This window comes from Micromonospora sp. R311 (genome assembly GCF_056780015.1).
This window is the reverse complement of sequence record NZ_JBSWCE010000022.1, coordinates 57,672-115,342: the sequence shown is the minus strand read 5'-3', so window position 1 is coordinate 115,342 and position 57,671 is coordinate 57,672. Positions and strand designations below refer to the sequence as shown.

The window sequence follows — 57,671 nt, the reverse complement described above, 5'->3', positions numbered from 1 at the left end:
CACCGGTAGGGGCACAGCAGTAGCCGCAGGGCGGCGGCTGCTTGTTGGGGGACGACGCCGTTGCCGAGCACGCGCAGCGCGGCGGTGCGCGGCAGGCCGAGCGCCGGGTCGGTGACGTGGCCGTGGTCCAGGCCCATGAGCCATTCCACGAACGGCGGTGCCAGGACCGGTTTGCCATGCCGTCCCGGCTGGGTCGGCTCCGGCACGCGACGGCCGAGCAGCAGTTCCCACCGTGCCACGGCGGCGGCGTAGACGCCCCACCGGTCGGTGTCGGGCTGGCCGAGCCTATCGATGGTGGTGCGTAAGTCCGCTCCGCCGTCGCCGTGCTGGCCGGGCCCGCGTGCGTCGGACGCGCGCGGGGTGGGCAAGGTTCGGGCTGGTACCCGGACCGCCGCCGACGGGAGGGTGAGGTCTCCGTGCGACCCGCGCTGCCCGGGGCAGCCTTTCGTGCCGTCTGTGGCCCGGGGTGTGGGCAGCAGCACCTGTGACAGGGGCGGCCGGAACCCGGCGCCTGCCCGCCGGCCGGGCGTGCCGGTGTCGCTGGCCCTGGGCGTCGGCAGCAGCCGAGCCGCGTCGGTCAGCGTCCGTCCCTGCTGCCGGGTGGGCGTGACGGGTTTGGCGGTGGCGTTGGCCGAGGGCCGGTTGTCGGTCACCGTCGGGATGGGCAGGACGTGGGTGGCGACCCCGGCCTGGTTCGGCCGCCGGGCTGCACCGGTCGACGGGGATTTGGTCGGCTCGTGGGCCACCGCCGTCGGGGTGGGTAGCAGGCCGTGGGTGGCGCCGGACGGTTCGATGAGGTCGGGCAGGCCGTGTTGGTGGCCGGGACCTTTGCCGTCACGGGCGCACGGCGTCGGCAACGTCCGCAGCCCGTCCGAGGCGTTTGGCGGGTGTGGCCAGCAGGAACAGCCGGTCGCGGCGGTGGGCGGCGCCGATGTCGGATGCGCGTAGGCACACCCAGTTCGTGTCGTACCCGAGCGCGGCCAGGTCGGTGGCGACGACGTCGAAGCCGCGGCGGAGGAGAGCGGCGACGTTTTCCACAAAGACGAGTGGCGGTCGAAGTGCGCGAACAGCGTCGGCGACGCTTGTCCACAGGCTGCTGTGGATACCGGTGATGCCGGCGCGTTTGCCGGCGTTGGAAATGTCCTGGCAGGGGAAGCCGGCGGTGAGCACGTCGACCGGCTCGACTCGGGTCCAGTCGACGGTGCGGATGTCGCCGAGGTTGGGCACGCCGGGCCAGTGGTGCTCGAGCACGGTGCGGGCGTGCCGGTCGACTTCGGCGTACCAGGCGAGCCGGCCGCCGAGCACCAGCTCGACGGCCATGTCGAGGCCGCCGTAGCCGGTGCACAGGGATCCGATCCGGAGCCCGGGATCGTGGTCACTCACGCCACCTCCCGTGCACACCCGCCCGCCGTCCCCGGCCACCGCCACGGCGGCTTCGGTGCGGTGGGCGGATTACCAACGCCAGCTCGAACTGGCGCAGCCGCTGGTTGCCACCGGTGATGCCCGGAGCATCCACACGGACGTCGACTCGACGCACCGGGACGGGCCGGCAAGGCACGAACTGGTCTGCTCGGCTCCTGGACGTCATCCGCTCCGAGCTGACGACCGGCGGAACGGGTATAGCAGTGCCCGCCACTCATGAGGCTGGCCTCTCGGCGATCCCGCGACCGGAACCAGTCGCATGCGAGGGCGCGCTTTCAGAGGGCTCCAGGTCTGCATGAGGGGTCTTGGGTTCGGCGGAACTGGCGGAGTTCCCGGGCCGTTGGAAGATCAGCACGTCCTCGTGTGTGATCAGATGCATGGGGGTACCGGCGGTGCGGGCCTTGCGCACGGCCTGGAGTTGGAAGAACGACGGCCGGGCGACCAGGTGCCCGTCGCGCACCGCCGCGAGCAGCGCCACGCATCGCTCGGTCGGCACCAGGCCGGCCCGGACGCCGGCGGCGATGACGGCGCTGGGTAGGTCGACGAGTTGGCCGTTCTTGCGCCACGGCCGGGCGGTGACCACGACAGTTCCGCCGGGGCGCAGCAGGGCGGCGCAGCCGGTGAGGATCTGTTCGAAGCCGTCGGTGAGGCCGGTGAGGTCGCGGTAGGCGAGGTTGCCGCGGTCGGTGCCGTCGTTGTATGCGTTGTCGAACTTCACGACTCCGTCGGCTCCGGGGCGGACCAGCCCGTGGACGGTGGGCCCGTACGGCGGTGAGGTGACAACGAGGGCGACCTTCCCGGTGAGGGCGGCGGGCAGGAGCGAGGCCAGTCGGGTGGCGTCGCCGCGGACCACGGACGCCCGGCCGGTGGCGCCCTGGTGGTGGGCGTGGGTGATGTTGGCGTCGGCGATGTTCGACCAGCGGGGCTCGTACTCGACGCCGATGGCGTCGCGGCCGGCGTGGATGGCTTCGACGAGGGTGGTGCCGATCCCGCACATCGGGTCGAGCACCAGGTCCCCCGGGCTGGTGTAGGCGTGCACGGCGTGCGCGGCGATCGCGGGGAGCATTCGGGCCGGGTGCTTGACCGACTCGGGCACGTAGCGGCCGCGGCGTTGCACCGGTCCCGTCTGCTGGGCCGTCGCCCACACTGACAGCTTGTCGGCGGGCTCAGCGCGGCGTCCGTCGTCGGTGGTGTCCGCGACGGTACTGGTGTGCCGGCCCGTGTCGGCGCGGCGCCGTCCGCCGCGCACGGTACGAGAGGCGGTGTCCGGCCGGCTCGGCTCGCCTGGGCTGGCCGCGGCGGTCGTGTGATCAGGCACGACGACCACCACCCGCGTGGTGCCCGTCTGGTGTGCCCTGGCTGAAGACGAGCAGGTCCGCGTGCACCCGCAGGTGCGCGACCGTCCACCGCTGGTCGCGGGCCTGCTGGGCGAGGGTGAGCAGTTCCTCGTCGGTGACGTGGTAGACGAACGCGTCGCCCTCGGTGTCGGCGGCGACGGCGACGATGTGCTGCAGATAGCCCAGCCCGACCGTCGCGGCGGCGGCCGCTACGGGGGTGAAGTCCTGCGGCCCGAGGGTGGGGGCAGTGGGGGTGGTGACGACGAGGACGAGGCAGCCGCCGGGGCGCAGCAGCCGCGCGCACGCGGTCAGCAGCCACTGCAGCCGGATCCGGTTGGTCGCGTCGGCGGGGTCGAGGGGCCAGCAGGCCACGACCAGGCTGGTCGCCTCCTGCAGGGAGGTGCCGTGGCGGGCCGGTGCCGGATCGGTGGATGGGGGGAGGTCGGGGTCGGTGAGGTCGTCGCCGAACCAGGCCCCCAGGTCCGGCAGGTCGCTGCCATCGGACTCGGAGGCCGGGTCGGGGCGGGCCGGCGGGGTGGCCGGTCCGATGGTCAGGTTGGAGGCGTCGGTGAACCAGCCCGGGTGGTGCCGGCGCCCACCCGCGGCGCAGACGGCGGCAAGGGATTGGTCGCCGGTCAGGTCCACGACAGGGTCGCCGGGGCGGCTGTAGGCGGCGACGAGCCGGTAGGCCAGTCGCGAGCCGATGGCGCGGCCGGTGTCGGCGCCGGTGCGGGCGGTGCGCCACACGGTGACCGGTACCGGCGGGTCGCCGGCGACCAGGTCGATCAGCGTCGGGTCGACACCGTGCGGGTCGACAGGGTGGGCAGGGTGCTGCTGTGGGGTGTGCTCGCTCATGTGGATGTTGGCTCCGCGTCGCGTGCGGTGCGCTGACACCCTCGAACCGGTGTTTGTGTGCTCTGGCGAACGCCTGCCGTTCTCACAGCCACTCACCGGGCTGCCGTCGAGTGCCGCGCCGCGGCTCACAGCGGTGCGCGACCGGCCCCGTCTTCGGCGGCGGCTGCGCGATGGTCACCGACACCCTTCTGTCGTGACAGGGCCGTTCACCGATGACATCGCTGGCGCTGGCCGCGCTCGGGGCGTCGGCAGGCGTGTCATCGCCGCCGGTGTCACCGCGATGACACGTCACCCGCTCGTGAGCACCACGCCGGTATGTCACCGACGGTCCTCGTGGGTGCCAGTCAGTGCCCGCCGGACACGGCCGCGACGCTGGTGACCTTGCCGCGCGCGTCAACGCCACCGGTACCGCTGTGAGCCGCTGTGAGCGGTTGTCAGTGTCGCGTCGGCGGGTGTCTGTCCTGGCGCGGTCCCTTGCCGACGCGGTCGCCACCACTGTCCGGCAGCCACGACGAGCATCCGTGAGCGTGTCACAGCCCTGCTCAGCGACCTGCCGGCAGGTCATGACGCCGATGTCAGAGATCAGTTGCCGGGCGCGGTGTCGCGGCGGGCGGGCGGATGTGACAGCCGCCCTGGCCTGCGGCGTGAGGGCGTGTGTGCCGGTCGTGGCGTAATCGGCAACCCCGCCGCCGTGACACGACGGTGGCGTCCACCGACGGTCTTGCCTGACATTGGAGTGGTGACATGAGCGTGTCCGACACGGCCTGGCCCGCCTCGCCCCTGGACGCCGCCGACGTCGCGTTCGCGGCACTGACCACTGACCCGGCGCCCCTGTCGATCGATCTTGACATGTTCGGTCCGGATGACGGGCTGCCGAAGGGTGTCATGGCACTGCCGGCGGTGCGTGACTGGCTGCTGGCGCATCCGCGCGCCTACACCGCGCGTGACGTGGTGTGGCGGGAGCTGATCCGCCGGGCCCGCCTGTGCGGGCCGCAGTGGGTCGTCGCCGCGGCCGGGATGGCGATGCCTGCACTGCGCCGCTACGCGAGGCAGCTGTCCGCCGGCTACCGCGGCGACCCCGACGACATCGGCGCGGAGATCCTGACCGGTTTCCTGGCGGCGCTGCGCGACCACGTGGACCTCGCCCGGCCCGCGCCGTACGCGGCGTTGTGCCGAGCCGGGTGGCGGGCGGGCCACGCGCTGCGCCTGCAGGCCGGCGAGTTCACCCCGGTGGAGGACGTGGAACATGTCGTGGGGCCGCGGACGCCGAGGGTGCCCTACGGGCATCCGGACGTGCTGGTGCGCCGCGCGGTGGGCCTGGGAATCCTCGACCAGTGCGACGAGCAGCCCTACATCGACGTGCGGCTGGGCCGGCGGGCGATCGAACCGATCGCCGCCGGGCTGGGCATCACCGCCGACGCCCTGCGCATGCGGCTGGGCCGCATCGACAGCCGCATCGCCGAAGCCCTCGCCAAGGGTCTACTGACTGGAGCCGCGTCCGCGCAGGCTGCCGACGCCCTGGCATCGCAAGCCGAGCGTCGGGCCGCCCTACGGGCTGCCAGCCGGCGCCGTGCCAGGGCCTGTATCGACGTCAGCTAGGTGGTCCGCCCTGGGGCGTTAGGGTCGTACGCGGTTGGATCCCGGTGCCGTCGCCGACGGGATCAGCAGCCCTTGTCGCGAAGGCTGATCCGGCTGGTATGACGCGAGGGTCTGGTTAGTCTGGGTGGCCCACGACGATGCGGTTCGCCTCGTAGCCGCGCGGCCCGCCGACCCAACGGCCACCGCAGGTGACCAGCACGATTCGGTGCGGGCCGCGCTGCCCGAAAAGGTCCGGGGCCCGGCGCGGCAGATCGCTCTTCGCCACGGTGCGCACCTCGGTGATCCGGTACCGCCGGTGGCGCCCTTGTGCGTCGGTGACCTCAATCCGGCCACCGCGCCCGGCCTGCCACAGCTCGGCGAAGGGTCCCGGTTCGCCCCGCCAGGTCACGTGCCCGGCGATCACGGCGGCCCCGGTCCCGGCGGTCAGCTCTGATCCCCACCAGGCCGCCTCTGCGACCCCATCGGGTACGGGTAGTGTTCCGTCCCCACCGACGTCACGGCGGACCAGCCTCGCCGTGCCGCCCAGCGGCAGCCGGACGGATCCCGGCTCCAGCCTGGCCAGCCGGAATGGGCCGGTCGCGGCCGTCGCGGCCGTCGGCCCGGGACCGGCGGACGCGGTGGGCGTCACGGACCCGGTGGGACCCGTCAGCGCGTCGGTGGGCCGCGACGTCGACTGGTTCGTCGCTGTCTGGACTCCCCCCGGGTCCGGCAGTCCGGCGGAACGCGGCGATTCCGACCCGGGCACAGAGACCGCTAGGACGGCGGCTGTGGCCAAACTGGCCACAGCCGCCATCAGCAGCCCAGCCCGTCGGGCGATGGACCGGGTGCCCATCAGTGGAATCGACGCGGTCGGTCCGCCGTCTCGCGGTGGCCGCGGGTGCGTCGCAGCCCTAGCAGGGCGAGCACGGACGCCAGAGTCGCTGTCGCTGCGAGGGCACCGGCGGGGTCCGCTGCGGTGTGTCCGGCCGGGCTGGCGGCGGGAGCAGCTTCGGTTGGCCGGTCGCCGGCCGGAATCTGCGTGGGCACCTTCGGCGTGGGCCAGGGTGGGCAGCCCTCAGGGAGTTTGAGCTGGAGCAGCTTGGCGACCCGCAGCCGCCCTTCTGGAGACGCCCAGCGAAGCTTGACATCAAGGAGGTCGGCGGTGGCCTGGTCGAAGTCGACGTCACGTTGCCGGGTCTTCGTCATCGCGCTGAGGAAGGCGTCCAGATCCGGGTTACCGGGGGTGGCGGGGCCCAGGTTGGCGGGGAAGATTGATCGGAAGTTGGCCAGCGGCTTGCCGCCGGGGAACACGTTGCCCCGATTCGCCGTCAAACTTTGCCGGCCCTTCGCGTCCCGTGTGTTCACCAACGCCAACAGCAGCGTGTTCGTCCGGCGGGTCAGCTCGGTGCCACTGGCCACCAGCTTCGGCCGCTCCAGCAGCACCTGCCCGTAGTAGCCGGCGTGCAGGGCGGCCGCGATGTACTCCTCCATCGGACTGACTGCGGGATCCTGGTGCAGCGTCTCGTGCGCCAGAATTACCCCGAGCAGGCTGAAGTCCTCGTACCGGTACCGCTCGTTGAACAGAATCCGCGGCCCCGGGGGCCGGACTTGCGCGATGGCGCCCGGGTCCAACTCCGATGAGGAGACGAAGACGACCTGGGTGTAGACCCCGGACCGGATCGTCCTGACGCTGACCTCCGATGGTCCACCCACCAGGGAGGCCAGCGCGGCCCGCAGGTTCGGATCCGGAATGACCTTCTTGATCTTCGGGTCGGCGAAGACCGCCAAACCACGCGCCACCACGCCCGGATGTTGAGCCGCCCGCGGCCGCAACGCCTTCGCCAACTGCACGCGCAACTGCGCCTCGGTGATCCGCCGCGGCGGCGCCGGCACCATCGGCGACGCCTCCGCGTAGGTCTCCGGCGTGAACAGGTTCACGTTCGTCGGTGGAAACGGGGGTTGGGCCAATACCCGCTCGGCAGGACACTTCTTCCCACCGCCACCCAGCTGCCCCTCCTCGGCCGCCGCAGGGGCAGGCGCGCCCGCCACCGCCACCAGGGCGGCCCCGACAGCGATCAACATGGTTCCAGCTCGCATGCTCGAGTCACTCCCCTACACCTGCACAAATCGGTGCCGGACCGGATCAGGCGACCGGCGAGCCGCCGGCTCGGAACCGAGCAGCACGGACGGAAGCAGTCAAACAGCGCACTCGGCCACTAGGCTTCTGAAACACCTCGAACTACCCCGATAAGGTGAGTAACGCGCATGATTGTGGCTGTTGTGCAGCCGGGGCAAGGCACAGGGTGACGGCTTCGGACCACCCGCGCGGGCGGGCCTCACTGCCAGCGTCGTGGGAGTCATAGGGATCATCGGCTGGTCGACGGGCGGTCTGGCTGCCTCTCGAGGGACCACGCCGATCTCCTCAGGCCCGCCGACCCGCCCGATGTTCACCGGCCGCAGCGCGCCTGGCGAGTCGCCCGCCCATGTCGCTGCACAGGGTCGTAGTCGATCATAGCCACTCGTCGATGGCGGCGAGATCGATGGTGGCTTCGCAGCGGATGGCGAGTCGAAGCGGTGGCGACGGTGGGGTTGCGCTTGAGGCGGTTGCCGCAGGTTTACGGCGGGCCAGTAGCTCCATCGGCTACTGACCGACCGCCGTTGAGCCCCCCATCAAACTGGCTGCCTGATAAGGATTGCCGACCGGCCACCAACAGGGGATGTTGAGGCGCCCCGCCCGGGCGGGATGGCCGCGCACCACGACCATTCCCTATGGAGTATTCCCGACTTGCTGCCGGTCGCCATAAACGAGGGCCGGAGGGGCATCTCCCCCGCAGCAGCTCACCCGTCGGGCCTGCGATGTTCTCGGCGGGCCTGCACGCGTTGGCCTTTGCCTAGCAGCCGCAGGTCGGGCGTCACCGCGCACCTCACGGCATTCGCTTCACCCACGGCCACGTTGGTGTGAGTGGCTGTGAGTGGGGCAGGCGTTCGCCAGAGCACACAAGCGGCGGTTTGAGGGTGCGGAACCATCCCCCCCTTTGCGGAGGGTTCGGGTTCCGCCTGCCGCCGGGGGCCGGGGATTGGGCCGCCCGCGTACGGGACGCCCCGGGTGCCGCGCAGTTCGGTGCGCTGACACCTCATCGAACACCCCGCTACCCGACAAGGGAGGACTGGCTCCTCCCGGGGAAGGTCCCGGTTCGTGGCGCTGTCCGTGCCCGCGCCCCCGGCGACGGTCTGCCCTTCTGACCACCCACTAGCGCCCCGCCGCGCCGTTGCACGGCAGCCGGGGCCGGAGGTGAACCATGTCCCGCATCCCGGCACGTCTTCGTGCCCTCACCTACTCCCGCACCGCCCGCCGCGCCGTCACGGTGACCGCGGTGGTGGCCCTGGTCCTGTCCGCGCCGGCCGTCGCGCACGCCGATCCCGGCGGGCCGGTGATCCTTGCGGCGAACTCCCTGCCGGTCGTCATCAACAACCTGCGGACCTGGCTGATCGGCATCCTCGCCGCCGTCGCGACCCTGTTCCTCGTTCTGGCCGGCGTCTACTGGGCGACCGCCGGCGGTGACCCGACGCAGGTTGAGCGGGCCAAGGGCGCGTTGAAGAACGCTCTGGTCGGCTACGGCCTGGCCGTTCTGGCCCCGGTGCTGTTGCAGGTCGTCCGCGGCATCATCGGGGGCTGATCATGGGTTGGCTGCTCGACCAGATCCTGCACTGGCTGGCGGCGGCGATCCTGGCGACCCTGGACGCGCTGTTCGGGGCGATCAGCAGCGCGCTGCTGATCACCCCGAACGTCACCGGCCTGCCGCAGGTGCGGGCGCTGACCGGCCGTTCGGTGCTCGTCGTGGACACCGTCTTCATCCTGGCCTTCGTCGCCGCCGGCGTGCTCACCATGACCGCCGGCGGCAGCGAGACCACCCGCTACACCCTCAAGGACCTGCTTCCTCGGCTGATCGTCGGGTTCGTCGCCGCGCACTTCTCGCAGCTGTGGTGCGGCATGCTCATCGACCTGGCCAACGCACTGACCGGCGCGCTCACCACGCCCGCGGGCGACACCGATGGCGCGCTGCGGACGATCAGGACCCACATCATCGCCGGGCAGGACAAAACCGCGGCGCTGCTGTTCGTGGTCTGCGTGGCGATCATCGCCGTCCTCCTCGCGGCCACCGCGTTCAGCGTGATCGTCCGTTTCGCCGTCGTGCTCGTCCTGACCGCTTTCGCGCCCGTCGCCCTGGCGTGTCACGCGTTGCCGCACACCGACCCGGTCGCCCGCCTGTGGTGGAAGTCCTACACCGGAGTGCTCGCGGTGCCGGTGGTGCAGGGCTTCACCCTGTACGCCGGGCAGTGGATGCTCACCGACCCGCAGCATCTGCTGCCCGTGCTCGGCCTGCCGGTCGAACCCGGCGGGGTACTCAACCTGTTCGTCGTCATGGTCATGCTCTGGACCACGCTGCGGGTGCCGACCCTGATGAGCCGGTACGTGGCCACCGGCACCAGCGGCCGCGGGGTGAGCATGCTCGGCACCGCGGTGCGGGTGATCGTCGTGCAGCAGCTCACCCGTTCGATTCCCGGCCTCGGCCGGGCGGTGAAGGCGGTGCGCCGATGACCGGCCACGACGACCGTGGCGAGGCGAGGCGAGCGTCGATGCCCGCCGACGTCGACGCCCCCGACACGGTTCTCTACGGGCTGACGTTCCGCCAGTTGGCGATCCTCGCCGTCGCCGCCCTCGTCTTCTACGGCGCCTGGCGCGCCCTGCACCAGATCGTTCCGCTGCCGGTGCTCGTCGGCGCCGCCGTGCTGGTCGGCGGCCTCGTGTTCGGTGTCGCCGTGGGCCGCCGCGACGGCCTGCCCCTCGACGCGTGGTTGCTCGCCGCCGTCCAGCACGCACGGGCACCCCGGGCGCTGTCGACGACCGACACCACCTCGAAGACCCCCGACTGGGTGCAATCCCCGACGTCGAGGGTGACGCTGCCCGCGCCGCTGAAACTGCCCGCCGACGCCATCGACGGCAGTGGCGAGATCCGCCTCGGCGCGGCGCGGGCGGCGATGGTCGCCGTCACCACAGTCAACCTCGCCCTGCGCACCGGCGATGAGCAGGCCGCCCTGGTCGACACGTTCGGCCGCTGGCTCAACAGCCTGTCCACCGCGACGCAGATCGTCGTGTCCGCGCAGCCGGTGGACCTGCACTCCGCCGCCCGCGGCCTCGCCCAGGCCGCCGCGCAGCTGCCGCACCCGGCCCTCGCGGGCGCGGCAGCCGATCACGCCCGGTTCCTCGACGACGTCGCGGCCCGCCGGGATCCCCTGCGGCGGCAGGTCCTCATCGTCACCCGCACCAGCACCGGTGAGCGAGGCGAACACACCGCCCGACGGCGCGCCGATGGCACCGTCCGCGCCTTGTCCGGTCTCGGCGTCACCACCCGCGCTCTGGACGCGGCGGCCGTCACCGCCGCGCTCGCCGCCGCCGCCGACCCCTACCGGCCGCCCCGGCCCGGCGGCCTCGCGCCCCCCGACACCGTCATCACCGCATCCGCACCCCACCGGCCTCATCGACCGGGAAGGAGCCGACAGGCATGAAGCTGCATCACCGAGCCCAACCCGCCGACCGTGGCTGTCAGCCGGACCGGCTGGCCGCCACCGTCGCCCCCGCCTCCGTGGAAGTCACGCCCCGGTTCCTGCGGGTCGGTGACGGCTACGCCGCCACCCTCGTGGTGACCGGCTACCCGGCCGAGGTCGGCCCCGCCTGGCTCGAACCCCTCCTGTCCTGGCCGGGCCGCCTCGACCTCGCCCTGCACATCGACCCCCTTGCCGCACCCGTCGCCGCGGCCCGGCTACGCGACCAGCGTGCCCGCTTCGAATCGAGCCGACGCGCCGACGCCGACCGGGGCAAGCTGCCCGACCCGACCGTCGAAGCGGCCGCCGACGACGCCGCCGACCTCGCGGCCCGGCTCGCCCGCGGCGCGGCGAAACTGTTCCGCGTCGGGCTCTACCTGACCGTGCACGCCCGCACCGAAGACGAACTGCTCGAGGCGTGCACGCAGGTGAAAGCCGCCGCCGCGTCGACGTTGATCGAGGTGCAGCCCGCCACCTGGCGGCACCTCGCCGGCTGGACCACCACCCTGCCCCTGGCCACCGACAGCCTGCAGATGCGGCGCACCATGGACACCCAAGCGCTCGCCGCCGCGTTCCCCCTCGCCTCCGCCGACCTGCCCGCCCCGCTGCCCGGTGACCCGCCCACCGAGGGCGGGGTGCTCTACGGGATCAACCCGGACTCGCAGGGCATCGTGTGGTGGGACCGCTGGGCCCAGGAGAACCACAACTGCGTCGTGCTCGCCCGCTCCGGCGCCGGCAAGTCCTACTTCGTGAAGCTGGAGATCCTGCGCCACCTCTACCAGCGGGTGCAGGTCGCCGTCATCGACCCCGAAGACGAATACGGGCGCCTGGCCGACGCGGTCGGCGGCACCGTGGTGCGGCTCGGCGCGGCAGGGGTCAAGGTGAACCCCCTCGATGTGCCGGCAAGTGACACCCGGCCAGACGTGCTGACCCGCCGGGGTCTGTTCCTGCACACGCTGATCAGCGTGCTGCTCGGGCAGCAGCCGCCACCGGCGGAACGCGCGGCCCTGGACCGGGCGATCCTGGCCGTCTACCGGGCCGCGGGCATCACCCCGGACCCGGCCACCCACCACCGGCCCGCCCCACTGCTGCGCGACCTCGCCTCCACGCTGCACGCCGACGACGACCCGGCCGCACGACAGCTCGCCGCCCGCCTCGCGCCGTGGGTGCACGGGTCGTTCTCGCACCTGTTCGACGGGCCCACCACCACCCACCCCGACGGGCACCTGGTCGTGTGGTCGCTGCGGCACCTGCCCGAGGAGTTGCGCACCGTCGGCACTCTCCTGGCGCTGGACGCGATCTGGCGGCAGGTCGACGCCCCCGGCCACACGGCCGCGCGGCGGCTGGTGGTCGTCGACGAGGCGTGGCTGCTCATGCGCGACGGCGAGGGCGCCCGGTTCCTGTTCAAGATGAGCAAGGCCGCCCGCAAACGCCACGCCGGCCTGACCGTGATCACCCAGGACGTCGCCGACGTCCTCGGCACCGACCTCGGCCAGGCCGTCGTCGCCAACGCCGCCACCCAAATCCTGCTCAAGCAGGCCCCGCAGGCCATCGACGCCCTCGGCGACGCCTTCGGCCTCACCGCCGGCGAACGACGCCTCCTCCTCGCCGCCCGCGTCGGCACCGGCCTGATGATCTCCGGAACCAACCGGACCAGCTTCGAGGCCATCGCCTCGGAAGCGGAGCACCAGCTATGCACCACACGCTTCGAGCTGGAGGAATTTGATCGGTGATTCCAGCTGAACTCTGCGGTGCTCTGCCACTCGGGTGGACTTAACCAGCGCCTGGTGAACTGCTGACGACTGATGCGGCCCGCGACCTCAGGCACCGTTCGCCGCCGCGCGACTCGCGACGTGCGCCCGGAAACCCCTGACCGAGTGGTCACTGTCCGTTCCTCGGCTTCTGGCGCTATTTCCTGGCGGGCCGATACGAGCGGATGTTGTGGCTCGGCTGCTTGCGGCAGGCGTTCCCGAAGCTGTGCGGGAGCGGTAGGTCCAGCGGGCGGGGGTCGGCGGCGCGGCGCGGGCCGGCCACGGTTACCCGTGTACGGGCGGTGAGCGGCACGGCCAGTGGACACGGCCAGGCGGGGACAGCCAGGCGGTGTCCGTCGGTCCGAAGGTCGGCACCGCTCATTCTCGCCCCACCAGCCGGGAGGGCCTGGGAGCCTCGGGACGCGGCGTACGCCGCGCCCCGATTTCACTCCCGCGCACGCCCCGTGTTCACAGGTGGCGGCGACGCCACTCGGACTGTTCCTGCTCGGCGGCGATCTGCTCCTGCAGCGCGACCTGCCTCACCTGGCGGCGAAGCGGGTCACGGCTGCTCAGCCTGGCCAGCACCAGCGCGACGCAAGCCGCGGCGAGCACCGCCAGGCCGGCGACCGCAGGCAACCGGCCGGCTGGCAGCAGCACGACGGCCAGCGCCACCGCCGTCACGGTCTGCGCCAGCCGCACCCGGTGTGTGGCCCGCGCCCACAGGGCCAGCAGGCCCACGATGTAGATGATCGCGCCGGCGAACAGCACCCGGTTGTCCAGGCCGACCGCCCGCACCCGCCACGGATCGGTGTGCGGGTCGGCGATCACCGCGAGGTAGCGTTTCAGGCCGAGGGCGAACAGGATGATCCCGGCGATCAACGGCAGATGCAGGTAAGCGTAGACGTCACGGGCGATGGCTGCCCGTGCGTCCGGGTCGCGGGTGCGGTGCAGCGCCTGCTCGAGGGCGGGCGACAGGCTGTCGAAGTACATCCACCACAGCGCCGCGATGGTGGTGACCCCCAGCATCGATGCCACGATCACCGCCCAACTGAGCGGGAGGCCGGCGCCCGGCTTGGGTCCCATCCCCAGCGAGATGATCGACTCGCCGAGCGCGATGAGCAGGATAAGCGCGTACCGTTCCGTCCAGTGGCCGGCAGAGACGACCGTCAGGCCGACGCTGCGGGGCCTGCCTCCGGCGGTGAACTCGATGGCCACGGCGGCCGCCCACAGCGCCACCTGCCACCACGTCGGCCCGACGTCGGGCGGGTGGGGGAGCGCCCCGGCAACCACGATGAGCGTCACGCTGGCCAGCAGCGGCAGGCCGAACCGCGCCGCCGCGCGGCGCGGGGTATCGCTGCGGATCAGCAGCACCCCCACCTGGACCGCCCGGATGACCAGGTAGCAGGCGGCGAAGACGAACGGGCCGGGCGGCCCGCCGGGACGGTGCGTGAACGCCTCCGGCAGGGTCAGGTTGAGCACGAACAGGGCGAGCACCGTTATCGCGCCGATCAGCGGCAGCACCCCCTGGTCGGTGCGGACCACATTGCCGAGGGCGGCGAACGAGACCCAGCACCACCACAGCAGGGCCAGCACCACCAGCCCCGCGAGCAGCGTACGCACGCTCAGGTGCGCCGACAGCAGAGAGGTGACGTTGAGGAACGCGAGCACGAACACCAGGTCGTAGAACAACTCCAGGCGGGTGACGCGGGACCCCGGCGCGGCAGGCAGGATCCGGCCCCGCCAGCGGCCGGTGCTCATGTCGCCGAGTCTCTCAGCCCCGAAGCGGCAGCGCGGCGGAAAGCCGCAGAACCCGGGACCGCGAGCACCCCGGTTCGAGAACAGCGGAAGGGGATTGGCGCGAAGTGGTCTGCGCCGTAGTCCTTCGGAGGTCAGGCGATGAGGGACAGTGCGCAGGCTCTGGTTACAGTCGGGGTGCTGATACACCACTCCAGCAGCAACCCCATCGAGTAGCCCGGACCAGCGGTCTTCGCGCCCCGAACACGGCTGCCCTTGCCGAACGGCACGTGCGCACTGCCGTGCCCACCCATCCCGGCGCCAATCCGCAGGTTCGACATGCGTGTTTCGTTCATCCTCAACCCGATTCGCCGCCACAATTCCGCCGCCGGGTAGCCCTGCGGCGGGCAGGAACTTGTGCGCCGCCGGCAACCACTGACGCCACTGCGAGAACAACAATTCGACGTCGTCCTCGCCCAGCGGCGGCGCCGCCGCGTAGTCGGCGTTCACCGGCCGGTTGAACTCGTCGATGACCTGCTCGACGGCATAGCCGGTCAGCTCATGGATATCGCCCTGATGCCGGGCGATAGGGAAGTTGAAGAACGTCCAGCGCTCCACGCCTTCTTCTGCACCGTCGGCGCCGCATCGCCCTCACGGCGTTGGACGGCGAGGAACCGGTCCGAATCAGCGGAGGTTCGCAGCCTACACCGAAGGGCGCAGGAAGCGGACGGCCTCGAACAACGCCGACCGACCACGCTGACGGTGCTGTCACAGATCCCCGCGCCCACGCACGTCAGCAAGAACTGATCCACAAACTCCTGCTCGTAGTCCACCTCGTCCTCAGCCGACCCGACGCGGCGAACCCAACGAAGGCACGACAACCAGCCTCACACCTCATCGACGATCGATAGAGCGGCAGGAAGTCATGAATATAGACGAATCAGAATTCCCGGCCAACGGTCAACTGCCCCTACCGCCGACGAGCAACGCGAGATCGACGTGCCGGCCACCGAATACAAACCCCAGCAAGAGCAGCCACCGCAATCAACTTTTGGCAGTTCCGGCGACCCGCCCTAGCGACCTCGAAGACCGCGACGGGGAGGAGGACTTGTGACCGCGACCGCCGTCTGCCTGGTGACCATCGCGGCGTCCCCTCCCCCGCCGGGCCCCGATCCGACCGACCCGGGCGGCGTCGCCGTGCCGGCCGGCGCCATCCGGTGGGTGCTCGACGCGGCCGACTGGATGCGGCAGCGGCCCTGGCTGCTCGCCGCCGCCGCCACCTGCCTCGTCGCCTACGTCGCCGGGCATAACCTCCTGCACTGGTGGCGGCACCGCCGGCACGCCGATGGCGCCCGCCTGGTGACGATCGCCCCGCCACCCGAGGTCGACCCGCACAGCGCGTCCGCGTTCTGGGCCAACCTCGCCGGCACCCTCACCCCATCCCGGCGACGACGTCTGCTCTACGGCAGCCCGCACGTCGTGTGGCAGTACACCTGGACCGGGCGGCGGCTGCTCATCAGCGTGTGGGTGCCCGGCACCATCCCACCCGCAGCGGTCGAAGCCGCCGTCCGCGCCGCCTGGCCCGGCGCGGCCTGCACCACCGACGACACCCCCGCCCCGCCCATGCCCCTGCAGGTTCCGGCGGTGGTGGGCGGGCACCTGCTGCCCACCGCCGCCGAATGGCTGCCCCTGCGCACCGACCACGACAACGACCCGCTGCGAGCGCTGATATCCGCCGGATCAGGGCTGCGCGCCGACGAGTACGCCTGCGTGCAGGTCCTCGCCCGCCCCGCCACACCGCGGCGCGCCCAGCGGGCACGCCGCGCCGCCACACGGCTTCGTGACGGCAAGACCGCCACACCGGCGATCAACCCGGCCGCGCCGCTGCTGTGGCTCATCGAGATCTTCCAGACGCCATCCTCCGCGCGGGCGCGATCGACGTCGACGGCTACCGGTTCCCGACGCGATCCGGGGGTGGAACGCGACGTGCGGGCCATCCTCGACAAGACCTCCCACCCGCTGTGGGAGACCGCCGTACGGTACGCGGTCGGCAAGGACAGCCGCCGCACCGCCAGCGACCAGCGGCCCCGGCTGCGGGGCATCGCCGACACCATCGCCTCCTCGTTCGCCGTCTACTCCGGCCGCAACCGCCTCACCCACCGCTGCCGCCTGCCCGCCCCCGCCGCGGTCCTCGCCCAACGGCACCTCGGCCGCGGTTTCCTCACCTCCACGCTTGAGGTGGCCGCGCTCGCCGCCCTACCCCGCGACCTGGCCGTGGCGGGCCTGGACCGGGCGCGGGCGAAGCCGATGCCGACGCCGGTCGCCGTGCCGACCGGCGGGCGCGGCACGAAGATCCTCGGCGACGCGCAGGTCGGCGGCCACGGCGTCGCCCTGTCCGTCCCTGACGCCCGCTACCACCTACACGTGGTCGGGTCCACCGGCTCGGGGAAGACGACGCTGCTGGTCAACCTCGCCGTCGACGACATCACCGCCGGCCGCGGCACCGTGGTCATCGACCCCCACGGTGATCTGGTCCTGGACATCCTCGACCGGCTCCCCGCCACCGTGGCCGACAGGGTGGTGCTGTTCGACCCGGACCAACCCAACCCGCCGACGATCAACCCCCTCGCCGGTGACGATCCCGACCTCGTCGTGGACAACCTCGTGTCGATCTTCGGGAACATCTTCGCCAAAGCCTGGGGACCCCGCATGGACGACGTGATGCGCGTCGCCTGCCTTACGCTGCTGCGCCACGCCAACGTCACCCTGCAGCACATCCCACCCCTGCTCAACAGCGCCCAGTTCCGGTCGGCGATGACCGTCGACCTCGACGACCCGGCCGGCCTGTCCGGCTTCTGGCAGTGGTACGACGAACTCAACCCCGCCCTGCGCTCCCAGGTCATCGGACCCGTCCTCGCCCGCCTGCGCGCCTTCCTGTTGCGCGACTTCGTCAAACGCACCATGCGCTACCCGAAATCCAGTTTCGACATGGGCAAGGTCCTCGACGGCGGGGCGCTGCTCGTCCGGATACCCAAAGGCCAGCTGGGGGAGGACACCAGCAAACTGCTGGGCTCGCTGGTCCTGGCGCAGGTGTGGCAGGCCGCCACGGCCCGCGCCCGCCTCGCCCCCGACAGGCGTCGCGACGCCACGTTGATCATCGACGAGGCGCAGAACTTCCTCACCCTGGCCAACAGCCTGGACACGATGCTCGCCGAGGCCCGCAAGTACCGGCTGTCCCTCGTGCTGGCCCACCAGGACCTCGCGCAGTTCCCGAAAGACCTCCTCGCCGCCGCGTCGGCGAACGCCCGCAACAAGGTCTACTTCTCCTGCGCGCCCGAGGACGCCCGCGTCCTGGCCCGCCACACCCTGCCCGAACTCGACGAGCACGACCTGACCCACCTCGACGCCTACACCACCGCGACCCGCCTCGTCGTCAACGGCCAACAGACACCGGCGTTCACCATGCGAACCCGCCCACCGAAACCGGTCGTCGGGGAGGCCACCGCGATCCGGCAGGCAGCCGCCACCGCCATCGCACCCCAGGACACCAGCAGCATCGACGCCCTCGTCGAACGTCTCTCCCGCCCCCACAACCACCGGCACACCGACCCGACACGCACCCGCGAGGCAAAACGCAGCAGCCAGTCCCGCTCCGCCTGATCTCTCGCCGGCGCCGCTACCTGCGGTGGCGTAGCCCGAATCGGGCGCTGTCCTGAGCCTTCCGTCACGTCTTCCGCTGCGCCTTCACCACGTCTTCAGCAGCTCTCACCACCGGCCGAACCGCTGCCACCGGCAGATGCGGCTGTCAGCGCAGCACACCGCCCGTGACCAACCTCGGTCACGGGCGGTGACAGTTCCCGACTCCCTCCCACAGGAGGGAGCTCCCCTCGTCTATCTGCTGAGGAGACCACCATGTCCCGCGCCTCATCGAATCCTGCGCCCCATCCGTCTCGCCGTTCCCCCAGCAAGGCCGAGCGGCTGGCCTACCTGCGGCGGCTGACCCTGCGCGACCGGCAACTGCTGGCCTGGCTCGCCGAGCACTACGTGCTGTCCACCGCCCAGATCGCCGCCGCGCTGTTCCCGTCACCACGCTCCGCACGGCTGCGCCTGGCCGCCCTGCACCGCATCGACGCCGTACACCGCTTCGTCGACATCACCACCGGCACCGGCCACCACCTGCACACCCTCGGCCCGCTCGGCATGCTCGTACACCCCACCACCTACACCGACCCCGAACGCCCCGACGCCCGCCCGCCGCGTAGCAGCATCGAACGCACCGAACGCATCATCGGCAGCCCCCGCCTGCGGCACCTGCTCGGCGCCAACCAACTCTTCATCGACCTGCACGCCCACACCCGCACCGACCCCAGCACCGCGCTTGTCCGCTGGTGGTCCGAGCAGCACGCCACCGCCGCCTACGCCCTCGCCGGCATCCGCCCCGACGGCCACGGCATCTGGACCGCCGCCGGCCACACCGTCGGCTTCTTCCTCGAACACGACAACGGCACCGAACCCCTGCGCACCGTGCTGCGCAAGCTGCGCGCCTACGAACGCCTCGCCGAGTTCGGCCCCCGCTACCCCGTCCTGCTCCGCGTGCCGAACCACCGCCGCGAAGCCCACCTCCTCGACGCCCTCACCGGCATCCCCACCGCCATGCCCGTGGCCACCGGCCTGCACCACGAACACCCCGCCGGCCCCGCCTGGACCCTCACCACCGACCCGGGTCCGCGCCGATGGCTGCACGAACTACCCAACGACCACGGCCCCCACCACGCCACCAACCCCCACCGCTACATCGAGCCCCACGACCGGTGACAACCGCCCCCAACGACTACCAGCCATTGTCGATACTCGCGGTTTGGCGGTTTGGGAACTGACACCTCGAGCGGGCGTCGGTCGGGGTCCAGGTCCGCCGATGGCGCGGAAGCGACAGACGGCCTCAAGGGGCACCTCAAGGCCGTTTGACCGCTGACTTGATCTGCAAGCTACTCGGCTGCAAGTTCCTTGATGATGTCGGCGACCTCCTTTGGCATGCGGAACCAGTGGTCACCCTCGCTGTAGCCGCTCTTCTCGTATGGCGGGTACCCGTTGCACCGACGCTCGGCCGCGCCGAGCATGCCTGACGCTTGGCGAGGGGTCAGGCCGACCGCCTCACACAGGACCGTCCAGGAAACCCACCGGTCGGGTTCGTCGGCGAGGCGTTCGAGGAAGGGCCGCCAGTAGTCGCTGACGCCGCCGAGGTAGTTCTTTCGAACGGTGGCCCTGCCGAAGCCCCGCAAGGCGCGTTGAGAGACCGGAGCGTCCTTATCCTCAACCTTTGGAACTTCCTCCACGCCTTGGGGGCTATGAAGGGTCGCCACGTACGCATAGAGATCGGAGACTCGATCTGCCGGCACGGAGATGCTGAGCTGGACTAGTTCTGTCACGTGTGCTCCCGGGAGAGATGGCTTGCCGCAGTCGCCACAGTACTCCCCTTGCTTCCCTCTAAGCAATCCATAAGGTACCCCAATGGAATCAAGGGCTTGCGGCTCGAGGCACCTCTTGTGCCGCCACTGACGCCAGTCACCGCGTGGAGCCACAGGGGCGCCGCAGCCACTCGCCTGGATCCGACGTTGCAAACGGCAGGACCGCCACGACTGGCTACACCCCGATCGACTGCGCCCGCACTCACACCGCAAGCGATCCCTGCCTCACCACGCCACCACTGAACGTGACTGTCACATCGCGAGATTGTCTGTGAGTGGGGTGGCCTCTCACAGCGCAGACTCCGCGTCCGCCGATAGCAACCCGTTGGTCTCTCACAGCGCAGGTCAGCGGGCTTGTCCCGCGCCGTCGCAGTCGCGCGGTCCTGTGAGCGGCAGCCGCTATCTTCCACGGCAACACCACCCACATTTCACACACACCGGTTCGGTCCCACCTCAGGGATCCTCGCCGCACCCAGCGGTACGCGACGCCCACCCGCTCCGGCCGGTCGGCTCGCGCCCCGCGCGGCGACCCGAGGTGACACCAACCATCCGCACCGCCTCGTCTCCCCGTTCGCCGTGACCCGACCCATGCACCCGGTGGGTCGGTCACCCCCAAACGTACTGATCGAAGGAGGATCCGAATGTCCACTGCCAACAGCACACCGCTGACCCGCCACGGCAGCCGCGTGTCCGCCGTTCCGGTACGGCCGGCTCCGGCGAAGGCCGCCCCGGCGTTCACGCCCCGGTCGACCCCCACTGGCGTACGGCCGACCGTCACGCCGGCCCCGACCATCGCCACGATGGTCATCTGCCTGCCCGACGAGCTGCCCGCGCAGGCGCTCACCAGCCACCAGCTCGACACCCACTTCGCTGTCACTGGCACCCTCACGCCCCTGTTCTGGGCGATGCCGGGGCTGCGGCCGTGGCAGCGTCACCTCATGATCGGCCTGCGCACGGGTCGACCCGCGCCATGCGCGGGCGGACCCGTGCGGCTGCTCGACCTACACGGGGTGCGTCACGCCGCCGCCGTCGGCGCCGGGATCCGCTATCAGATCTGGCAGCAGGTGGTGCACGGAACGAGGACGGCCATCCCGTGGCCGGCGTTCGAGACCCGTCACCTCAGCGACCCCGACCGCTACCCCCTCGACACGGCGATCGCGGACTTTCACACCCAACCCCGTGTCCACGCCATGCGTCTGCACACCGCCGCCAACCCCGGGCCCGGTCAACCCGGAGTCGGCGAGCTGGAGATGTACCAGGCCGGGCAGATGGCCTACCAGCACTACCGCGCCGCCGTCAGCGTCGCTGGGGACGCCATGCTCACCGCCGACGGCCGCCGGCTCGCCCCGGCCAGTGACGCCCTCGCCCACCGCATCACCTACCTCGAGCAGGCCCTGGCTCACCTCGACACCCTCGGCCCGCACCAGCGGCTACTCGCCGTCGCCCTGTAGACCCCCCGCCCGCTCCCCGGCTCGCCGAAACCGGCTGCGGGTCAGGTCGCCAGACGCCCCGGCCACCCCTGCGACCCTCACCGGTTCCTCCGCGCCGCCCTATCAACCTGGCGGCCCCGGTCGGGTTCCCACTGCTGCCGTCGCGGCACCGCAGCTGCCCCAACCGGCGATACCTCAACGCCCCCCGGGAGCGGTCAGTGCTTCACACGCCGGGCGCCCCGGGCACCGGGGCGCCCACTCCCACCTGGCCTGAGGCAGGCCGCGCTGTTCCTCTTCACGCCTCGTCATCGACAGGAGATCCCCATGAAGTCCCACCGACTGTGGTTGCGCCTCAAGGACGTACTACCCCTCGCGGAGCATGCCATGGCCTGCCCCGCCCACCGCGTCACCGGCGCACAGACCCTCGCCGGCGCGGCGCTGCGCCCGGCTCTGGTCTGGGCCGGCACGCCAGCGCGGGACGTGCTGGTCTCCAACGGCGTACCGGTCTGGTACGGCGAGCGTGGCGTGCCGCACGCCGCGGACGCCGACACCTGGCGGCACACCGCCACGGGCCGCTACGGCACCGCCTGGCGAGACGGCTACGACAGTGCCTACCTGCCCCTGGACACCGGCGCCGGCCAGCTACCGGTGATCGACGTGCTGCGCCGCGCCCTGCACACCGGCCGGCACTGGGTCACCGTCGACATCGACCCCACCGACGGGCACCTCATCCGCCCCGAACAGGTGCGGGTCGCCCAATACCGCACCGACCTCATCCCACCCGACGGCGAGTGGATGGCCGCTACGGTCACGTCGACCGCCGTCGCCGGCGGCTCCTACCCGGCGCTGCTCCCCGACGGCTACACCAGCAACGCCGGCCACCAGCTGCCCCGCTTCGACCGTCCCACTGTGGGGCAGATGAGCGCCGACCTCGATGGCGTGCACGCCAACCCGGACCGCACCAGCGATCCGATGCCCGGCGAGTACCCGCACCTGCGGTTCACCGGTGGCGTCCTGGTCGTGTTCGACGAGCACGACGACGGCGAGCACGTCACCTATCGGGAGACCGACCGGGTTCACCCCGACGCCGAGGGCCGTTACCCGCTGGGCGCCTACACCTGGCCCTGGCAGCTCACCGCCTGACCCGGTACACCCCGCCGGCCAGGGTGGAACCTACGGCCTGCCTCGTACGAAGGTCACGGACTCCTGACCGAAGTCGATCGCCTTCACTGTCCAGGCCGCGTTCAACCAGGCGTGCGCCTGCACGCGGGTCCGGTTGACGGTGTTGCCCCACCACGTCCGGTCGTAGCGCGCGCTCGGGGGCAGGGAGTCTCCGATGATCTCCTCAAGCCGGCGAAAGGACATCCGGATCGTGTCCTTCTCGGCGGGTTGACGCTGAAGGAACGCGGTGAGCGGGTCGTACTTCCCCACGGCAGGTTCCTGACCTCGCAGCCGCGGTTCGCATCCGGACGCGCGTAGGTGTTCGCGGCCGCGCCGGCACAACAGTCTACGGAATCTCACCGCGACACAGCATCGCCCGTTCGACCGCTTCACTCGGACGCTCCTCCGCCGCCCGTTCCCTGCCGTGGCGGCGAGTGGTGCGTCAAGGTGCGTGCCCTACCGCCATCGGATGGCAGCCCGCGCGCGTTTTCCCGTGTCCCGAGATCCGGTCGTCGCACTTGATCCTCACCGCCGGTGACGCGTGGATCAGTGCTGCCCTCACTCAAGGAAGGAACGAATGCCCATGACCGACACACCGGAGGCTGTGCCGGCGCACAGCATGTTCAAGGTCCTCGCCGCGCTCGGCGCGCTCGGCGACGCCACCGCGGCGGCGGTGGCCGAGCAGGCCGGGCTCGGCTACTCCACCGCCACCGCGAAGCTGCGCGCCTGGGAGCAGACCGGGCAGGCCGAACGGTTCCGCACCGACGACGGCCGCACGCTGTGGCGGCTGACCGGCACCGGCCGCACCGCCACCGCCCACCCCGACGGCGAGCAACCCCCGCCCGCACTGGCCGCCACAGGCGTCCCCGATCACGGAGGGGCCGCCGACATGCCGGACCAGAACGACGAGGTCGCAGCCTCGCGCGACGATCCGCCGGCCGCATCCACCAGCGGCCAGGCCACCGGCCCAGACGCCCCCACCACCACACCGTCGAGCCCCGGCAGTGGGCAGGAGACCCCGGCGGAGCCGACACCCGAGCAGGCGGACGGGAGCACCGCGCGCGAGGCCCGACCGGACACGGCCCGCCGCGCCAAGGGGTCACTGCGCGGGGCGGTCCTGGACCTCCTCGAGGCTCACCCCGACCGGGCCTACAAGACCGGGGAAATCGCCAAGCTCATCGACAACGCCAACGCTGGCACCGGCGCGGCGAAGGCCAGCGCCGGGGCGGTCGCCAACGCTGTCACCAAGCTCGTCGCCGAGGGCAAGGCGGTGCAGACCGTCGACCGTCCCGCCACCTACCAGCTCGCCCCCACCACCGGCCACCAGTAGCCCGAGGGCGGGCGTTCAAGTTGGCTGCTTCACGCCCGCCCCGGTGCTCCTTCGCATCCAAGGAGCGTCCCGAGTGTCTCCCACCTTGCACACGATCGCTATCACCGTCGGCGGGATCCTCGCCGGCCTCGCCCTGGCCGGTGCCCTGCTGTGGCGGCAGCAGCAGGCCCTGCAGGTGGCCCGCTACCAGGCCACCCACGACGAGATCACCGGCCTGCCCAACCGGCGGCTGCTGCTCACCCGCCTGCGCGCCGCCCTCGCCGAGAACACCCCGGTCGGGGTGGTGCTCCTCGACCTCGACGGGTTCAAGACCGTCAACGACACCTTCGGCCACGACACCGGCAACCTGCTGCTCGCCCACATAGGGCGGCTCCTCACCGGCCTCGACGCGCCCGTCGAGGTCGCCGCCCGGCTCTCCGGCGACGAGTTCGCGCTCCTTGTGCGCGGCGACCGTGACGACACCGCCGCCGCGGCCCACGCCGCCTGGCGCACCATCGGCGCCGCGCCCGTCCGCGTCGAGGGCGGGCACATCACCGTCAGCGCGTCCGTCGGCTTCACCTACCTGCCCGCCTACCTCACCGGCAGTCCCCGTCAACTCCTGGCCGAGGCCGACGCGGCGATGTACCAGGCCAAGCAGTCCCGCACGGGCGTGCATGGCCACGAGCCGCTGGCCGCCCCGACCGGCCGGCGCAGCCGCGACCGCCACTGACCGGCCCGCTCCCGGCCCCAACGAGGACCCCGCAGCCACCGGCTGCGGGGTCCTTCCCCTTTTCTGCCCGCTGACCAAGGGAGAACCGCTGTGTTGTCCTTCTCCACTGTCCACGCCCTCGCCGGTTGCCTCCTGGCCGCCGACGTCGACGCCGAGACGCTGGGCTGGGGCCAGCCCGCAACGCTGCTGCTCATCCACGACCGGCCACCGCACGGCGCCGGGCCCGCACCTGCACGCGAGGTCCCCAGCCTGGAGTTTCCGCTGCACCGCGATGACCTGCTCACCGACCCGGCCGGGCTACCGGCGCTGCTGCACCGTCTCGCCGCCGGCGTCGGCAACCCGGACGTCACCACGCCCTACCGGGCGACCCTCGACGCCATCATCGGCCTGATCCGCGCGGCCACGCCCGACGCGCGGCTGCTGGCCTGGGCCACCTGCTACGACGACATCCACGCCGCTGGCGGCCAGCCGCGGCAGGTCCGCCGCGTCGACGCCCTCGACACCGACGGCCGCCTCTACACGGTCACCCGCCTGCGTGGCGAGGACCATCCGCTGCTGGGCGTCACCGACACCCCCGGCAGCGGCATCCCCGCCACCTGTCCCGGCCTTGCCGCGCTGCTGGCCGCCACCGCCCGCTACAGCCACACAAGCACCGGTGCAGGTGCGGCATGAACAGTCCCCAGATCCCGCCCCACATCGACCCCGACGAGCCGATCTTCAGCGTGTGCGGGCCCGACGGCGCGTCCGTCCAGTGCCGGGTCTGCGGCGCGATCGACGAGATCACCTCCGACGAGATGCCGTCGATGGCCGGTTACGGCGAGGACACCTACATGCGATGCAGCCGCTGCGGATCGGTCGAGACCACCGACCCGATCTTCGGCTGGCGCGCCACTCCCGCCCCCTGGCCGCCCCAGCCGGAGCGCGACCAGCCGTGACAAGCGTCAGCACCCGCCGGCGCCAGCGCCATCCCCGTCGCCCCATCACGCACGAGCGCAGCACACGCGGACCTGCCATCTGCGCAGGGTCGCCGTCGGCGACGAGGTCACGTCGCCGGTCGGGTGACCAGCCGTGCCGATGTCCCGCACACCGCAGGCTCCACCCCGGCTGAATGCCGGCGGGTGCCTTATCAATTCGCCTCTGACTGAAGGAGCCCTGTCTCGTGAACACCCACTGCTACGTCGGCGCCACCGACCCCGACAGGCCTCACCTGGTGCACGCCCGGCCGGTGCTCGTCAACGGCCACCCGAGCGTTGTCCTGCCTGCCCTGGCCGCGATCTGGGCCGGCCACGCCTATGACACCCAGGCGCTGATCACCGCCATCCTTGCCTACGACTGGCAGTACCTCGACCCGGACATCACCGCCACCGTCGGGTGCGGCGGCCGACGCCCCGTACCGGGGGTCGGCCAAGCCCTTGCGGCCACCGCCGATGGCGGCGCCATCGACGCGCCCGAGCCGGTCACCGTGTTCCCGCTGTGCCACGCCGCGCACCTCGACGTCGACTGGATCTACCTCATCGAGACCGCCACCGCCACGATCGCCGTGCACACCGACGACGACACCGGCGTGCGCCGCTATCCGCTCACCGGCTGCCTGCCCCCACTCGCCGCCACGGACCGTCACTTCCCACAGCACTGCGGCCCGCACGCGGCGGGAGCACCACGGTGACCGCCCGTGCCCTCGCCGCCGTCAGCGCCGGCGTGATCGCCGTGTTGGTGCTGTGCGCGGGCGGGATCGGCGCGCTGTTCACCGGCGGCGGCACTGCCTCAGCCGGCTGCTACCGCGGGGTCGGCCCCGACGGGCCGCCACCGCCCGGCATCGTGTCCCCACCTGCGGCCGCCGGCAGGTGGGACAGCGAGCAGATGGCCAACGCCGCCGTGATCGTCACCGCCGGCGTCGAGATGGCGGTGCCACCGCGCGGCTGGGTCATCGCCCTGGCCACCGCCATGCAGGAGTCCACGCTGCGCAACCTGCCCGGCGGCGACCGCGACTCGATCGGGCTGTTCCAGCAACGCCCCTCCCAAGGGTGGGGCACACCCGCCCAACTGCACGACCCCCGCCATGCGGCCGCGAAGTTCTACACCGCGCTCCTCGCGGTCGACGGGTGGCAGGCCATGGCGGTGACCGACGCCGCCCAGGCCGTGCAGCGGTCCGCCTTCCCCGGCGCCTACGCCGAGTGGGAGGACGACGCGATCGCCCTGGTCCGCGTCCTCACCGGCGGCACCCCCACCGGCCCGGTCGCCGCCGGTCTGGAACAGGCGATGAGCAACCCACTGTGCCTGTTCGACGCAGGTGACGGCCAACCCGGCAGCGAGCAGGTCCCCCTGCCCGACGGGTTCACCCTGCCACCGGGCACCCCGCCGCAGGTCGTGACCGCGATCGGCTGGGCCCTGGCCCAGCGCGGCACCCCCTACACCTTCGGCGGGGACTGCACCGCACCCCACTCCGGCATCCCCGCCCACCAGTGCGACTGCTCCTCCCTGATGCAGCAGGCCTACCGGGCCGCCGGCATCGTGATTCCCCGCACCACCAGCGAGCAGGTGAATGCCGGCCAACCGGTCAAGAACCACCGCGACCTGCGGCCCGGGGACCTGCTGTTCATCCCCGGTGCCCGCGGCACCACCGCCCGACCCGGACACGTCGGCATGTACCTCGGCCACGGGCTCATCGTGCAGGCCCCGCACAGCGGCGATGTCGTCAAGATCAGCCGCCTGTCGACGTGGGCCGGCCAGCTGGCGGCCGTTCGCCGGATCATCAACTAGCCACCGATTGTAGGTTCTCAACCTCGATGACGCTTTCTCAAGATCGTGTCGTCGTGGATGTCGCTTGCGACATGAATGTGAGTGACGTCGGCGTGGCGGAGGGTCCAATTACGACGCAACGTAGCACGATTCATCGCGTGGCTCGGGAGGATGCGGCTCGCCGCGATGTGCCGATGGCCGTGCGGTGGCGGGGCGCAGACGGGTCGTTGTCGGAGTCGGCGCTGGCTCGCGTTGTGGTCGAAGATGTGCTGGCCGGCATGCCGGTCCGTGACTGCCGCTGGTATCGAGGCCGCCGCTTCTATTCGGGCTGGTACTGGTCGGCCACGATGCGCCGGCTGGTCGCGTACGAGAGCCGGCTGGAGTTGGCCCGGATCATGCTGGCCGACTTCGACGCCGCGGTGGTAGGGATTGCGGCCCAGCCGTTTCAGCTGGTCGGCGAGGATGGCAGCCGGGTCCGCCGGCATGTGCCGGATCTATTGCTGCTCAACGACTCTGGCCTGGTGACGGTCGTTGACGTGAAGCCGGCGCGCCGGGTGGCAGAGCCGGATGTGGCGGCGATGTTCGCGTGGACGCGGGAGGTCGTGGCCGCCCGTGGCTGGGCGTTCGAGGTGTGGACCGGAGCGGATCGTCAGGTGCTGGCCAACGTCACATTTCTCGCGGGTTACCGGCGCAGGCCGGTGGTGAACGAGGCGCTGGTGCCGGTGGCGCTGGAGCTAGCGGCCGGTCAGGCAACGGTCGGTGGGCTGGAGGCGGCGTTGACCTCGTACGCGCCGCTGGAGGTGGCACGGCCGGTGGTGTTGCACCTGATTTGGGCGGGCGCGCTGCACGCGGAGCTGGAGCGGCCCTTGGGGTCCGGCACGCCGATCAGCATGTCGGCCGGGGTAGCGGCGTGACCGATCGGGTGTTGACGGTTGGGCCGGGGGCGCAACTGCTGTTCGACGGCGATGTGTCCGAGGTCGTCGAGCTGGACGGGACGCGGGTGGTGCTGCGCAATGTCCGCACCGGCGGCCTGGTGAGCGTGGGGCTGGCGCGGCTGGTGATGGCCGCGCAGGCGGTGACGGGCCGGGCCGATGAAGGGCCGTCGGTGGGTGTGTTGCTGGCCGGGTTGAGCCGCCGGCAGCGGCAGGAGATCGCGGAGCGTGCTGAGCACGTCCGGGAGGTGTTGACCGGGTTCCGCAGCGGTCAGCCTGACCGGGCTGCGTCGGGGGAACCCGATCCGCGGTTCGCGGCGGAGGTGCCGTGGAAGACCCGTTACGCCAACAAGGCGGCCCAGTTGGGCGTGACCGCGCGGACGGTCGAGCGGTGGGTAGCCGGTTACCGGGAGGCGGGCGAGGCCGGTCTGGTGACGCGGCGTCCGGGCGCGTCGTCACTGGTGGACCCGCGCTGGGACGAGGCGGCGCGGCAGGTGCTGGCTGGGCTGGTGAATGCGTCCACGCCGACGCGCAGCGCGGTGATCGCGCGGGTGAGCGCGGCGCTGGCCGAGCAGTTCGGCGACAGCGTGGTGCCGTTGCCGTCACAGGCGACCGCCTACCGCCGGTTGGCCGAGCTGACCAAGGGCACGAACGCGGTGTCTGGCAGCGCGAAAGGCCGCCGGTCGATCGCCGAGCGTCCGGCGGGGGTCTACGGACGGCTGGAGGCGACCCGGCCCGGCGAGTACCTGATCCTGGACACCCAGGATCTGGACGTGTTCGCCATGGAGCCGGTGACCTGCCGGTGGGTGCGGGCGCAGCTGACGGTCGCGCAGGACCTGTTCACCCGCTGCATCGTCGGGCTGCGGGTCACGCCGGTGTCAACGAAGGCGGTCGATGTCGCCGGGGTGCTGTTCGAGGCGGTCGCCGGGCGGCCGGTCCCGGACTCGTGGCCGCCGTCAGCGGCCTGGCCGTATCACGGTGTCCCGTCGCAGGTGGTGTTCGACGCGTCGGTGCCGTCGGCCGGGCCGGTCTGCGCGCCGGAAACCCTGGTCGTTGATCACGGCAAGGTGTTCCTATCGGCGCATGTGATCGGCGTCTGCACCCGGATGGGGATCTCGATGCAGCCAGCGCAGCTGCACAAGCCTACCGACAAACCCACCGTCGAACGGTTCTTCCGCACCCTGCGCGAAGGGCTGATCCAGCACCTGCCTGCTTACAAGGGCCCGGACCTGCACTCGCGTGGCCTGAACGTCGAGACCGAGGCGTTCCTGTTCCTGCATGAGGTGGAGGACGTGATCCGGGAGTGGATCGCGACGGTCTATCACCGGGCCAAGCACGACGGGCTGACGATTGCAGCCTGGCCACATCTGGCCCTGTCTCCGGTCGAGATGTTCGGCGCCGGCATCGCAGCGGCCGGGCTGCTGCGGCTGCCCGCCAGCCCGGACCTGGCCCTGGACTTCCTGCCGGTTGTCGGGCGCACGATCCAGCACTACGGGGTGGAGATCAACGGGTTGCGCTATAACGGTCCCGGGTTGAACGGCTATCGCAACACGCGCAGCCCGTACCGGGGTGCTCTGGCGGGGCGGTGGCCGATCCGGCTCAATCCGGACGACGTGCGTCACGCCTGGTTCCAGGATCCGGCCGACCAGCGGTGGCACCGGCTCGACTGGGAACACGCCGCCGGCCTGGACGCGCCGTTCTCGGCCGATGCCGCCGCCTACGCCCGCCGGCTGGCTGCCGCGCCCGGCGCGGCCCTAGAGCCGGCGAAAGCGCTTTCGGAACTGCTTGAGCGGTGGAGCGTGGGGATGGTCACCGACCGGCGGGAGCGGCGCATGGCCGCTCGCCTGTCGTTGGAGTACGCCGCCCTGCCCCACGTCGAGCCGTCCGGCTCCAGGGCGCAGCCGGCCGACGAGGCGACCTCGGTCGGCGATCCTCTGGTTGGGGACGACGATGACGGCGACTTCGCCGCAGGCCGTGATGAGGACGGGTTCTACGACGACGCGTTCGAGGTGCTGACGTGAACGGTCTCTACAGCCTGTCCCGCAAGGAGGGCTGGCGACGATGGGTCGACACCCCGGCCCGGACCCGCCCGGAGCGGCTCACCCCGACCGGGCTGGCCGCGCTGAGCGAGGACGCCCGCGACGACTACGCCGAGGCCCGGCACGACTGGCACGCGAACTTCGGCATCCTGAGGACCCCGCAGCTGGCCGCGATTCACGACGAGCTCGACCAGATCGTCGCCACGAACCGGCAGGATCCTGACCGGGTGCGCGGTGCTGTGGTGATCGACGCGCTGCCCGGGTTGGGCAAGACCACGATCGCGAACACCTTCGCCCGTGACGTCGACCGCCGCGCCCGCCGCCGCGCCGGCCCGGTCACCGACGAAGGCCACGAACGGCTGCCGGTGTTCCGGGTCGGGCTGACCTCTCGCACCACGCTGCGCACCCTGAACCGGATGATTTGCGAGTTCTACGGCCACCCTGGGGCCGAACGCGCCAGCGCCGCGCAGCTGGCCGTGTTCGCCGTCGACTGCGTCCTGTCCTGCGACACCCGGCTGGGCATCATCGACGACCTGCACTTCATCGACCTGAACCGCCGCGACGGCGTCGAGGTATCCAACCACCTCAAATGGCTGGCGAACGAGCTGCCCGTGACGTTCGTCTACGCCGGTGTCGGGTTGGCCGAACGAAGGCTGTTCGCCGAAGGACTGGCCGGTGAAGCCGCCGCGCTGGCGCAGACCGCCCGACGCTGGACCCGCCTGGAACTGCCTCCGTTCTTGATCGACACCGACGCTGGCCGTGTCCACTGGATCAACCTGCTCAAGGCCACCGAACGGCAACTCGTGCTCAATCGGGCGTATCCCGGGATGCTGGCCGACATCGGTGACTACCTGTTCGCCCGCACGACCGGCCATATCGGTTCGTTCATCACGCTGGTCACCCGCGGCTGCTACAAGGCCATCCGCCACGGCCACGAACGCCTTGACGTCGACTTGCTCGACACCATTCGCATCGACGAGGCGTCCGAGGCTGCTCGCCACCAGCTGCAGGCCGCGTTCACTGCGGGCTCCATGACCACCCGCCCACGCCGCCGCGCCCGCATCAGGTGATCGGAACCCTGCCCAGGGTGCTGCCTCTGCGGACGAGGATTGACCCGGGTGAGGCGCTCGACGGGTGGCTGCTGCGCCTGGCCCGCCGCAACCAGATGCCCGCGCAGTGGCTAGTCGCCGCACTCGGCCTAGCGGAGGTGGTACGCAGGAAGACGCCCCGGACGTTGGTTCGGGGCATGTCCACCAGCCAGTTACGCGACATGGAGCAGCAGGCCGGGCTGCCCCGCACCGCCCTCGACACCGCCGTCTTGGCCCCCTACCACCTGGTCGGGTGGCCGGCCCTGCCCGGCTCCCGGTTCTGCGCCGCCTGTCTACGCGAGCCCGACGCCCGCTGGCCGATCCGCTGGCAGCTGCCCTACACCTTCGCCTGCCTGCGCCACCACTGCCTCCTCGCGGGCTACTGCCCCGCCTGCCAGCAGGCGCCGCACAGCCATTGGTCGATGCGCACCGGAACGGTCGACGCGCACTGGTGCACCCTGCGCCGGCCCACCAGCCGAGACATCTGCGGCGCCGACCTGCGCGAGCACCAGCCCCACCAGCTCGACCCCGGCGATGCCCGCCTCGCCGCCCAGCAGTGGATCAATACCCTGCTCGACACCATCAACGATGCGGGCGCCGCCGATCAGCTACGCGACGTTCACGGGCTCGCGCAGTGGCTGCGTCGGCGAGTGCACCCGGATGACCTCGGCAGGTTCGGCGACATCACGGTCGCCGCCGCACCCGAGCACCAGCAGCGGCGTCGCCGCAACACCGGCCGACGCCACCAGGTCCTGGAAACGGTCGTGACGGCGGCCGTCGCCACCCAGGCGGTCGAGTTGCTGTCCAGCGCCACTAAAGCGGACCTGTTCGCCCGGTTCCGGCCACTGATCAGCACCATGGAGCCGGGCGACCGCCGGCCCCTGGACGTCGCCCATCGCAACCTCGCCACCCTCACGCCCGACCTCACCCGTCGGTTGCTGTCCGCCGCCGACGCGCACCTGATTCCCACCGACCGGCTGCGCTACCGCACCCCCACCAGCACGCCCCGGCTCGTCACCCGTGAGTCCGCAGCCGTCGCAGCCGAACGCGCCCGGCACCTACCCGAATACCTCTGGCCGGAATGGATCATCCGGCTACGACCGGTGGCAGGGTCGTTCACTGACACCATCGCCACCGACATCCCCGCCGCGCTGCTGCTGCCCGGCAACCCGCTGCACAACAAGGCCGCCACCGCCGAACTCACCCCCTGGCGCGGCAACAGATCCCGCACACTGAGCCTGCTCGCCGAGCGGAACCCGGACGTGCTCACCGCGCTGGTCAACCTCGCCGACTACCTCGACATCCACGGCAGCCCGATCGACTACCGCCGCCGCCGTGCCCAGTTCACCGACGTTGCGATGAACCGGCGCCAGTGGGAAGAACTCTGCTACTCCGTCGACGCCCATCCCGGCCAGGCGACGCGACATCTCAACGCCCGCCGTTACCTGTTCGTCCAGCTCACCGGCGCGAGCCTCACCAACACCCGGCATCCGCTGGCGTTTCCGAACGCCGGCGACAAGAACGACTACCTCTTCGCCTTCCACGGCGGGCTATCCACACCGCTGCGCCAGGCCCTGCACGACTACGCCCGCGCCCTGCTGCGCTCCCACTCCATCGACGAGCCATTGACCTGGGCACCTCCAGGGCACTGCGTCACAGGGCTCACCCTGCCCGGACGCGAGCCTGACGACATCGACCTCGCCGCAGTCGACCAGCTGATCAACCGCCAGCGGCTCACCGCCAGCGCCGCAGCCGTCATGCTCGGCGTCACCACCGAACACGTCCGCTACGCGATCAGCCAGCTGCACCGACCCGGCAAACACAACGGCCGGAACACCCCACCCGCCAGCCGACGCCTGCGCGAGCGCGCCACCGCGCTCCTGACCGCTGAATTCTTCCGACGCGAGTACCAGGACGCCGGCAAGAACCTGCGCACCATCGAGGCCGAGACCGGCATCCACCGCAAACTCCTCGCCAAACACGCCAAAGCCCACGGCATCGAGCTCACCGACCTTCGCACGCTGAACAAGCCCGTCCCACTCGACCCCGACTGGCTCCGAGAACAGACCGAAGTCCACCAGCGCTCCGCCACCGACATCGCCGCCGAGGTCGAGCTCACCCCCGAAACCGTCCGCCGCAACCTGATCCGCTTCAACATCGCACGACGGCCGCAAGGCTTCGCCGGGATGCCCTCCCACGGCCGCACCCACCCCGACCTGCCGCAGGAGATCCGCCGCGCCGTCGAAGGCCCACCCCACGGCTGGCTGCGACTACGCCGCTTCCAACAGATTATCGGCTACCCCAGCATCAACGTCGCCTCCCGCGCGATCAAGGTCAGCGCCGCCACCCTCACCGCCCAGATCGCCAAGCTCGAGGCCGACATCGGTAAATCCCTGCTCAACCGAGGCCGGCCCCGCCACCCGATGACCCCAACCGAAGACGGCCACGCCCTGCTCGCCATGCTCGGACACCCGCGCGCCGCCGAACTGCTTGACCGGTACGCCAAACCGCTACGCGGCTGGCGCCCTGACGATCCTCGCCGCGACCGCACCACACAACGCCAATGAGCAGGACACAACGGCCGCCGACCAGGCTTGAAATGATCATAAATATCGATGAAGTCCTTCGGCGTGGAGCCTTGACAGGCACCGTAGGCAAGGTATCGACTGCAATGAGTGACCCCAGCCGGCGAGTGGATCACAACCCAGTCAGGTTTCGCTGAGTCGCCGTGAACCGCGCGGCGTGCAGCGACTACGGAAAGGGTCGTTATGCGAAAGATCTCACGGGCGCTGGCTACTGGCGCGTTCGCCTTCACCCTGGTCGGCGTGGGGGCCGGGGTCGCCGTCGCCGGCTCCAACACGGTGCAGGCCTGCACCCTCCGCGCCGACGTGCCGGACTCCGACAACAACGCATGGGTCGGCCGCGAGGGCTGCTCCAACACGATTCCCGGCACCGGCTACATCTATGAGGACCGGAACAACTGGCCCGACGACAAGGTGGGCGAGAAGTCCTTCGACGCAGGAACGGCGCTGGTGGACGGGTCCTGCGGAAACGGCGATGGCAACTACTACTCGAGGTTCGAGTCCAGCAGCGGGGCGTCGGCCGAGTCGTCGCGGGCCTACCGCTGCTGACCGGATCGTTCGAACGAGGACAGAGGTTCATTGAGTGACGGGCACAGTTGAGGTTCAGGACCTCTCGTTCTCATACAGGAGGCGCCGGGTGCTTACCGGCGCCTCCTGCACCGTCGGTCGAGGAGTGACCGCCCTGCTGGGCCCGAACGGGGCGGGGAAGACCACGCTGATCAAGTGCATCGTCGGGTTGGCGCGGCCCGATCAAGGACGGGTGGTCATCGACGGTCGCAATGTCAGCGACGGCAAGGCGGCGCAGGCGTTGATCGGGTACGTGCCGCAGAACCCGTCGCTTCCCGGCTTGGCGAAGGTGCGCGACCTCGTCGCTTACGCGGCCTGGCTCAGCGGCGTGGACGCCGCGCGGACGGACAAGGCGGTCGACGTGGCGCTGGACAAGATGCAGGCGCTGGACCTGGGGTCACGGCGGATCCGCACCCTCAGCGGGGGACAGCGCCAACGAGTCGCCCTCGCCACCGGCATCGTGCACGATCCACGGATCGTCATTCTGGACGAGCCCACAGTCGGTCTCGACCCTGGGCAGCGACTCAAGGTGCGAGAGGTGATCCGGCATCTGGGGACCGAGCGGCCGGTGCTGCTATCCACCCACCTGACCGAGGACGTCGAGCATCTCGCGGATACCGTCGCCGTCCTGGCCGACGGCAAGATCCGGTATCAAGGTCCCCTGGCGGGACTGGCCACGACCCAAACCGGCGTCGATGGCCGACCGGGGTCGCCGTTCGAATGCGCCTACGACGACCTGATCATGTCGTTCGGTGGTGCCGAATGAGCCGGATACGTCTGCTACTCGGCTGGCCCGGCCCGCTCTGGGTGTTCCCGGCCGCAGGTGCCCTGATGGCTGCCGGTTCGTTTCTTATCAACAGGAGCATGCTCGCCGCCGACTACGTCACTTGGGCGGCCGTCTCCGCCGCCTGGCATGAGTCGCTGTGGATCCCTGGGTCGGTGGCGGCTGCCGCAGCTGCGGCACTGGGCGCGGCCTACTTCCCGAGATCGTCGCCAGTGGCCGCGCCGCTGCGGCCGAGAGTGGACCACGGCCTGTTCCTCATCCATGGGCTTGCCCTGGCGTTCTGGCTCTGCCTGGGGCACGCCGTCGGGCTGGTTCCGATTGAGATCACTGCGGCACGCCAGGCTACCGCCGGAGCCTTGGCACTGCAGGACGTGATCGTCGGCCTGGCCGGCCTGGCCACGTTGACCTCGATCGGTTTCTGCCTCGGCGCGGCCGTCCGGCACTGGGTGATCGCACCCGCGGTCGGGCTGCTCGCCTTCGCGGTCATGGGCTTGCCCAATACATCGCTGCTCACACCGATCGGGTTGATCCTGCCGGTGCGGCAGTTCGTCACCACCCCCAGGTTCGAGTTAAATCCCCCGACGACCATCTTCGCCGTTGTGGCCTCCACCGCGATCTGCCTGCTCGCCGCCTCGCTGGCATCTTGGGCCAGGTCACGCGGGTCGGTCCGCAGCAACGGCCGCCTCTTACTGACGTGGCTAGCCGCAGCGGCAGCTCTCACGGCGATCGCGTTCGCCTGGCGGCCGGAACTGTATGTCGTGGACCGCCCCGTCGCGCGCACGTGTCAGCAGGTGCAGGACACGGAGGTGTGCCTACATGCGGCTAACGCTCCGGCGATGGCTCGAACCGTCGATGTCGTTGGGCGCTTGCGCGATGCGGGACTGGCCCCGGTGCTGCGCCGTGTGACGGACTTCGCGGTCTCCGATCACGACAAGCCGCGCCCTGGAGAGGCATTCGTTGAACTCAATCCAGGTCCTCTCGACCGTCGTTTCGTCGCCGCCACCATCCCCGACCAGGTCGCCTTCCTCGTGAGCGAAGCCATGACCCTCCGCGCCTGCTCGCAGCCGGGCCGATCTATCGAAGGCCGCGACATCGCGGCGGTGCTGCAAGGACGAATTCTTCAACTAGCCGGCTTCGCCCAACTGGCGAACACCGTGGCACCAGCCCAACCACCGTCAGCAGCGCAGAAACTGGCAACCATGAACGCCGAGCAACTCATCGAGTTCGTCCAGATCAACCAACAGCTGATCCGATCGTGCCTACTCTCACCCGCCAGCCTTCCGTGATGCGTGGCCGCGTCGCCGGACTCTGGCACGCCCGCGGCGGGCCACTCGCCTCGACCGTCATCGTCGTCGCACTGGTTATCGCTGCCGCGTTTCCCGAGTTGAGTCTGTCGGTCAGCACGGTGTTCGACCTGCCGCCCCGAGGCGTTGGCACCCCGGAGCTAGTTACCATCGCGCTGGCCAGCGTTCTTCCGGCGATCACCACTCCACGATTCGACGGGCGAGAACTCACCGCGCGCCGGTCCGCGCGGCTCGGACACCTGACCTACTCCACGATCATGCTCGCAGCCCCACTGGCCGTCCTGCCGGTCTGGTACTGGGTGATCACCATCCGTCACCCCGACACGCAGTTCCCACCCCTGCACGGCCTCATCGGCAATGTGGTTGTCTTCACAAGCACCGGCGCGATTCTCTGCCTCATTCTCGGCCCGCTGGTCGCCACCGTCGCCACGCCATCCCTGTTCGCACTACTCGTGGTCGCTCAGCAAGCCCTACCGGAATCGCTACTCAGCAAGATCTTCTCCACCGGCCGATCCTGGCACACCAACTACTGGATCACGACCACAGTAGCGCTCCTGGCCCTCGTCCTCAGTTGGCGCCTACGAGCCGTTCCATGGCCCAACCGTCCGTGACCACGAACTCAGCCTGACGGCTCAGCCCAACCGCCCCATCCCCTGCCTGCTCAACGCACGCTGAGGACACTGCAAACGGGCGCGCGTGCATGCCCGGCTGACGACGACGCTGCCTGGCACCCACAACTGCGCCTGTGACCAGCCGCGCCGCGCTGAGCGCCATCGCCGTCACGGTCTCCCTGAGCCTTCGACCTGCCCTCAACGCAAGCACAAGTCAGCCGACCAGCCTGGCGGGTCGGCCAAACCACCACGCCCAGAAAACGACACGATCTTGCGAAAGACGGAGCGACATCAATCTGCGAAGCAGGCCAAACATCCCTGGTCAGAGCGCCGCCCGACGACAAGATCAACGAGAACCTACACCGATGGCGGTTCTCACGCTTCTATGACGGCTTTCCCGATCTTGCCGGTCTCTTGCTGGATCGGTCACGACCGGCCGAACCCTACTCCGGCACGACCACGGTGACCGGCTCGTCATACTCACCGAGGTCGTAACGCAGCCGGTGGTTAAGGTCGCAGATCGCCTGGCGCAGATCTCGTTCAGTCCCGTGCGGCTCAAGTAGGGACACCCTCTCGAGCCGACGCCGGATTCGATCGGACAAGTTCTCCGGCACTCCGCCCGCCGCGAGTTCTCCTTCGAGCAGTGCCAGCAGTCCGATCAAGGCTGAAAGGTCACGGACGCGACAACTCCGAGGGGCGGCCGAGTCCAACCTGTCTGCACCCATGTCGGAAGGCTACGACTGCACGTGCATTGCATCAGCCGGTTCCTAGGATGACCGTGCGCTGAGCGAAGGCCGGCGCCCTTGCTCAACACCTGATCTGCCCATCCAACGGTCAGTCTGGGACCGCCGGACGCAGCATGAGCCGGGGAGCCGCTTCTGGCGGTTCCCCGTCGGTCGTCGCCGTGGGCTCGCCCTGGGCGTGCCCCGTTGCTATAACAGCCAGCTGGGTACTGGCATCGTCGATGGTTTGCGGCACGGTTGGGCCCGCCGGAACCAGCAGCAGCGCCACGATGTTCTGCCAGATGTGCACCATGATGGCGAGCAGGAGGCTGCCCGAGACCAGGTAGATGGTGGTGAACACCGCGCCGAGGATGGCGACGCCGATCATCCCCTTGCGAGCTTGGTAGGCGTGGGCCGCCACGAACAGTCCCAGGCTGACTATCACGACCAACGCCAGGGGCAGGTTGTACAGCCGCGTGCCGGCCGAGATTAGGAGCCCGCGGTAGATCACCTCCTCGGTGATGCCGGCGGTGGCGGCGACTGCCGCCGCCAACCAGCGCTCCTGCGCGGTCTGCGGGACTATCAGGTCGGTTCCGGCCCGAGCGGGGATCGTCTCTCCCCGCCTCATCCGATGGCGTGCCCGCAGGCCACCGACCAAGGTGATCACCAGCATGTACGCCGCGAGCAGATAGTCGATGCCGTCGCCGCTGGGCCAGGTCCAACCGAGGTCGACAACGGACAGGTCGGCGCTCACGAACGCGATCAGGGGGACGAAGGCCGCGGTGGCCCATGCCTGAAGCATGAAGTCGCGGTAGAACTGGGTCCGCCGTTCCGGGTCGGCGGTGAGCTGCTGGATGAAGCGGCGCCGATGCCTCACGCCGAGACCTGTCCCGACCAGGATGATGGTCAGCAGCGTCGCAATCAGAACATGCGTGGTCAGTTCCAGTGCCCCGTTCACGAACGACGATCATGGTCACGCGGGGGGACAGTGGCAACCCCTTCACTCGGTGCGAGCTTGCTCCCTGTCATCCAGGCGAACCGACGATCGCGCGGTGGACGAGACATCCGCAGATGCCGCCTACGCGACGGGTAAGGCCCCCACCAGCCACCCTCCGTTATCACGACCTCGGCTCGACTCGGACAGCGGTAGCCGTTGAAGCGATGGCCGGACTCGATGGAAGTCGTACCTCCGAAATCAATCGCTGATCGTCGTTACGGTCCGGGCACGTTCTTTCGTTCGTGGGTACCCGGTTGGGCACGTCGGGTCGCACGCCAACACCCCCGATGCACAGGAGCCAGGCACCCGCGGGAACAGATCGACAGTCTGTCCCGCGTCGGATGGGTGCTGCTACTTCGGCGTCGATACGGCGACGGGCACCGTCACCTCTGGCACGCCCTGGGTGTGGTTCACGTGTTCGCGCCAGCAATTGTGCCGCCGCGCGGCCCAGGCTCGGGCGGTACCGGTCACGCCGCCACTGCACGGCCCGGCCAGCCGTGCTCGGGCCGCCATGGCAGGCCCTGCCCTGCAGGTCGGTTCCGCAGACCAGCTCGCCGACCTGCTGCAGACGCCCCAGGCCGGACTCTCCGCATCGATATCCGATCCGACACACGCAGCACCCGAACCAACCCGTCGGGTCCCGGTAGCCGGGATCCCTCACAGACAGGAGAACACGATGGACCCCACACGCCGCATGCTGCTCGCCCTCGCCAAGCACGCCGAAGAGGCTCGTCTGCGCTGGAACGCCGAACGCGCCGCCGTGCGGGCCCGCGGCGAAAGGCCGGCGCGCACGCAGGCGTACGCCTACCACGTTCAGGCCAACCTGTGCCTGATCAGCGCGATCGGCGCGGCGGATCTTCCGGCCAGCTTCCGCATCTACGACGTCACACTGTCCCGCAATCCCCTCGTGGCGGCCGAGCAGCTGCGTCAGGTCGCCGTCGCCTACGACTACAGCGGCGCGATCGAGGCCGCACACGAGGCGGCGCGCCTGGCCTACAAGGCGGTGTTCGCCGAACCCGTCACCGCACAGGAGCAGCAGTACGTCGACATGCTCGCCGGCCTTCCCGTCGCGCGACGCGACAAGGTCGTCGACCTGGCCGAGGACCGTGCCCGCCACCAGGAGGCATGAGCCCGTTCGTCCGGCGACCCCGCCGGCCCTCAGCCGCCGCCAGGGTTACGACCCGTCGCGGGCGCATCTCCTGCCGGACGGACGCCGCCACGCACCTTCTGCGAGAGGATCCGATGAGCGTCTACACGCTGACAGCCAAGCCCGGCTTCGAGCGCTACACCATCCAGGTCGGCTGGAACCCGCACCGCACCTATTTCGCGACCGTCGTCGACGTCGCCTGGGACCCGGTCACCGACCCCGACAACGAACCGGACACGGTGCGGATGGGCATGGTCGAGACGGTTCTCGACCCGGCCGAGGTGCTCCTGGCCGTCGAACCCTATGCCGAAATTCCGGCCGGCCTGGTCACCGCACTGCGCACAGACCAGGCCGCGCACCCGCTGCGCCGCTAACCACGACCACTCGCGGCCCGCCGTCGCACCGCGACGCCACGGCCTCACATCGCACCCGCAGACCCCACCGTCCAACCCACCGCCCGCTTCGCCAGCCCGCGCACCACCGGGCACAGCCGATGGGCCATACCCGGCTGCCACCCACCATCGACGGGCGAATCCCGCGGACGGCAACCGGTCCGTCACACGCGCCGCCCCCAGGCAGCACCAGCCGCCAGCAGCCGAAGCCGCGCCTCCTCAACGGCACTCCGCCTGGCACGGCCACCTGGAATCTCGGGCAATCCGCGCACGTCCGCCACCGCCACGACGGTGACCGCACGTCCCGTCCCCCAGCGGGGATCGCCGCCACCCGATCCGCCGACCACGACGGCCAGCTCGGCGACATCGGCTCCGCACCCCTTCCGCCATCCGAACGGAGCACCAGCCCATGCCGCTTCACCAGATCCGCATCTACCACAACACCGAGGCACGGTTCATGCCCTACGACGACGGGCACCAGCTCACCGGCGCCGTCTCGCTCGGCCGTGACCTGCCCGCCGGCACTGCGCCTGAACAGATCGCCGACTGGGCGTTCCACGTGTTCAACGCCGACCTGGACCATCTGGAGCGCGACCGCCGCGAACCGGGCGGGGAGATCTCGTTCCTCATCGCCTGCGTCTACCGGCTGTTGCGGCTGCGGTCGCTGTCGGTCGGCGACGTCCTCGCAGTGGCCACCGACCGGGAGAGCTGGTGGCTGGCCTGCGAACCGTTCGGGTGGCGGCGGATCACGCCGCCGTCGAACGTGCACGGGCGATTGCTGACCGCCGAGACGGTGTACCAGAACATCGCCACCCAGGCGGGCCGATGACCGGCCCCCGCCACAGCCTCCATCGTCTGCACGAGGCTGAGCCGGCCGCCTACACCCTGCGGCTGGCGCCCACCCGGCTCGCCTCGTCCCGGCCCGATGCCAGCGCCGACGTCCACACCCCCGACACCGCGGTTCCCGGCACGACCGGAGCGCTGATCGACGCCCACTCGACGCCAGTCCCGGCGGTGCGCTGCCGGCTGACGGGCCGGGCCGCACCCCCACACCCGCGATGCAATCGAAGAGGACGTGACCATGACCAGCTCACCTGACAACAGCAGGCCACCGCAACCGGACGGAGCCGGTGGGAATAGCCGCTCGATGGCGGACCCGTACCAGCCCGGAGAACGAGTCGTGCTCGAGCACACCACCGACCCCCACACGCGGCTGCGTCCCGGTGACGAGGGCACGGTGCGCCGCTACCACCCGCACCACCAGGTTCTGGACGTGGACTGGGACAGCGGCTCCCGCCTGTCGATGCTCCTCGGCGCGGGCGACCGCGTCCGCCGCCTGCCGGATACCGGCTGGGACCGGGTGCCCGGCGCTGTCCGCGAGGCGGGAGCGGCAGCCGGGCGCGACGCCGCGCAGTGGTGGGCGCAGGAGGCGATCGGCGGACGAGCCGGTGGCGACGTGACGGCGACCGCGCGGGAGATCCTCACCGCGATCGAGGCCGCTACCGGGCGGGACATCGGCGGCCTGCCGGCCGCCGGCCGGGACGCCATCGCCGAGGGCGCTGCCCGCTACGCCGAGCACGCCCCGCCCGGCGCGCCGGAGTGGGAGGAGCTGCGAGGGTGGCAGCGGGACCAGGCGCGGTGGGCGTGGTGCGACGGCTTCGACCAGGCCGTCGAAGCCGAGGCTGCCCGGCAGTGCCGCATCGTGCTGCACCCCGATGGTGACGACCGGGACCTGAGCCACGTGTACCCGCAGCGGGTGCGCGTGGGCGGGCCGGGTGTGTTCGCCGGAGACTGGGCCTGGATGCCGAACAGCGGCGGGCAGATGCGGGTGCCGGTCGGGTATGTCGGCACGCTGGTGGATACGTGGAATGGGTGGGCGGTGTTCACCTGCACCCGTGAGGTGGCCGAGGCGATCGTCGCCGACCAGCAGGCCGCCCGAGACCGTTACCGGCACCAGCTCGCCGCAGAAGGTGCCAGCGGGGTGCGGCTGGACCGCCTGGTCGATCAGTCGATGGGGCGGTTGTGGTTCGACGGCGACGTCATCGTCGCCGACGACACCCGCGTGCACGACGACCCGGACGCGATCGAACGCGTCAGCCCTGACGTGGACGGCCGGTACGTCGTGATGGGCCGGTCCTGGACCTGGTTGCCGGTGCACCCGTACGACTGCGACCGCATCGCCGGTCACATCCCCGACCCGCCATCGCCTGCCTGATCCGGCGCCCTCGCCTCATCACACCGGTATGTCGTCGAGGGACAGCCGGTACCAGTAATCGGCGGTGACCACGTGCAGAGTGCCTCCGCGGCCGATGACCGTCGCGTGCGCCGGAAGCGGGCCCCCGCCGGGCAGCGTGAGCCGGTACTCACCGCCGACACGCATCGCCTGGCCTGCCAGTTCACCCACAACGAACCGGTCGTGGTGCGGTCCGTACCCTCCGAGCAATCCGACCCGGGTGTCGCTGACCACCAGGGCTTTGCCCCCGTCGGCCTGGTTACGCCAGCCCGTGACCGCATCGCCGCGGATCTGCACGATGGGGAAGTCGGTGTAGTAGCAGGTCCAGACCGCTTCGTCGGTGACGTTGAGGGCGTAGCAGTCGCTGATCGCGCCCCAGTCGTTGTCGACGTGGGACGGGAATCGCCACGTCGGCTCCAGCTGGGGTGAGAAGCGAACCAACCCGGCGTTGCCCATCGGCGGTGCGGCGTTGACGTCGCCCCAGCCGTAGTTTCCGTAGACGCCCTCATCGAAGTACCCCGCCCACACCTGTCCAGAGGTGGTGGTGAAGACGTGTGCGATGCCGTCGCCCAGCGTCGCCCGGGCTTCGACGTGTCCGGCGCTGTCGTAGACCACGGCGTTGCGGTCCGGGCCGTCGGCCCGCCACCGGCACCGAGCCCCGACCACCAGCAGTCGTCCCTGCGGCAGTGGCTGGACCGACGGATAAGCCAGCGTCAACCCGGCCAACGCCGTGACCTCGGCAGTGTTCCCCGTCTGCCTGGTCGCCCGGGCAGCCACGGGGCGGGCGGCGGTGGGGTCAGGAAAGATGGCCCAGCCCGGCTGGGTGGTGACCGACCGCAGAGCCGCCTCGCCCTCCCGCGCCGACCACAGCGCCACCAGGTCACCGGCGGGTCCGATCGACGCCGACACGAGCACGTCACGATGCTCAGGCGGTACGAGCCGGACACCCTCACCGAGTTCCCAGGTTGGCAGCGCACGGACGGTCTGCTCCCCGTCGCGCCGCCGCTGCTTCCCACCCTTCACCCCGGTACCTCACCACCCCCTCCCGCCCCTACGCCAGCCGATTCGACGCCCACCAGGCGGCACCCGCCCTGGCAGGCCGGGCGCGACCAGCGTCCGGCACCAGGTCAGGGTCTGGCGCCCGCCAGGAGCGGCGGGCAGGAAGGGGCACATCCACGATCAGGAGCCCATCAGCATGTTCGATGACCGCGCCGACGAGTTCGGCGAGTACGCCCACGAGGAGATCCTGCAGGCTCTCGTGACACACCTGCTCACCGCCGGTGATCTGGACCAGCTCTGCGACGACGCCGACCTGCCCCACCTGGTGCACGACGACGGCACCCCGGTGACCGTCACCTCCGCCCGCCTCTACCGCGACGCCGGGGTGCTGACCCTCGACCGCGGCGTGTGGCTGGAGTTGTCCGACGGCAGCGTCTTCGGCCTGACCGTGCAGGTCTCCCGCCGCCCACGCGACGAGGTCACCCTCCGCCGCCCGTAGCCCCTGGCCGCCGGATCGACTTGATCGATCCCGGGTCGGCTGCGTTCCTTGTCGTCGCCCTATGGGGGCGGCACCCCGTCCGGGCAGCCCTCACAGGGCTGTCCCTGCTCGATGTGAGCACCTCACGGAGGTTGCCGGGCCCGGCCCTGCCACAGGGCGTGCCCGCCACCGCCGTCTCCGCCGCGCGGAACCGCACGAACCGCCCGCGCACCCCGGAGACGGGTGCGCGGGCCCGATGCCAGGAGGACCCGTATGGACCCTGCAACCCCACCCACCAGCCCGGCCACGCACCTCGCCGATGGCGGGCGCCGGCCCGGCTACCTCTACCGGCAGGTGGCCGCCCACCTGGCCGCGCACCCCGATCAGGTGTTCAAGGTCGGGGAACTGACCACGGCGATCGCCGCCCGCTCCACCGGCGCGGTGTTTGAGGCGTTGAAGAAGATGGCCGCCGCCGGCTACGCCACCCACCAGACGAACCCCCACCGGTTTCAGATCACCCAGGCCGGCATCGACGCGGCCGGAGCGATGCCACCGCCCACCCCAGGCACACACCGCAGCGGCCGCACAGCGGGGCGGCGGCAGCCCGTCACGCGCCCCAACGGTGACCTGTACTACCCGCGCAAGCTCGCCGGTGCCACCGATGTGGACGTGCTGCGCCGGCTACGCGACAAGCGCATCCCCGTCCTGCTCTACGGGCCGCCCGGCACCGGCAAGACCGCCCTCGTCGAGGCCGCCTTCCCCGACCTGCTCACCGTCGCGGGCACCGGGGACACGGTGGTGGAGGACTTCCTCGGCACCTTCATCCCCCTGCCCGATGGCGGATTCGAGTTCATCTACGGACCCCTCGTCACCGCCATGCGCGAAGGGCGGGCGTTGCTGGTCGACGACGCCACCCTCATCCCACCGAAAGTCCTCGCCGTCCTGTATCCGGCCATGGACGGCCGCCGCGTGATCACCATCCCCGGCTACCGGAACGAACGCGTCGAGGCCGTCGACGGGTTCTACGTCATCGCCGGCCACAACCCGGGCGTGCACGGCGCGATCCTGACCGAAGCCCTCGCGTCGCGGTTCGACGTGCACATCGAGGTCACCACCGACTGGGACCTCGCCCGCCACCTCGGCGTCCCCCGCCCCGCCGTCCACGCCGCCATCGCCCTCAACGCCGACCTCGCCGCCGGCCGCATCAGCTGGGCACCCCAGCTACGCGAACTGCTCGGCTTCGCCCGCGTCCGCACCACCCTCGGCCTGCCCGCGGCGGTCGCCAACCTCGCCAGCCGCGCCCCCGACGACGACCGAGACCACGTCCTCGCCGCCCTCAGGGAGCAGTTCGGCACGGACGTCACCCCGCTGACCCTCGGCAAACAACGCTGACCACCAACCAGAAAGAGACGAGTTATGCCTCACCCCCGCACCCACCAGCGCGCCGGCGCCACGCCATCGGTCGCCGCAGATCCGCACTGGCAGGCGTGGTGCGATGCCTGGACCCGGCACGTCCCGCTGCTGACCGGCCGCACCGACCTGACCGTCGTCGTCGCGCCCGGCGCGGGCGGCGGCGCCCCGGCCTGCTTCTACCCCGACGCCCGCCGCATCGAGGTCGACGCCACCCACATCGGCGCCCCCGACATCGCCAACCCCCGCCGCGCAGGCCACAAACGTCTCGTGCCGACCGCGTACGGGCTGCTCGTGCACGAAGCCGCCCACGCCACCCACAGCCGGTGGACCGCACCCGCCGGCACCCCACCCGTCGTGGCCGCCGTCGCCGACCTGCTGGAAGAGTCCCGCGCCGAGCACCGGCAACGCGGCAGACGGCGCGGCGACCGCCGGTGGCTACGCCACACCGTCACCACCCTGATCGATCCCGGCGACGCGCCCGTCGACGACCCGTGGCACGCCGCCGGGCTCGCCGCCCTCCTGCTGGCACGGGTCGACGCCCGCATCATCACCGCCAAGGACATCCGCGGGGTGCGAGCCGCCGTCACCGCCATCCTCGGTCGCACGACACTGCGACAGCTGCGCGACATATGGCGCCAAGCCCACACCGCCGGTGACACCGACGCCGACCAGATGGTGGAGCTGGCGTGGCGGTGGTGCCGCATCCTCGACATCGACCCACACCGGCAACCCGACGTGCCGCAACCCGATCCGGGACAGTTCGCCGGCCAGCTCGCCCAAGCCCTCGCCGACTACCTCGCCCACGCCACCGGCCTCACCCCGGCCGAGTACACCGCCCAGCAGATCACCTCCCGGCACGCCGTACCCGCGACGTGGACCCGCCGCGACCCCACCGACAGCGAACGCACCGCCGCCCGCGCCCTCGCCGCTCGACTGCGCCGGGCCCGCACCCACTCCCCCGAACCCGACACCAGGCCCAGCCCGGTACCACCCGGGCGGCTGCGCACCCGCCACGCCATCACCGCCAAGGCGCAAGCCGCCGCCGGCACCATGCCCACCGCCACGCCGTGGCAGCGGCGCGCCACGCTGCCGCCACCGAAGCCGACTTTGCACCTGGCCGTGCTCGTCGACACCTCCGCCTCGATGCGCCCCTACGCGGCGCCGATGTCCGCCGCCGGGTGGATCCTCGCCCACGCCGCCCGCACCAACCAGGCCACCACCACCATGATCGGCTTCGGCAGTCGCACCACCCTGCTCGTGCCACCCCGCCAGCACCCCCTGACGGTGCTGCAGATGCGGACGGCCGGCGGCACCACCGCGTTCACCGACGCGGTGAAACTCGCCGACCGGCTGCTGCGGCTGCGCCAGCCCGGCAGGCTGCGGATGCTCGCCGTCGTCTCCGACGGCGACCTACCCGACACCGCACCCGCCCAAGGCCTCATCACGACACTGCACCAGGCGGGCTGCGCGGTGCTGTGGCTACGCCCCGCCGACCTGGCCGGGCACACCTTCACCCACACCACCACCCTGCTGGTCGCCGACCCGGTGCAGGCCATCGACGCCATCGCCGACGCCGCCGTCACCGCCCTCGAACACGCCTAACCAGCACAACTCACCGGTCACCGCCAGCGCCGCCACCGGCGTCCCGGTCAGGACGCGCGTGGCCGGCTGATCCCACACCGCCTGGCCTGACGTCAGCAGCCGCTTCTGCCCACCGCCTCGCATCACACGGCCGTCGCCCGGCCACCCCGCGCATCCGCGCACCCCGGGCACGGCCGGACGGCCGTGCCCGGGTTCCCACCCGACCTTCCGGAAGGGGAACCTGATGACACTGCCACCGCACACCCGCCCCACCGCGCATCCCACCGCCAGCCCCTCCCACCCTGCAGGCCGGCAACCGAGAATCGCCGTAGTCGGCGGATCCCTCACCGGCCCCACCCTGGCGCTGCTCCTGCTGCACGCCGGCTTCGACCAGGTCGCCGTCTTCGAAGCCGCCCCCACCACCGCCCCACTGGCGGGCGGGCTGATCGGCCTGGAACACCCCGCCCTCGACACCCTCGACCGGCTCGGCATCAACCAGAGCGAGGTCCTCGCCCACGACTCGGAAACCATCTGCCAGACCACCGTCCGCGACCGGCGGCCCGCCCACACCATCCGGCGGGTCTACCCGGGCCGCAACACCACCTGGACCCTGCTGCACGCCGCGCTCACCGCCCGCATCCCCGAGGCTGTGCTGCACACCAACCGGCGGGTCACCGGACTCGCCACCGACCGCGGGCAGCCGCTGCTGCACTTCACCGACGGCCGTACCGAACTCGCCGATCTGGTGGTGTTCGCCGACGGCCGCACCTCCACCGGCCGCCGCCTGCTCGACCCGTCCCGGCGGCTGCGCTACGCCGGCTACGTCGCCCACCGCGGCCACGCCCCCGCACCGCACGAGCCGCTACGCGACTTCCTGCGCCTGGAGCCGGGACCGGGCTGCCAGTACACCGTCGCCCCGATTCCGGGTGGGCTGGACTGGACGTTCTACCTCGACGCCAGCCCCACCGACTACACCCGCCGCTTCGGGGCCCCGTCCGAGCGGCGGATGTTCGCCCTGCCCCAGCACGTCAGCCCGGCCGCCCGCGCGCACGTCGACGACCACGCCGCCCGACTGCTGCCCGCGGCGCACGCGGCGACGGTGCACGCCACCACAGCCCGGATGGCGGTGCCGGTCATGGACATCGACCCGCCCACCCGCATGCTCTGGCCCGTCGGACGCGGGTGGGCGGTGCTGCTCGGCGACGCCCTCGCACCCGTGCGACCACACACCGCCCGCGGCGCGAACAACGGCATCGAACAGGCCGCCGGCCTGGCCACCGCCCTCACCCAACACCGCCGCTGGGCCGCCGACCTGGCCGCGGCCCTGCACGCCTGGCAGCACCGCCACCTCCCTGCCGCGGTCACCGCCGTCCACCGCGGGCCGGCCATCGGCGCCCGCCTCGGCCTCGGCGCCGCGCACCGCGGCTGACCGCCCCCGAACCTGACCGACCTGCCGGCGGCGGACGCGCACGTCACCTGCCGCCGGACACCGTCAGCTCCGCCCACCCCGGTCCAGCGGGCGCGGAGCCCTCTACCGTGAAGGAGACCATCCCCATGCACCACGAGCACCGCGCACGGCTGTCGCTGGCCTCGATCAACGACCTGCTCGCCGCCGTGCCCTACCTGCTCGGCTTCCACCCCGCCGACAGCATCGTCACCGTCGGCCTCACCGGCCGCCGAATCACCGTGGCCGCCCGCGCCGACCTCCCCGAGCCCGCCGCCGTGACCGACTGGGCGCACCTGGCGGCGCGGCAGCACAGCGCCCTGTTGCGCAACGTCGACGCCACCGCCGCGATCCTCATCGGCTACGGCCCCGCCACCACCGTCACCCCGGTCGTCGACACCCTCACCCCACGGCTGGACGCCGCCGGCATCACCGTCCTCGACGCACTGCGGGTCACCGACGGCCGCTACCACTCCTACCGTTGCCCCGACCCGCGCTGCTGCCCACCCGACGGCGTGCCGTTCGACCCGCACCACAGCCCCACCGCCCTACACGCGATCGTCGCCGGGCAGAACGCCCTGCCGAACCGAGCCGCTCTCGTGGCCAGCCTCGCCCCCACCGGCGGCGCCACCACCGCCGGGGCGAGCCGGCGGGCGCAGGAACGCGCGCTCACCGCCATGATCTCCGGCGGGCGGACGGCGCTCATCCGCGCCGGCAACACAGCCCTCGACGAGGCGTTCACCCGCTACACCGCCGGCAACGTGGCCACCGACGACGAAGTGGCCTGGCTGTCCGTCCTCCTAACCGACGTCGCCGTCCGCGACCGCGCCTCGCAGGCCACCGGCGACCAGCCGTGGCACCTCGCCCTGTGGACCGACATCACCCGCCGCGCCGACCCCGCCTACGCCGCCGCCCCCGCCAGCCTGCTCGCCCTCACCGCCTGGCGACAGGGACAAGGCGCCCTCGCCGCCATCGCCCTCGACCGTGCCCTCGCGGCCGACCCCCACTACCGCCTCGCCCACCTCATCGACCACGCCCTGCGCCACGGCATCCCACCGCCCGCCCTCGGCGACTGGCCCACCACCGCCAACCCCACCCCGTAACCCCCCACCCCACGGCGCCGCCGAGCGTCCGCCCGGCGGCTCCGGCCACCCGGTTCCGATCCCTGGCCACAAAGAACCGCTGATGGCACTGCACCTGCACGTCGACCTGCCCGTCCAGCGGCCAGCCCCACCTCGACCCGAACCGTCCCGGATCCCACCTCGTCTACGCCCACGGCTGGAACCCCACCACCGACGGCCACCGCCACGACACCGACCTCGGCGCAGACGACTTCGCCGAACACCTGCACCCCACCAAGCACTGATCGATCAGCTCCACGCCGCCCTCACCGGCGGCTACCGGTGGCCGCACCTGAGCGTCCACCGCCGGCACCTACCAGGTGCGCCTCACCCGCACCCGACACCACCCCTGACCACCAGCCCACACGCCGGTCCCGCCGCCCCTCCGGCCGGCGGGACCGGCGTGTCTCAGACACCTACAAGGAGACCCAATGCCCACCCCAGCCACTGCCACAGACCAACCCGCGACCCTGGAATCCGTTCTCCGCGACGCCTGGGACGCCTTCCACCCCGGCCAGCCCGCACCACTGGGATGGCTCACCCACACCACCACCCGCATCCACACCCACCTGCGCGAACAGCACCTCGCACCGCCTGCGCCACCCTCGGCCGACACCGATCAGGTGACCCGTCTGCGCCAGCAGGTGTGGCAGACACTGCGCGACGCGGTCAGGACACACGACATCGACGTCGACGGCGCCGACCGGATCCTGCACGCCCTGGACCTGCCCGGGCTGCCCCGCCGCTGGAAGATCCGCCTCACCCTCCCACTGGCGATCGAGGTCACCGCCACCAGCCGGGAAGAAGCCTTCGACACCGCCGAAGACGTCATCGACACCGCCCTGAACGCCAGCGGCCACGACAGCCACATCGACTGGAACGCCTCCAACCGCGACGACGCCGCCCCCGGCGACCTCGACCCGGCCGCCGACCAACCCGCCGACCTGCGATGACACCCACCGCCGGTGTCCTGCCCATCCACCGCGACGAGACGGTCCACCGGTGACCCGCGCCCGCACACAGCCAGACCCAGGGCCGGCGACTTGATCCATCCGCAAAGTCGAGCGTCACTGCACCCCGGCCGCCGCCCCGGCGAACCCGACAGCGGCTCCCCCACACCGCTGGCCTGGGCGGCGGCCACCCACCGCCGACACCAACCACACGAGGGGAAACCGCATGCGACACCGCCGTGCGATACCCGGCACCGTCACCGACATCCCGCTGTGGCTGCTCGCCACCGACGTCGCCGAAGCCCACCCACCCCACCCGGACCGTCCCGGACGCTGCGCCAACCTGCGCTGTACCCGGGAGGCATACCCGTGCGCGCCAGCACGCCACGCGCACCGCGCCCGCCAAGCCGCCACCCGGCCCACCCCGCCGGCCTACAGCCGGGCACCAGTCATCGCACCGGCCACCGCCCCCCGGTTCCGCGGCTGGTTCCGACCCAACCGGCCGACCTCCCCGGCACAGCGGCAGCGGCCCACGCCGACGCCACGAGCCGCCTGACGCCCACCCATCCACCCGGGTAGCCGGCGGCCGGTTCGCGTCGCCGGACCCACCACGTGAAGGAGGAGCCGTGAGTTTCCGCGCCGAGAAGACCCTCGCCGGGTACGCCCGCGCGGCAGTCGACCTGCGCCTACGCATGACCGAGTACTCCCGGGGCCGGTTCGCCCAGCAGTACCTGAAGGCGTTCCTCGAACCCCACCTCGACCGCAACCCCGACGACCCGGCCGCACAATCTCGGATCCTGGACGCGTTCAGCCGCGCAGCCCACCAACCGTGGCAGGACGGCGAACCCTACGTCCTCGCCCCCGCCATGACCGCCATCATCGCCGCCGCCGCCCAAGCCCTCGACCTCACCGGCGACATCGTCGGCAACGACGTCGCCCCCAGCGACGCCGGCGTGCTGTTCCTACCCGAACCCATCTACGAACGCGGCATCCACGGCCACATCACCTCCATCGGCGCGATCGCCTGGGCCAAGTTCCACAACCAGGCCAGCGGCCGCACCGGCTGGTGGATCACCGGCTGGGCCGACCGCGACGACCCCCTCGACCCCGCCGCCGCCCGCCGCCGCCACCAACTGGCCGAAGCACCCGAACTCGCCGCCCACTTCGGCCCATACGTGCTGCACTCCTTCGCCGAAATCCCCATCGGCACCCCCATCACCGCCCCCGGCGAACCACCCGAGGAAATCGACCGCGACTGGGAAACCGCGCCCGACGGCCGATACTGCCTCGACGAAGCAGCACTGCGCATGCGGGCCGTCGCGGCAGTGCTCTACGCGTTCTGGCGCATCCAAGAACAACCCCTCGCCACCGTCGCCCACCCACCCCTGGACCGGCCCGCCCGCCGCCGCGCCCTACGCGCCAGCCTGCGCCACCACACCCGCGTCGTCATGCTGCGCCGCACCAAACCCGTCGCCGCACCCACCGGAGAGGCGAAATGGCACTACCGGGTGCGGTTCATCGTCCGCGGACACTGGCGGCGCCTCGTCAACGCCGACGGCCAGCCATACCGCATCTGGATCCACTCCCACATCAAAGGCCCCGACGGCGCGCCGCTGCTACTCGGAGAAACCGTCTCCGTCCTCGCCCGCTGAACCCGTCAACGCACCACGAACCAGCCTCGCACCCCCTGCCCCGTGACATCGCGGAAGCCGCTCGCATTAGCACCCTCGACGCGGAACATATCGCGATGACCCTGCTGGACCGCGACCGCGCCCACCTCGCGGTCATCGGCCCCTTCCCCAGCGTCGACGCCGCCGACGCCTGGCGACCCACCGCCGACCGGTGGCCATCGGCCGACCGGCTCCTGCTCCCCGTCCACACTCCCACCGCCTGGGACTGACCGGCCGCCAACGAGCCATGCCGTCGGCACGGTTGGCCAACCCGGCCGCGCGCCACGCGGCCCCACCCCACCGACCCCCGAACCAGCCCCAACCACCGTCGGGACCTGCGTTCACCATCGCGACCACAAGACCCGACATCAGCAACGGGCACCGCCGAACGGGCGGTGCACCTCTTACCGTTCGACGGAGGCAAACACGTGGATCCTGTGCCCGAACCTGTCGACCCCGCTCCCGGCGCGACGCTCAGCGTCGGCGACCCGTCCCTCGGCAAGTCCCGGCTGCTATCGCGGCAGTGCGACACCTGCATCTTCGCCCCGGGCAATCGCATGCACCTCACGCCCGGCCGGCTCCGTGAGCTCGTCACCGAAACCCGCCGCCGGGAATCCTTCATCATCTGCCACGACACGCTCCCCCACTACAAACACCCCGACGTCAAGCCGGCGATCTGCCGCGGCTTCGCCGACCGCTACCGAACACAGTCACTGCAGCTCATCGAACGGCTCTTCGGCTTCATCGAGGTCGACCCGCCGCAGCCAACCCAACCCCCCGAACCGGCCGACAAGCTACGCCCGTGACCGACATGAATGAGAGCAGCAAGGCCTTCCTAGTTGTACGGCGCGCTTGCAGCCCCTCGTGCGCCAGCGGAACCTCGGACCGACCAAACGTGCGGCCGAACGGGCGCGCGGCAGCGGCGTGAGCGTTGCGCGCGTCACAGCGGCCGGGTGAGGGAGCGGTCAGAAGCTTGGCTTGGCTTTCTGCGGGTAAATCGTCTCGTGACGGGCCAGCATGGCAACGAACTCGCCGATCTTCCGCTCGCGGGTCTGCGCCCGTTTAACGGCATTGACGCGGTGGATGAGAGCGAAGCGGTTGGTTTTGGTGAGTACGTCGAACATGGCCTGAGCGGCGGGATCGGCAGCGATAGCGGCGAGTAGGTCAGCCGGCACCTCAGCTTCTGACGGCGGGGCGTAAGCGGCCGCCCACCGCCCGTCCGCCTTCGCGGCTTCTACCGCGGCGCGGCCTGGGGGCAGCATCCGCCCCTGCGCCTCCAGCCGGGCCACGTGGGCGACGTTGCGTTGTGACCAGGAACTACGGGGCCTGCGCGGGGTGAACCGGATCCAAGAGCTTTCCTGATCCCGTTTACGGGCCTGCCCGTCGATCCAGCCGAAACACAGGGCCTCGTCAACCGCCTGCTGCCACGTCAGCGTCGTGACTGTTCCACCCTTCCGGGTCAGGGCGAGCCAGACACCGGGCGACGTGGCGTGGTTGGCCGACAACCAGCCGCGCAGCGCGTCGGCGTCTGCGACGATCAACTCCTCCAGTTCGGCGCTCCCCATGAAGGCAGGCTATCGCTGCACCGTTGCCGCAGCCTCCGCCTGTGGGCCAGCACGACTCGCCGGGCTGCCGAGCGCACCGGTCGCTCGGCGGAAGCCGTTGGACGCAGTTCAAGCCGTTCAATGCACCCAGTTGCTCCCAACCTGCTCCCCCGAACCGGCCTTGCACCGAGCGGCCGGCGTCGGGATCCTGAACTGCCGGCCCAGCAGCTTGGCTGGCGCCAGCGCTGACTCCTGCACCCGCATCGGTCGATTGCAAAGCACGTTCACGAACGCAGCGCCTGTCAGCGGCATGAGAGTGCATCTGGTTTTGGCGGGCCTCTTTCACGTTCTGCTTGGCCCACCCGGAGGCCTAACCCAAACCCCGGCCCCACATCCGAGGTACACCCAAATCGTGGCCAGCGATAACTGGCACTGGCGACGTTCTGCTACGAACGGGTTTGTCGTACCGGGGTGGCGTCAACACCGATGTTGGTGAATACTGCGACGCTGTTCCCTTTTTTCAGCTGAAAGGCACTGCTGTGCACTACGCCCCGACAGCCCAGCCTCCCTTCCCGCGGGCACGGCCTATGGCGCGCCGTTGGCTGGTCGGCGTCCTCGTCATCGCGCTGTGCTCCGGGGGTTGGCTGTGGGCGCGACAGGCCTATCCGGGGAGGACGCCCGAGGACGCCGTAGAGAAGTACTTCGCTGCTCTCGCCGACCGCGACGCTGGCGCGGCCTTGAGGCTGGTTGATGACAGGCCCCGGGAGCTAACCCTGCTGACCGACGAAACGCTCAGGCACCCCGACTACACCCCGCCCGGCAACCTCTATGTCGAACGCATGCCGGAGACCCGCTTGACAGCGGATTCACCGATCCTTGTGAGGGCGAGCTATATGGTCGGTCAGCAGCGCTACGAGCGCGATCTGTTTTTGGTTGAAAAGGCTTTCGGGTGGCGGATTTCCATCGGGTGGGCCGACCTGCCGGCCAACACCAGAAGGGTATCCCCGCTGATGGTTGCCGGCACGCTGGTACCGAAGCGCGACAGCCCTACTGTGCCTGCGTTTCTTGGCGCGTACGTAGTGCGCCTAGCTGAACAGCCGCTATTTGAGGCCAGCCCGGTCACCGTGCAAGCTGGTGCAGTGACCACGAACAGTCTGCAGTTGCGGCTACGTGGCGGCCATCAAGCCGAACTGGAACGGCAAGTCCGCGAGTATCTTGACACCTGTGCTGACGAAACTGGCTTTACAACGCACCGCTGTCCATTCGGCCGCGCTTCCGGTGTACAGTATCCCCCGACGTTTTCCCGCAAAGTCGTCAAGTATCCCTTGCTTTTAATGTCGGTCGAGAATGACGGCACTATCAGCGTGCGGAGCCAGACCGGGGGCCGCGTCGAGGTGACCACTCGCACGTCGGGTGGGTCAACCCGTCTAGTCGCCGAAGAGCCGTTCGAGGTCAGCGGGCGTCTGGTGATCCTCGAGGGTGACCGATTCACCTTTACCAACACATAGGCAGCAGCTGATTTGTGTGGCTGGGCGAGGATGGTCGGAACAGGCCATTGACGAGATGAGGCCCACGTGGATGCTGGCTAGGTTCGCCATAGCGTGAGTGCCGAATCGGCGACCTTGCGATCAGGCAGGACCTGGAAGCCTTCACCGGTCGGGCGGGCACGATTTCGATGGTGACGCCGAGGTCGTTGCCTGCCGTTCACCCCGAGCCCTCGATTCGGGTAGATCCATACCGTCATCCACGGTATGGATGGTAGACACGTACAGATGCTCGGCGGTCAGTTCCGGCAGGTGACGACAGCCCTGGCAGGCGGCCTGGTTCGGCGATCGGAAGGGTGAATATGGCGGGTGCGGATCGTGCGGCGGTCGCGGCGGCCGCGATAGGTCGCATTGACACGTGGCTTCACCAGCACGCGCCCCGGGCACGCGCGGCACTACGACCGCCGGCGTCTGAGGCCGACCTCGCGGCGGCGCAGGAGGCAGTCGGCCATCCGCTGCCGCCGGACCTGCGAGCCTGGTGGTTGTACGCCGACGGGGCGCATCTTGGCCTTCAGACCGGCCCCGGGTGGCTTATCCCGCCAGGATTCGTGCCTTACCCGATCGCTGAAGCGTTGAAGAGTCGCCGCTTGTGGATGGATGTCGCTCGGACGGTCGCACCGCTCGACCAGTGGGACGACTTCCTGAATTCGGAGAACAACCGTCCAGCCGGAACGGTTTGCGAGACCTGGCTGCCTGCTTGGTTGCCCGTCGCCACCAACCACGGCGGCGGGAATCTATTCGTGGACCTGCGCGGCGGCCCAAAGAACGGCTGCGTGATGGAGTTCTATCGGGACACTGGCGCATTGGCCCAGCCAGCCTGGGCAGACGTGGCGGACATGCTTGACGACATTGCCGACCGACTGGAGGAAAACGAGGCGGAACTCGATGACTTAGGTCGGATCAACTGGCCGTGATGCCCACCACCGCCGGGTGCCGCCACGGCCGCCACGTTGAGGACTATTGAGGTTCCCCCGAGATGTGAACACCGGGTTATGCCGGGATCTGGTGCAGCGTAGTCGGTTGCAGGGTTTGTTCGTAGTCGGCGAGGCTGAGGTAGCCGAGTGCGGAGTAGCGGCGTCGGTGGTTGTAGAAGGCGATCCACCGGAACACGTCGCGGCGGGCGTGAGCCTCGGATGCCCAGCGTCGGCGGTCGACGTCCAACTCTCGCTTCAGCGTGGCGAAGAACGCCTCGGCCAGGGCGTTGTCATACGACGAGCCGATCCGCCCCATCGAGCGGCGGATGCCGTGCCGTTGGCAGGCGTCGGCGAAGTCACCGCTGCCGTATTGAGCGCCCCTGTCCGAGTGGAAGATCACGCCGTTGACCCGGCTGCCGCAGGCGGCGACCGCGGCGTCGAGGGCGTCGATGACCAGGCTGGTGCGCATGTGGGTGGTGATCGACCAGCCGATCAGGCGGCGGGTGGCGATGTCGATGACCGTGGCCAGATACAACCAGCCGGTCCCGACGCGCAGGTAGGTGATGTCGCCGCACCACCGCTGATCCGTAGCGTTGGCGGTGAAGTCCCGGCCGATCAGGTCCGGCGCCGATGGGACGGCCGGATCCACCATGGTGGTGCGTTTGCGGCGGCGCAGGTGCCGGCCCACCACGTCGCGTTGGCGCATGATCCGCTCGACCCGCTTGCGGTTGACCCGCACGTCTCCGTCATGCAGTTCAACGGTCACCCGGGGGGATCCGTAGGTGCCACCGGAGCCGGCGTGGATGGCCTTGATTTGCTCGGCGAGGGCGTCCTCGGCGGCGGCGGCGGCCTGCCGGGCAGGCTCGCTGGCGGCCCAGCGGTAGAACCCGGAGCGGGAGACCGCCAGGACCCGGCACAGCCGCTTGACGCCGAAGGTGGCGCGGTGGGTGGAGATGAAACGGAAGCGGCTGGTCACCGATCCGTCTCCTTGGCGAAATAGGCGGCTGCCTTGCGCAGGATCTCCTTCTCCTGCCGCAGCTCCGCGACCTCACGCCGCAGCCGGGCAACCTCGGCATCCTTGTCCGCCACCGACAATCCGTCCCCACCCGACGCGGTCGCCGCGGCCCCGCTCTGGCGTTCGGCGGCCCGGACCCAGTTGCGCAGCGTCTCGTGACTCATCCCAAGCTCACGCGCCACCTGGTTGATCGGCCGCTGCGACGAGCGGACCAGGTCGACCGCGTCACGCCGGAACTCTTCCGTGTACTTCGATGGACGCCCCAACGGGGACACCCCTTCCACTGGACCGACATCCAGTCTCAGGATGTCCACATCGCAGGGGGAAGAGCCCAGACCTCAATCTTGGTTTGTGGTGTCAGCGACGGAGGCTGCCGGCGGGTGCCCGTTGACATGCGCCGCGCCGTTTGCGGCCGTAGTTGACCAGTAGCGGCGAACGGTGCGTTCGGACCTGCCGATCCTCGCGGCGACGTCCGCCGGGTGCAT

The 57,671-nt window shown here is 70.8% G+C and carries 54 protein-coding genes (2 of these 54 cut by a window edge); 39 read left to right on the top strand and 15 right to left on the bottom strand.

The window, feature by feature from the left end; genetic code table 11:
• The 4 genes from AC1WTP_RS19865 to AC1WTP_RS19850 all read right to left on the bottom strand — a co-directional run.
• Positions 1-653, bottom strand: the 5' portion of a protein-coding gene (locus AC1WTP_RS19865) for a hypothetical protein (protein WP_481650746.1). It extends 25 nt beyond the left edge of the window; 653 of the gene's 678 nt are visible here — the first part of the coding sequence; the start codon lies at positions 651-653; its stop codon lies beyond the left edge, outside the window.
• Positions 654-834: 181 nt separating this feature from the next.
• Positions 835-1,383: a DNA cytosine methyltransferase gene (locus AC1WTP_RS19860; protein WP_481650745.1), complete on the bottom strand. Its 549-nt coding sequence runs from the start codon at positions 1,381-1,383 to the stop codon at positions 835-837.
• 253 nt (positions 1,384-1,636) lie between these two features.
• On the bottom strand, positions 1,637-2,749 hold the full coding sequence (locus AC1WTP_RS19855; RefSeq protein ID WP_481650744.1) for a TRM11 family SAM-dependent methyltransferase: 1,113 nt from the start codon (positions 2,747-2,749) through the stop codon (positions 1,637-1,639).
• Positions 2,733-3,614, bottom strand: a complete 882-nt coding sequence (locus AC1WTP_RS19850) for a hypothetical protein (protein WP_481650743.1) — start codon at positions 3,612-3,614, stop codon at positions 2,733-2,735. Before AC1WTP_RS19850 ends, AC1WTP_RS19855 begins: the two co-directional genes overlap by 17 nt.
• A gap of 744 nt (positions 3,615-4,358) precedes the next feature.
• On the opposite strand from AC1WTP_RS19850, the gene AC1WTP_RS19845 reads away from it, so the two are divergent.
• Positions 4,359-5,213 (top strand): hypothetical protein, encoded by an 855-nt coding sequence (locus AC1WTP_RS19845; RefSeq protein ID WP_481650742.1) that lies wholly within the window; start codon positions 4,359-4,361, stop codon positions 5,211-5,213.
• Positions 5,214-5,328: 115 nt separating this feature from the next.
• Here the strand turns inward: AC1WTP_RS19845 and AC1WTP_RS19840 are convergent, their stop codons facing one another.
• Together AC1WTP_RS19840 and AC1WTP_RS19835 are read right to left on the bottom strand one after the other, a co-directional pair.
• The gene (locus AC1WTP_RS19840; RefSeq protein WP_481650770.1) at positions 5,329-6,006 is read right to left on the bottom strand and encodes a class F sortase; all 678 of its coding nucleotides are present in this window, start codon (positions 6,004-6,006) and stop codon (positions 5,329-5,331) included.
• Positions 6,007-6,044: 38 nt separating this feature from the next.
• Positions 6,045-7,274: a hypothetical protein gene (locus AC1WTP_RS19835; RefSeq protein WP_481650741.1), complete on the bottom strand. Its 1,230-nt coding sequence runs from the start codon at positions 7,272-7,274 to the stop codon at positions 6,045-6,047.
• Between the two features lie 1,217 nt (positions 7,275-8,491).
• Here AC1WTP_RS19835 and AC1WTP_RS19830 point away from each other — a divergent pair.
• From AC1WTP_RS19830 to AC1WTP_RS19815, 4 genes are read left to right on the top strand one after another with little or no spacing between them, the layout of a single operon-like run.
• Entirely contained in the window at positions 8,492-8,869 is a 378-nt protein-coding gene (locus tag AC1WTP_RS19830; RefSeq protein WP_481650740.1) for a pilin, read from the top strand.
• Between the two features lie 2 nt (positions 8,870-8,871).
• Positions 8,872-9,792: a TrbL/VirB6 family protein gene (locus AC1WTP_RS19825; protein WP_481650739.1), complete on the top strand. Its 921-nt coding sequence runs from the start codon at positions 8,872-8,874 to the stop codon at positions 9,790-9,792.
• Positions 9,789-10,760 carry a PrgI family protein gene (locus AC1WTP_RS19820; RefSeq protein ID WP_481650738.1) on the top strand — a complete coding sequence of 324 codons (972 nt, stop codon included), beginning with the start codon at positions 9,789-9,791 and terminating at the stop codon, positions 10,758-10,760. The genes AC1WTP_RS19825 and AC1WTP_RS19820 overlap by 4 nt, the downstream gene beginning before the upstream one ends.
• The gene (locus tag AC1WTP_RS19815) at positions 10,757-12,529 is read left to right on the top strand and encodes a VirB4 family type IV secretion system protein (RefSeq protein ID WP_481650737.1); all 1,773 of its coding nucleotides are present in this window, start codon (positions 10,757-10,759) and stop codon (positions 12,527-12,529) included. Before AC1WTP_RS19820 ends, AC1WTP_RS19815 begins: the two co-directional genes overlap by 4 nt.
• 486 nt (positions 12,530-13,015) lie before the next feature.
• On the opposite strand, the gene AC1WTP_RS19810 is transcribed toward AC1WTP_RS19815, so the two are convergent.
• Entirely contained in the window at positions 13,016-14,899 is a 1,884-nt protein-coding gene (locus AC1WTP_RS19810) for a low temperature requirement protein A (RefSeq protein ID WP_481650736.1), read from the bottom strand.
• A 513-nt stretch (positions 14,900-15,412) separates the two neighbouring features.
• Between AC1WTP_RS19810 and AC1WTP_RS19805 the strand changes: the two genes are divergently transcribed.
• Both AC1WTP_RS19805 and AC1WTP_RS19800 read left to right on the top strand, forming a co-directional pair.
• A complete protein-coding gene (locus tag AC1WTP_RS19805; protein WP_481650769.1) occupies positions 15,413-17,941 on the top strand; it encodes a type IV secretory system conjugative DNA transfer family protein in 2,529 nt (842 codons plus the stop codon).
• A 252-nt stretch (positions 17,942-18,193) separates the two neighbouring features.
• Positions 18,194-19,096, top strand: coding sequence for a replication-relaxation family protein (locus AC1WTP_RS19800; RefSeq protein WP_481650735.1), 903 nt, complete (start codon positions 18,194-18,196; stop codon positions 19,094-19,096).
• Between the two features lie 170 nt (positions 19,097-19,266).
• Here AC1WTP_RS19800 and AC1WTP_RS19795 read toward each other — a convergent pair whose 3' ends face one another.
• Positions 19,267-19,707 (bottom strand): hypothetical protein, encoded by a 441-nt coding sequence (locus AC1WTP_RS19795; protein ID WP_481650734.1) that lies wholly within the window; start codon positions 19,705-19,707, stop codon positions 19,267-19,269.
• Positions 19,708-20,387: 680 nt separating this feature from the next.
• On the opposite strand from AC1WTP_RS19795, the gene AC1WTP_RS19790 reads away from it, so the two are divergent.
• Positions 20,388-21,197 carry a hypothetical protein gene (locus AC1WTP_RS19790; protein WP_481650733.1) on the top strand — a complete coding sequence of 270 codons (810 nt, stop codon included), beginning with the start codon at positions 20,388-20,390 and terminating at the stop codon, positions 21,195-21,197.
• A gap of 303 nt (positions 21,198-21,500) precedes the next feature.
• A complete protein-coding gene (locus tag AC1WTP_RS19785; protein ID WP_481650732.1) occupies positions 21,501-22,319 on the top strand; it encodes a hypothetical protein in 819 nt (272 codons plus the stop codon).
• Positions 22,320-22,349: 30 nt separating this feature from the next.
• On the opposite strand, the gene AC1WTP_RS19780 is transcribed toward AC1WTP_RS19785, so the two are convergent.
• On the bottom strand, positions 22,350-22,607 hold the full coding sequence (locus AC1WTP_RS19780) for a DUF7662 domain-containing protein (protein WP_481650731.1): 258 nt from the start codon (positions 22,605-22,607) through the stop codon (positions 22,350-22,352).
• Positions 22,608-22,920: 313 nt separating this feature from the next.
• Between AC1WTP_RS19780 and AC1WTP_RS19775 the strand changes: the two genes are divergently transcribed.
• The 14 genes from AC1WTP_RS19775 (at position 22,921) to AC1WTP_RS19710 (ending at position 37,022) form a co-directional block, all read left to right on the top strand.
• Positions 22,921-23,667: a MarR family transcriptional regulator gene (locus AC1WTP_RS19775; RefSeq protein WP_481650730.1), complete on the top strand. Its 747-nt coding sequence runs from the start codon at positions 22,921-22,923 to the stop codon at positions 23,665-23,667.
• A 73-nt stretch (positions 23,668-23,740) separates the two neighbouring features.
• Positions 23,741-24,376, top strand: coding sequence for a GGDEF domain-containing protein (locus AC1WTP_RS19770; RefSeq protein ID WP_481650729.1), 636 nt, complete (start codon positions 23,741-23,743; stop codon positions 24,374-24,376).
• Positions 24,377-24,466: 90 nt separating this feature from the next.
• Positions 24,467-25,048, top strand: a complete 582-nt coding sequence (locus tag AC1WTP_RS19765) for a hypothetical protein (RefSeq protein WP_481650728.1) — start codon at positions 24,467-24,469, stop codon at positions 25,046-25,048.
• Entirely contained in the window at positions 25,045-25,311 is a 267-nt protein-coding gene (locus tag AC1WTP_RS19760; protein ID WP_481650727.1) for a hypothetical protein, read from the top strand. The genes AC1WTP_RS19765 and AC1WTP_RS19760 overlap by 4 nt, the downstream gene beginning before the upstream one ends.
• A gap of 224 nt (positions 25,312-25,535) precedes the next feature.
• Complete coding sequence (locus AC1WTP_RS19755) at positions 25,536-26,042, top strand: hypothetical protein (RefSeq protein ID WP_481650726.1); 507 nt, start codon at positions 25,536-25,538, stop codon at positions 26,040-26,042.
• Positions 26,039-27,136 carry a C40 family peptidase gene (locus AC1WTP_RS19750; RefSeq protein ID WP_481650725.1) on the top strand — a complete coding sequence of 366 codons (1,098 nt, stop codon included), beginning with the start codon at positions 26,039-26,041 and terminating at the stop codon, positions 27,134-27,136. Before AC1WTP_RS19755 ends, AC1WTP_RS19750 begins: the two co-directional genes overlap by 4 nt.
• A gap of 26 nt (positions 27,137-27,162) precedes the next feature.
• On the top strand, positions 27,163-28,029 hold the full coding sequence (locus AC1WTP_RS19745) for a TnsA-like heteromeric transposase endonuclease subunit (protein WP_199236036.1): 867 nt from the start codon (positions 27,163-27,165) through the stop codon (positions 28,027-28,029).
• Complete coding sequence (locus AC1WTP_RS19740; protein ID WP_109904535.1) at positions 28,026-30,068, top strand: helix-turn-helix domain-containing protein; 2,043 nt, start codon at positions 28,026-28,028, stop codon at positions 30,066-30,068. Before AC1WTP_RS19745 ends, AC1WTP_RS19740 begins: the two co-directional genes overlap by 4 nt.
• Positions 30,065-31,156 carry a TniB family NTP-binding protein gene (locus AC1WTP_RS19735; RefSeq protein ID WP_109904537.1) on the top strand — a complete coding sequence of 364 codons (1,092 nt, stop codon included), beginning with the start codon at positions 30,065-30,067 and terminating at the stop codon, positions 31,154-31,156. The genes AC1WTP_RS19740 and AC1WTP_RS19735 overlap by 4 nt, the downstream gene beginning before the upstream one ends.
• Before the next feature lie 17 nt (positions 31,157-31,173).
• On the top strand, positions 31,174-33,741 hold the full coding sequence (locus tag AC1WTP_RS19730) for a TniQ family protein (RefSeq protein WP_158289905.1): 2,568 nt from the start codon (positions 31,174-31,176) through the stop codon (positions 33,739-33,741).
• Between the two features lie 201 nt (positions 33,742-33,942).
• Positions 33,943-34,305, top strand: coding sequence for a hypothetical protein (locus tag AC1WTP_RS19725; protein WP_109904541.1), 363 nt, complete (start codon positions 33,943-33,945; stop codon positions 34,303-34,305).
• A 34-nt stretch (positions 34,306-34,339) separates the two neighbouring features.
• Positions 34,340-35,089, top strand: a complete 750-nt coding sequence (locus AC1WTP_RS19720; protein WP_338042013.1) for an ABC transporter ATP-binding protein — start codon at positions 34,340-34,342, stop codon at positions 35,087-35,089.
• Between the two features lie 98 nt (positions 35,090-35,187).
• The gene (locus AC1WTP_RS19715) at positions 35,188-36,393 is read left to right on the top strand and encodes a hypothetical protein (RefSeq protein WP_481650724.1); all 1,206 of its coding nucleotides are present in this window, start codon (positions 35,188-35,190) and stop codon (positions 36,391-36,393) included.
• Positions 36,393-37,022 carry a hypothetical protein gene (locus tag AC1WTP_RS19710; RefSeq protein ID WP_109904559.1) on the top strand — a complete coding sequence of 210 codons (630 nt, stop codon included), beginning with the start codon at positions 36,393-36,395 and terminating at the stop codon, positions 37,020-37,022. Before AC1WTP_RS19715 ends, AC1WTP_RS19710 begins: the two co-directional genes overlap by 1 nt.
• A 443-nt stretch (positions 37,023-37,465) precedes the next feature.
• Here AC1WTP_RS19710 and AC1WTP_RS19705 read toward each other — a convergent pair whose 3' ends face one another.
• Both AC1WTP_RS19705 and AC1WTP_RS19700 read right to left on the bottom strand, forming a co-directional pair.
• The gene (locus AC1WTP_RS19705; RefSeq protein ID WP_481650723.1) at positions 37,466-37,684 is read right to left on the bottom strand and encodes a hypothetical protein; all 219 of its coding nucleotides are present in this window, start codon (positions 37,682-37,684) and stop codon (positions 37,466-37,468) included.
• Between the two features lie 172 nt (positions 37,685-37,856).
• Positions 37,857-38,702 (bottom strand): CPBP family intramembrane glutamic endopeptidase, encoded by an 846-nt coding sequence (locus AC1WTP_RS19700; RefSeq protein WP_481650722.1) that lies wholly within the window; start codon positions 38,700-38,702, stop codon positions 37,857-37,859.
• Positions 38,703-39,417: 715 nt separating this feature from the next.
• On the opposite strand from AC1WTP_RS19700, the gene AC1WTP_RS19695 reads away from it, so the two are divergent.
• The 4 genes from AC1WTP_RS19695 (at position 39,418) to AC1WTP_RS19680 (ending at position 42,495) form a co-directional block, all read left to right on the top strand.
• Positions 39,418-39,870 (top strand): hypothetical protein, encoded by a 453-nt coding sequence (locus tag AC1WTP_RS19695; protein ID WP_481650721.1) that lies wholly within the window; start codon positions 39,418-39,420, stop codon positions 39,868-39,870.
• 113 nt (positions 39,871-39,983) lie between these two features.
• Positions 39,984-40,262: a hypothetical protein gene (locus AC1WTP_RS19690; RefSeq protein ID WP_481650720.1), complete on the top strand. Its 279-nt coding sequence runs from the start codon at positions 39,984-39,986 to the stop codon at positions 40,260-40,262.
• Positions 40,263-40,689: 427 nt separating this feature from the next.
• Positions 40,690-41,109 (top strand): hypothetical protein, encoded by a 420-nt coding sequence (locus AC1WTP_RS19685; protein WP_481650719.1) that lies wholly within the window; start codon positions 40,690-40,692, stop codon positions 41,107-41,109.
• 252 nt (positions 41,110-41,361) lie between these two features.
• A complete protein-coding gene (locus tag AC1WTP_RS19680; protein ID WP_481650718.1) occupies positions 41,362-42,495 on the top strand; it encodes a DUF4314 domain-containing protein in 1,134 nt (377 codons plus the stop codon).
• An 18-nt stretch (positions 42,496-42,513) separates the two neighbouring features.
• On the opposite strand, the gene AC1WTP_RS19675 is transcribed toward AC1WTP_RS19680, so the two are convergent.
• Positions 42,514-43,428 (bottom strand): hypothetical protein, encoded by a 915-nt coding sequence (locus AC1WTP_RS19675; RefSeq protein WP_481650717.1) that lies wholly within the window; start codon positions 43,426-43,428, stop codon positions 42,514-42,516.
• Positions 43,429-43,708: 280 nt separating this feature from the next.
• Here AC1WTP_RS19675 and AC1WTP_RS19670 point away from each other — a divergent pair, with 280 nt between their 5' ends.
• From AC1WTP_RS19670 to AC1WTP_RS19625, 10 genes are all read left to right on the top strand, one after another.
• The gene (locus AC1WTP_RS19670) at positions 43,709-44,011 is read left to right on the top strand and encodes a hypothetical protein (RefSeq protein WP_481650716.1); all 303 of its coding nucleotides are present in this window, start codon (positions 43,709-43,711) and stop codon (positions 44,009-44,011) included.
• Between the two features lie 252 nt (positions 44,012-44,263).
• Positions 44,264-45,382: an AAA family ATPase gene (locus AC1WTP_RS19665; protein ID WP_481650715.1), complete on the top strand. Its 1,119-nt coding sequence runs from the start codon at positions 44,264-44,266 to the stop codon at positions 45,380-45,382.
• A gap of 24 nt (positions 45,383-45,406) precedes the next feature.
• The gene (locus tag AC1WTP_RS19660; RefSeq protein ID WP_481650714.1) at positions 45,407-47,005 is read left to right on the top strand and encodes a VWA domain-containing protein; all 1,599 of its coding nucleotides are present in this window, start codon (positions 45,407-45,409) and stop codon (positions 47,003-47,005) included.
• A gap of 223 nt (positions 47,006-47,228) precedes the next feature.
• Positions 47,229-48,413 carry an FAD-dependent monooxygenase gene (locus AC1WTP_RS19655; RefSeq protein WP_481650713.1) on the top strand — a complete coding sequence of 395 codons (1,185 nt, stop codon included), beginning with the start codon at positions 47,229-47,231 and terminating at the stop codon, positions 48,411-48,413.
• Positions 48,414-48,538: 125 nt separating this feature from the next.
• Entirely contained in the window at positions 48,539-49,531 is a 993-nt protein-coding gene (locus AC1WTP_RS19650) for a DUF4192 domain-containing protein (protein WP_481650768.1), read from the top strand.
• A 449-nt stretch (positions 49,532-49,980) separates the two neighbouring features.
• The gene (locus AC1WTP_RS19645; RefSeq protein WP_481650712.1) at positions 49,981-50,502 is read left to right on the top strand and encodes a hypothetical protein; all 522 of its coding nucleotides are present in this window, start codon (positions 49,981-49,983) and stop codon (positions 50,500-50,502) included.
• A gap of 223 nt (positions 50,503-50,725) precedes the next feature.
• Positions 50,726-51,055, top strand: coding sequence for a hypothetical protein (locus AC1WTP_RS19640; RefSeq protein WP_481650711.1), 330 nt, complete (start codon positions 50,726-50,728; stop codon positions 51,053-51,055).
• Between the two features lie 70 nt (positions 51,056-51,125).
• Positions 51,126-52,151: a hypothetical protein gene (locus AC1WTP_RS19635; RefSeq protein ID WP_481650710.1), complete on the top strand. Its 1,026-nt coding sequence runs from the start codon at positions 51,126-51,128 to the stop codon at positions 52,149-52,151.
• Between the two features lie 95 nt (positions 52,152-52,246).
• Complete coding sequence (locus AC1WTP_RS19630; RefSeq protein ID WP_481650709.1) at positions 52,247-52,399, top strand: hypothetical protein; 153 nt, start codon at positions 52,247-52,249, stop codon at positions 52,397-52,399.
• Positions 52,400-52,597: 198 nt separating this feature from the next.
• Positions 52,598-52,975 (top strand): hypothetical protein, encoded by a 378-nt coding sequence (locus tag AC1WTP_RS19625; protein ID WP_481650708.1) that lies wholly within the window; start codon positions 52,598-52,600, stop codon positions 52,973-52,975.
• A gap of 159 nt (positions 52,976-53,134) precedes the next feature.
• Here AC1WTP_RS19625 and AC1WTP_RS19620 read toward each other — a convergent pair whose 3' ends face one another.
• Positions 53,135-53,734 (bottom strand): YdeI/OmpD-associated family protein, encoded by a 600-nt coding sequence (locus AC1WTP_RS19620; RefSeq protein ID WP_481650707.1) that lies wholly within the window; start codon positions 53,732-53,734, stop codon positions 53,135-53,137.
• Between the two features lie 566 nt (positions 53,735-54,300).
• Between AC1WTP_RS19620 and AC1WTP_RS19615 the strand changes: the two genes are divergently transcribed.
• Entirely contained in the window at positions 54,301-55,221 is a 921-nt protein-coding gene (locus AC1WTP_RS19615; protein ID WP_481650706.1) for a hypothetical protein, read from the top strand.
• Between the two features lie 338 nt (positions 55,222-55,559).
• A complete protein-coding gene (locus AC1WTP_RS19610) occupies positions 55,560-56,171 on the top strand; it encodes an SMI1/KNR4 family protein (RefSeq protein ID WP_481650767.1) in 612 nt (203 codons plus the stop codon).
• 76 nt (positions 56,172-56,247) lie between these two features.
• Here AC1WTP_RS19610 and AC1WTP_RS19605 read toward each other — a convergent pair.
• Positions 56,248-57,452 (bottom strand): IS3 family transposase gene (locus AC1WTP_RS19605; protein ID WP_481650705.1). Its coding sequence is split into 2 segments (ribosomal slippage): positions 56,248-57,218 and positions 57,218-57,452, totalling 1,206 coding nucleotides; the frame shifts between segments, so codons are not numbered across the junction.
• A gap of 72 nt (positions 57,453-57,524) precedes the next feature.
• A protein-coding gene (locus AC1WTP_RS19600) for a DUF2637 domain-containing protein (protein ID WP_481650704.1) crosses the window boundary here: on the bottom strand, positions 57,525-57,671 show its 3' end. It continues 792 nt past the right edge of the window; 147 of the gene's 939 nt are visible here — the last part of the coding sequence; the start codon falls outside the window, past its right edge; the stop codon is at positions 57,525-57,527.

What these genes read in the sequence shown, in the direction of transcription:
- AC1WTP_RS19850 (WP_481650743.1), bottom strand. Translation starts at nt 3,614, where the DNA reads ATGAGCGAGCACACCCCACAGCAGCACCCTGCCCACCCTGTCGACCCG.
- AC1WTP_RS19845 (WP_481650742.1), top strand. Translation starts at nt 4,359, where the DNA reads ATGAGCGTGTCCGACACGGCCTGGCCCGCCTCGCCCCTGGACGCCGCC.
- AC1WTP_RS19840 (WP_481650770.1), bottom strand. Translation starts at nt 6,006, where the DNA reads ATGGCGGCTGTGGCCAGTTTGGCCACAGCCGCCGTCCTAGCGGTCTCT.
- AC1WTP_RS19835 (WP_481650741.1), bottom strand. Translation starts at nt 7,274, where the DNA reads ATGTTGATCGCTGTCGGGGCCGCCCTGGTGGCGGTGGCGGGCGCGCCT.
- AC1WTP_RS19830 (WP_481650740.1), top strand. Translation starts at nt 8,492, where the DNA reads ATGTCCCGCATCCCGGCACGTCTTCGTGCCCTCACCTACTCCCGCACC.
- AC1WTP_RS19825 (WP_481650739.1), top strand. Translation starts at nt 8,872, where the DNA reads ATGGGTTGGCTGCTCGACCAGATCCTGCACTGGCTGGCGGCGGCGATC.
- AC1WTP_RS19820 (WP_481650738.1), top strand. Translation starts at nt 9,789, where the DNA reads ATGACCGGCCACGACGACCGTGGCGAGGCGAGGCGAGCGTCGATGCCC.
- AC1WTP_RS19815 (WP_481650737.1), top strand. Translation starts at nt 10,757, where the DNA reads ATGAAGCTGCATCACCGAGCCCAACCCGCCGACCGTGGCTGTCAGCCG.
- AC1WTP_RS19800 (WP_481650735.1), top strand. Translation starts at nt 18,194, where the DNA reads ATGTCCCGCGCCTCATCGAATCCTGCGCCCCATCCGTCTCGCCGTTCC.
- AC1WTP_RS19790 (WP_481650733.1), top strand. Translation starts at nt 20,388, where the DNA reads ATGTCCACTGCCAACAGCACACCGCTGACCCGCCACGGCAGCCGCGTG.
- AC1WTP_RS19785 (WP_481650732.1), top strand. Translation starts at nt 21,501, where the DNA reads ATGAAGTCCCACCGACTGTGGTTGCGCCTCAAGGACGTACTACCCCTC.
- AC1WTP_RS19775 (WP_481650730.1), top strand. Translation starts at nt 22,921, where the DNA reads ATGACCGACACACCGGAGGCTGTGCCGGCGCACAGCATGTTCAAGGTC.
- AC1WTP_RS19760 (WP_481650727.1), top strand. Translation starts at nt 25,045, where the DNA reads ATGAACAGTCCCCAGATCCCGCCCCACATCGACCCCGACGAGCCGATC.
- AC1WTP_RS19745 (WP_199236036.1), top strand. Translation starts at nt 27,163, where the DNA reads ATGACGCTTTCTCAAGATCGTGTCGTCGTGGATGTCGCTTGCGACATG.
- AC1WTP_RS19725 (WP_109904541.1), top strand. Translation starts at nt 33,943, where the DNA reads ATGCGAAAGATCTCACGGGCGCTGGCTACTGGCGCGTTCGCCTTCACC.
- AC1WTP_RS19715 (WP_481650724.1), top strand. Translation starts at nt 35,188, where the DNA reads ATGCTCGCCGCCGACTACGTCACTTGGGCGGCCGTCTCCGCCGCCTGG.
- AC1WTP_RS19710 (WP_109904559.1), top strand. Translation starts at nt 36,393, where the DNA reads ATGCGTGGCCGCGTCGCCGGACTCTGGCACGCCCGCGGCGGGCCACTC.
- AC1WTP_RS19695 (WP_481650721.1), top strand. Translation starts at nt 39,418, where the DNA reads ATGGACCCCACACGCCGCATGCTGCTCGCCCTCGCCAAGCACGCCGAA.
- AC1WTP_RS19690 (WP_481650720.1), top strand. Translation starts at nt 39,984, where the DNA reads ATGAGCGTCTACACGCTGACAGCCAAGCCCGGCTTCGAGCGCTACACC.
- AC1WTP_RS19685 (WP_481650719.1), top strand. Translation starts at nt 40,690, where the DNA reads ATGCCGCTTCACCAGATCCGCATCTACCACAACACCGAGGCACGGTTC.
- AC1WTP_RS19680 (WP_481650718.1), top strand. Translation starts at nt 41,362, where the DNA reads ATGACCAGCTCACCTGACAACAGCAGGCCACCGCAACCGGACGGAGCC.
- AC1WTP_RS19670 (WP_481650716.1), top strand. Translation starts at nt 43,709, where the DNA reads ATGTTCGATGACCGCGCCGACGAGTTCGGCGAGTACGCCCACGAGGAG.
- AC1WTP_RS19665 (WP_481650715.1), top strand. Translation starts at nt 44,264, where the DNA reads ATGGACCCTGCAACCCCACCCACCAGCCCGGCCACGCACCTCGCCGAT.
- AC1WTP_RS19660 (WP_481650714.1), top strand. Translation starts at nt 45,407, where the DNA reads ATGCCTCACCCCCGCACCCACCAGCGCGCCGGCGCCACGCCATCGGTC.
- AC1WTP_RS19655 (WP_481650713.1), top strand. Translation starts at nt 47,229, where the DNA reads ATGACACTGCCACCGCACACCCGCCCCACCGCGCATCCCACCGCCAGC.
- AC1WTP_RS19650 (WP_481650768.1), top strand. Translation starts at nt 48,539, where the DNA reads ATGCACCACGAGCACCGCGCACGGCTGTCGCTGGCCTCGATCAACGAC.
- AC1WTP_RS19645 (WP_481650712.1), top strand. Translation starts at nt 49,981, where the DNA reads ATGCCCACCCCAGCCACTGCCACAGACCAACCCGCGACCCTGGAATCC.
- AC1WTP_RS19640 (WP_481650711.1), top strand. Translation starts at nt 50,726, where the DNA reads ATGCGACACCGCCGTGCGATACCCGGCACCGTCACCGACATCCCGCTG.
- AC1WTP_RS19630 (WP_481650709.1), top strand. Translation starts at nt 52,247, where the DNA reads ATGACCCTGCTGGACCGCGACCGCGCCCACCTCGCGGTCATCGGCCCC.
- AC1WTP_RS19620 (WP_481650707.1), bottom strand. Translation starts at nt 53,734, where the DNA reads ATGGGGAGCGCCGAACTGGAGGAGTTGATCGTCGCAGACGCCGACGCG.
- AC1WTP_RS19615 (WP_481650706.1), top strand. Translation starts at nt 54,301, where the DNA reads ATGGCGCGCCGTTGGCTGGTCGGCGTCCTCGTCATCGCGCTGTGCTCC.
- AC1WTP_RS19610 (WP_481650767.1), top strand. Translation starts at nt 55,560, where the DNA reads ATGGCGGGTGCGGATCGTGCGGCGGTCGCGGCGGCCGCGATAGGTCGC.